Raw genomic sequence first — 51,984 nt, 5'->3', positions numbered from 1 at the left:
TTCACAACAATTGGCTTGGGGCCGCGCTGTTTGCGGGTTTGGTCTTTGAGTATCTTTAAGGGCGTTTACTTGGCACCTTTTTGTAGCTCAACCGCACGTGTACACGCCGCCTTGGCTGCGCTTTTGATGGCGTCTTGAACGCCGAGTGCGCGCAACTGTTCCAGGCCGGCAAAGGTGGTGCCTCCTTTGCTGGTGACCTTCTCTCGCAGGGTGGCAAATGAATCATCCGACTGCTTGGCCAGCGTGGCTGCGCCCAAAAAGGTCTGGCTCACCAACAGGTTGGCTTGTGATTCATTGAATCCCAGGTTTTTCGCGGCCTCTGCCAATGCTTCCATCAGAAAAAACACATAGCCAGGACCACTGCCTGAAATGGCTGTGACTGCGTTGATTTCATCTTCCTCGTTTAATACCAGTACTTCGCCGCAACTGCTGAAAATTTGCTGGGCGATGTTGCGATCTTCGACGGAACAATTCGAGGTGAAAAACAGTCCTGAGATACCCTGCGATACCAAGGCGGGTGTATTGGGCATGCAGCGCACCACGCGTGCATTACCCTGTTGGCTCCAGTTCTGTATTTGAGCCACGCTGACACCTGCGGCAATGCTGATTATCAGCGCCCTGCTCAAATGGGCAGCCTGATTATTCAGTACGCTTTGCATCATTTGGGGTTTTACCGCAAGCACCACGATTTCCGGGGTGAAATCGCTTGGCCAGTCGGTGGTGCATTGAATGTTCAAAGTGGACATTTTTGCTGCTGCCTCAGGGCTGGGATCCACCACATGAAATGTGCTGGCCGATACGCCGCTGCCAATTAATCCGCCAAGAATGGCGAAAGCCATATTGCCGCCGCCAATGAATAGAGTGTTCTGCATAGTGATTCCGTATATTTATTTCGAATAGTTGCGTGCACCGAACAAGGCTGAGCCCACGCGCACGCAGCTTGAGCCGCATTCAATCGCCAGTTCCAGGTCTGCAGACATACCCATTGAAAGCGTGTCCATGCGCAAACCTTTGGAGTTGAGTGAATCGAAGATCAACTTGCACTTTAAGAATTCGGCTTTCAATTGATCCACGTTGTCTGTGTTGCTGGGAATGGTCATCAGGCCGCGCAGTGCAATATTCTTCAGACTTTGAATTTGTAGGCACAAATCGGCGGTCTGTTCTGCATTGACTCCCGATTTACTGTCTTCGCCGGAGGTGTTGATTTGCACCAGCACATTCAGCGGTCCCAGCTTGTCGGGTCGTTGATCCGACAATCTTTGTGCAATTTTCAAGCGATCAACGCTGTGCACCCATGAAAAATTTTCCGCAATCGGTTTTGTTTTGTTGCTTTGAATGGGGCCAATGAAATGCCATTCAAGGTTGGTATTGATTGTTTGCGCATTGGGGTGATCAGCCAGCTGGGTGATTTTATCCAAGGCTTCCTGCAGGTAATTTTCACCAAAAGCAGTTTGTCCACAGTTGTAAAACTCAAGGATGTCACTCAAGGGAAAAGTTTTACTGACCGCCAGCAGCTTCACAGCCGAACCGGGTCGACCAGCTTTGCTGCATGCGTTTTCAATCCGGCTTTGAATGTCAGCCAATTGTGTGGCTCGGCTCATGGTGCATCAATTCAATGCTTAAAAGGAGATTATAGCCACATGACACTGACCGAATTGTTGACCTGGGCTGTGGAGGAACATGCATCGGATTTGCATTTGTCGGCAGACATGCCGCCGATGATTCGTGTGAATGGTGAAATGCGCAGATTAAGCGACTCTGTTTTGGGGCATCGCGAGATTTACCGATTGATTCAGGGATCAATGACAGAGGCGCAATGGCAAGGCTGGGAGCAGTCGCATGAATGTGATTACAGTTTTTCGATCGAAGGACTTTCACGGTTTCGTGTGAATGCGTTTATGCAGTGCAGGGGAGCAGCGGCAGCATTTCGCGTGGTACCCAGCCGTGTAAAAACGCTGGAAGAGCTTGAGGCACCCGCCGTGTTTCGTCAAATTGCGCGTGAACCCAATGGACTGGTTCTGGTTACTGGCCCCACCGGCTCGGGCAAAAGCACCACTTTGGCTGCAATGGTGGATGATGTAAACCGCAACCAAAAGGCGCATATTTTGACCATTGAAGATCCGATTGAGTTTACACACACGCCGATGAACTGTGTGATAAACCAACGCGAGTTGGGTGAACACACCCATTCATTTGGTGCCGCTTTGCGCTCCGCCCTGCGAGAGGATCCGGACGTGATTCTGGTGGGGGAAATGCGTGATCTTGAAACAATTCAATTGGCATTGACCGCCGCTGAAACCGGACACTTGGTGTTTGCCACTTTGCACACTTCTTCTGCCCCAAAAACCATCGATCGCATTATTGATGCATTTCCATCGACCGATAAAAGTATGGTGCGCGCCATGTTGTCGGAATCGTTGCGTGCTGTGATCTGCCAAACCTTGTTGAAAAAGCAAGGGGGTGGGCGCGTGGCTGCACATGAAATCATGATGGCTACACCACCGATTCGGAATCTGATTCGCGAGGGCAAGGTGGCACAAATGTTGTCGTCAATTCAAACGGGTTCGCAGCACGGGATGCAGACCATGGAGCAGGCGGTACAACGGCTTTTGATGACTGGAAAGATTACTCGAGAAGTGGCGATGAGCGTTATTTCGGGATCCAACCAACCTTGAGCCATTCAGGTTTGCGGGTAAACTTGTTTTTCATTAAATATTTGGAAGGCACTTCCCATGGCAAGCAATGTGTACGAGTTTTCAAGCAAAACCCTCGATGGTAAGCCGCTGAGCCTGGCTGATTTTCAGGGCAAGGTACTGTTGATTGTGAATACAGCCAGCAAGTGTGGCTTTACCCCGCAGTACGAAGGTTTGCAGGAATTGCACACAGAATTAGGCCAGAAAGGTTTGGTGATTATTGGTTTTCCCTGCAATCAGTTTGGTGGACAAGAGCCCGGCACTGAAGAAGTGATTGCCAGTTTTTGCCAGAAAAATTACGGCGTTGATTTTTTGATGGCGGAAAAGGTGGATGTGAAAGGCAGCGATGCACACCCCTTGTTCAAGTATCTGACTTCTCAGGCCAAAGGCATTTTAGGCACCGAGGCCATCAAGTGGAATTTCACAAAATTTTTGGTGCGCAAGAATGGTGAGGTTTACGACCGCTACGCTCCCACCACCAAGCCCGCTGATTTGAAAGCCGACATTGCCAAGCTGTTGGCAGAGTGATTTAGCTTTCTTCTGGCGGTTGTTCCGAGGTTGCCCGTGGTCGATACACCCCACGGGTCAACGGAATTTCAAACAGGCGGCATTCAATGGGTCCGTTGAACAAGGGGCGTTTGCGCTTGGGGCTGAGTCCCAGCGTTTTCTTGATTTCCAGATCGCCGGAGAACAAAAATGCGGTCCAGCCGGAAAAATTCATTTTCAGATGATCGCCGTAGGCCTTGAACAGTCGCTCATAGGCCTCATCTTCGGGTACATCTGCACCTTTGGCGCGCACACGTTCGCCGTAGGGTGGATTGCTGAACACAATGCCGCTTGGTGACGGAGGTTCTACGGTGAGGGCATCGCGCTGCGCGAACTGAACAATACCCGCGTCCAGAAGTTCTTCGAAACCGGCACGCGCCAGATTTTCCTGGGCAATGTCAATCAACAGTTCAGTGATATCGCTGGCGTACCATTGGAAATAAGGTGTGGTGAGCGCTTTGTCCAATCCTGCATTGAAGCGGCGATTGGCGTCTTCTTGAAGTTCTTTGCCCCACTCGGGGGTGAAGGGTTTCAGGTTTTCAAAAGCAAATGCCCGCTCCAGGCCCGGGGCACGATCGCACAGCTGGGACAGTGATTCGATCACCAAAGTACCACTGCCGCAAAATGGATCCAGAAACACATCGGCATTTTTGCCAGCTTCGCTTTGGCGCGCAATGTGCCACAAACCGGCAGCCAGGTTTTCTTTCAAGGGTGCCACGCCAGCTTCTTCGCGCCAGCCGCGCTTGAATAGGTTTTCACCAGCCAGATCGATGTACACCATGGCTTCAGTGGGGTTAATGGCTGCGAAAATTCGTACATCGGGTGCTTCAACGCTGATATTCGGGCGTTCATCGAAACGTTCGAGAAATGCATCGCACACTGCATCTTTCAAGCGAAGTTGGGTGAAGCGAACACTTTGAATGTCAGCACCCAGGTTGTTCAAATCCACGCGGAAGGTGTTGGAAAGCTTGAACCAGTTGTGCCAATCAACAGATTTGGCAATGTGATAGAACTCATCTTCGCTGGTGCACTCTCCTCGTGCCAGTTCAAGCCCGATGCGGCCTGCAAACCGTGTCCAGTAGGTCATGCGGGTGGCTTGGCGCCAGCTGGCCTCGAATGTACAACCACCAGTGACTGCGCGGGTTTTTTGAGCACCCATGCTTTCCAGTTCAGCGACCAGAATTTCTTCCAGACCACGCGGGCAGCTTGCAAAGCAGTTGAACACACTCTGTTTGGTGGAGTTGTGTTGCTGACCGGCGGGTTTGCCGGCGTTGTTCGGCTTGGAATGATTCGGGTTTGAATAGGGCATGAATTACTTTAAAAATTAGAAAGGTTTAACAACCACCAGAATGATGGCAATGGCCATGAGTACCACAGGTACTTCATTGAACCATCGGAAATAGGTGTGACTGCGGGTATTTTGGCCTGCTTCAAATTTGCGAAGAATGCGGCCACAACTGTAGTGGTAACCGGCAATCGCGAAAACAACGAAAATTTTCGCGTGTAGCCAGCCGCTTTGTCCACCCACGCCAATTTGGTATACCCCCACCAGCGCAAAACCAAGTAACAAGGCAGGAATCGCCAAAAGGGTCATGAACTTGTAAAGCTTTTTCGCCATTTGCAGCAGGCGTGCTGTGGCGGCGGGCTCTGTTTCCATGGCCATGTTCACGAAAATTCTGGGCAGGTAAAACAAACCTGCGAACCAGGAAGCGACAAACAAAATGTGAAAGGCTTTCACCCAAAGGTAACCGTCCATGTACTGCTCCAGTTAGTTTTGAATCAATCAGTTTCTTGTTTCACCGTGGCCAAACACCACGTACTTTTGGCTGGTCAGGCCTTCAAGGCCTACCGGGCCACGCGCATGAATTTTGTCGGTTGAAATACCGATTTCAGCACCCAGGCCATACTCAAACCCGTCTGCGAAACGGGTAGAGGCATTCACCATGACAGAGGCTGAATCCACTTCACGAATGAAGCGCATGGCGTGTCCGTGGTTTTCAGTCACGATGCTGTCGGTGTGATGCGAGCCATAGTGGTTGATGTGCGCAATGGCTTCATCAAGACTGTCGACCACCTTGATCGACAAAATAGGCGCCAAATATTCAGTGCTCCAGTCTTCCTCAGAAGCCGCTTTCACGCTGGGCAACAGTGCCATGGTGCGTTTGCAGCCACGCAGCTCAACACCTTTGGCTGCATAACGCTGCGCAAGTTCCGCCAACGCTGGCTTGGCCACATGGGTGTGAACCAGCAGGGTTTCCATGGTGTTGCAGGTGCCGTAGCGATGGGTTTTCGCGTTCTCTGCAATATTGACTGCATGCGTGAGGTTTGCAGACTCATCAATGAATACATGGCAAATGCCGTCGAGGTGCTTGATCACAGGCACTTTGGCATCGCGGGAAATACGCTCAATCAGACCTTTGCCGCCACGGGGAACAATCACGTCAACGTACTCAGTCATGGTGATCAATGTGCCCACAGCAGCGCGGTCGGTGGTGTCAATAACCTGCACAGCATCCGCTGGCAGGCCCGCTGCTTCCAAACCTTGAGCAACGATCGCTGCCAGGGCCTGGTTGCACCGGAATGCCTCAGAGCCGCCGCGCAAAATGGTGCTGTTGCCTGATTTGATGCACAGGCCGGCCGCATCCACGGTTACATTCGGGCGACTTTCATAAATAATGCCAATGACGCCCAGCGGCACGCGCATTTTTCCAACTTGAATGCCGGAGGGGCGGTTCTTGAAGTCAGTCATCTCGCCGATCGGGTCAGGCAGCTGGGCAATTTGTTCCAGGCCTTCGGCCATGGTTTCGATGGCCTTGTCACTCAAAGCCAAACGATCCAGCAATGCGGCGTCCAGGCCATTCGATTGAGCCTGAGCCATGTCGGCTTGATTCGCCTCGGTTAACGCAGCCTTGTTGGCCCGAATCAGCTTGGCTGTTTCAAGCAGCGCAGTATTTTTGGCGTGCGTGTTGGCTTTGGCCATGTAAACAGCGGCTGCGCGGGCCTTTTTGCCGATGGCCAGAATTTGTTGTTCGATACTCATGTTACTTGCTCTTTCAGGTGTTCCAAAGTTCGGGCGGTTCAATGCCCGCCACGCCTAGGCCTATAATCTCAAACAGGGTCCAGGGGTTGCCCTGTTTCATGCCTTTGATGGTTTTTTCGGCGGCATAACACCAAGCGGTCAGTTTTTGAAGGCTGCCAGGGTTGTGGCGTTTCAGGGCGGCTGCAATGTGATTCTGCCTCTGTCCCCAAATTCTATTTTGTCGGCAGGCATCCGACAAAGACATTCCGCGCCGCATGGCTTGCTGTGTGTCGCGAATGGCACGAATTTCTTCTTGCAAGGCCCAAAGTACCAAAGTGGGGGCTTCGCCTTCGGCTTCCAGTCCCTCCATCATTCGGGTAATTCGCTTGGCGTCCCCGGCCAGCAAGCTGCCACCAAGGTCGAACACGTTAAAGCGTGCAGAATTGGCAACCATGCCTTGCACCTGTTCAATGGCCACAGCTCCTTGGTGCTCAAGCGCCAGCTTTTCTATGGTTTGGTGTGCCACCAGCAGGTTGCCCTCGGTTTTCTCGGCCAACCAACTGCAGGTTTCTCGGTCCAGTTGCACACCTTTGCGTTTTGCAGCTTGCGCGATCCAGCCGGGCAGGGTGTCTGCACCCACCGGGCGACAGGCTATCTCGCATCCTTTTGCCAGCAAATCAGCAAAACCGGCACTTTTTTCCTGGGTTTTATTCAGTTTGGGAGCGCTCACCAGCAGGTAATGCCCGGTGTCACCGGCAGCGATCCACTGCGCTGCTTTGCCCAAGGCTTCCGCAGCTTCCTTGCTGAGTTTGGGTTGATTAATTCGCAAATCAACCAGCGAAACATCGCCAAACAGGGAGGCTTCAGCAAACAGCGATAAAAACTCCTGTGGGTCAAATTGCCGATCCACTTCAACAATATGTCGCTGGTAATCGGTTTGTTTTTTCAGTCGTTGACGGTACAGGTCGGCAGCCTGGGTCGCAAACAGGGGTTCATCTGTAAATACGCACAGCAGTTGTGGCAAAGCGGTGTTTGCGCCGTCGTTCAACCAGGTGTCAAGCGCAATCTGTTTCATTTCGCCGTTTGCCCCTTTGGTCCCAACTGCAAGGCGCTAAGCCGCCCGGTAATCTGGCGTGCAATGTCACGTTGCATTTCAGTGTACAGCTGGTTTTCCTCGGCTTCCTTGCCCAAAATTTGATCGTCGGTGTAAGTCAGTTCCCGGCGTTGGCTCAGTTGGCTGGTGGCAATCAGGAAGTCTCCGTTTTTGTCCACCACGCTGTAAAGCAGTTCATAGGTAATTCGTACCTCACGGGCGCGACCAGTTGCACTGAAGGTGACGATACTGCGATCTCGTGCTTCGCTGATCAAATTCAACTTCAAAGGGGCACCTTCAGGTGGGTTCACCTTCAAGTTCAGAATCTGAAGTTGCAAGTCCATGTTGCGGTTCATTTCAGAATTTTCCATGCCGCGCAATTCGATTTTCTCAAAGTCGAAGTTGTACTGGCCACGCAACTGAAAGCCGCAGGCGGTCAGTGCCAGGGTTGTTGCCAGCAGGGCGATGGTTTGAAAAAATCGTTTCATAAAGACTCGCTTGTTGTTGGGGTCGATCTTAAACAACGATATTGACCAGTTTGCCGGGTACCACAATCACTTTCTTGGCGGGTTTGCCTTCCATGAACTTTTGTGCTGCTTCGTTGGCCAGCGCGGCGCTCTCGATGCTGGCTTTGTCCGCGTCGGCGGGAACCTCAATGCTGCCTCGCAGTTTTCCGTTCACTTGCACCATCAAGGTCAATTCTGAGCGCACCAAGGCGTTCTCGTCCACCTCGGGCCATGGAGCGTCCAGAATTTCACCCTCTGCCGCACTGTAGTTCAGGCTGGCCCACAGGTGGCAGGTAATGTGAGGCACGATCGGGTACAGCACGCGCAACAAAATGCTCAGGCCTTCGACCAGTACTGCCTGGTCGGCTGGTGATTTTGGCTCATTGGCGAATGCATCCAGTGTGTTCAGCATTTTCATGCCGGCTGACACCACCGTGTTGTACTGGTGGCGGTCGTAGTCGAAATTGGCCTGTTTCAAAATTTCATGCACATCGCGGCGGGTGTTCTGCGCCGCTTTGCTCAATTCTGTGGCGTTCAGAGCGGGCTGGGCCTTGATGGCTTCTTGCTGATTCAAAGCCAGTTGGTAAAGGCGTTTCAGGAAGCGGTGTGCGCCTTCCACGCCAGAGTCGCTCCACTCCAGGCTTTGCTCGGGTGGTGCAGCAAACATGGTGAACAAGCGCGCTGTGTCAGCGCCGTACTGGTCGATCAGGGCCTGTGGGTCGATGCCGTTGTTTTTGGACTTCGACATTTTTTCAACGCCACCAATGTGCACTGGTGCACCACTGTTGCTGAGTTTTGCCGAGACCGGGCGACCTTTGTCGTCAAACTCAACCGAGACATCGGCCGGATTGATCCAGGTTTTTTTTCCGTTGGCTTCTTCAGTGTAATACGTGTCGTTCAGCACCATGCCTTGAGTCAGCAGGGCGGTGGCGGGTTCGTGGAATTTCACCAGGCCCAGGTCGTTCATGACCTTGGTCCAGAAGCGGCTGTACAGCAGGTGCAGAATGGCATGCTCAATACCGCCGATGTACTGGTCCATGGGCATCCAGTAGTCGCTGCGTTCATCGGTCATGGTGTTTGCGTCGTTGCACACATAACGCGTGAAATACCAGCTGGAGTCGACGAAGGTGTCCATGGTGTCGGTTTCACGGCGGGCAGGTTTGCCGCACTTGGGGCATTTGCATTCATAGAATGCTGCGCTTTTGGCCAAGGGGTTGCCGCTGCCATCGGGTACCAAATCTTCAGGCAACACCACAGGCAGGTCTGCTTCGGGCACGGGTACATCGCCGCAGGTGTCGCAATAAATAATTGGAATCGGGGTGCCCCAGTAGCGCTGGCGTGAAATACCCCAGTCGCGTAGGCGGAACTGAATACGCTTTTCGCCTAGGTTGTTGGATGCAAGCAGCTCGGCCACCTTGTCGACAGCTGCGGAGTAATTCAGGCCATCCAGCGGACCACTGGCCACGCAAACACCACGTTCTTTGTCGCCATACCACTCAGCCCATTCAGCGTTGTTGAACACTTCGCCTTTCACGCTGATCACTTGTTTGATCGAAATGCCGTACTTCAAAGCGAATGCGAAATCACGTTCATCGTGTGCGGGCACACCCATCACAGCGCCATCGCCATAGCTCATCAATACATAGTTGCCCACCCAAACCGGTACGCTTTCTCCGGTTAACGGGTGCGTTACGGTAAGGCCTGTGGGCATGCCCTTTTTTTCCATCGTGGCCATGTCGGCCTCGGCCACGCCGCCAGCCTTGCATTCGGCGATGAATGCCTGAAGTTCAGGATTGTTTTCGGCAGCCAGCGCAGCGAGCGGATGCTCAGCCGCCACGGCGCAAAAGGTGACACCCATGATGGTGTCGGCACGTGTGGTGAACACATACAGCTTGCCTTCTTGAACCAATTCACCCGCGGTGTTTTTGATCTCATGCGGGAAAGCAAAGCGCACGCCGGTGGATTTGCCAATCCAGTTTTCCTGCATCACTTTGACGCGGTCGGGCCACTGAAGACCATTCAAATCTTCGAGCAATACATCCGCGTAATCGGTAATCGCCATGTAGTACATGGGAATATCACGCTTCTCGACCACGGCTCCGGATCGCCATCCTTTGCCGTCGATCACCTGTTCATTGGCCAGCACGGTTTGGTCAATGGGATCCCAATTCACGGTGCCTGTTTTTTTGTAAACAATGCCTTTTTCGAGCATCTTCAGGAACAGCCACTGGTTCCACTTGTAGTAATCGGGTTTGCAGGTGGCTACCTCTTTAGACCAGTCAATGGCCAAGCCCATCGATTCCATCTGTTTTTTCATGTAATCGATGTTGCTGTACGTCCAAGCCGCGGGTGGTTTTCCGTTGGCCATGGCTGCATTTTCAGCGGGCATACCGAACGCGTCCCAGCCCATAGGCATCAAGGTGTTGTAGCCCTTCATGCGCTTTTGGCGAATCATGACGTCGTTGATGGTGTAGTTGCGCACGTGGCCCATGTGAAGTTTGCCGCTGGGGTAGGGCAGCATTGAAACGCAGTAATACTTTGGCTTTTGCTTGCCGCTTGCGTCTTTGGCGAAAGCCTCAGCCCTGTAGGCGTCTGATTCTTTCCATTGGCCTTGAACGGCATTTTCAATGTCTTGGGCGGCGTATTTGTCGAGCATGGTGCGTGGAAACTTGGGTATGAATTTTGAATGCGGGCGGGGCCGTGCCGGGTGGGGCAGGCCAATCGGTCATTATATCGGGCTTTTTCGTTTTTTACGGGCAAGGCAGGTGGGGCAATCACTGTTAAAATCAACAGCAAAACCCATTTTTGATGTGAGAAGCCGTGTCTTTACTTGATAGCCTGAACCCTGAACAACTGGCAGCCGTCACCTTGCCCCGTGAATCGGCACTGATTCTGGCAGGGGCTGGCAGTGGCAAAACCAAGGTGCTCACAGCTCGCATTGCGTGGTTGATTCAAACCGGGCAGGTGGGCCCCAATGGGGTATTGGCGGTTACCTTCACCAATAAGGCGGCCAAGGAAATGCTGCACCGCATTTCAACCATGCTGCCGATTAACACTCGCAGCATGTGGGTGGGTACTTTTCACGGCCTGTGCAATCGCATGTTGCGGGCCCACTGGAAGGAAGCCGGATTGCCGCAAGCCTTTCAGATTCTGGACATGCAAGACCAGCTTTCCGCGATCAAGCGGATGTACAAAGTGCTGGGTATTGATGCTGAAAAATTTCCGCCCAAACAGTTGAGCTACTTCGTCGGTTCGGCGAAAGATCAAGGTTTGCGCCCCAAAGACGTCGAGGCGCACGACGAATACCACCGCATGATGGTTCGGTTGTACGAGGCCTATGAAGCCCAATGCCAGCGTGAGGGGGTAGTTGATTTTGCCGAGTTGTTGTTGCGTTCATTCGAACTGTTGGGCGCAAACCCGGCGTTGCGTGAACATTACCAGGCTCGTTTCAAATACATTTTGGTGGACGAGTTTCAAGACACCAACAGCTTGCAATACAACTGGTTAAAGCGGCTGGCTGGCCCCCAAGGCTGCATTTTTGCAGTGGGCGATGATGACCAATCCATTTACGCCTTCCGCGGTGCGCGCGTGGCCAACATGGTGCAGTTTGAGAATGATTTCAATGTGCAGAATCGCATCAAGCTGGAGCAAAACTACCGTTCAGTTGGCAATGTGTTGAAAGCAGCCAACGTACTGATTGCGCACAACAAGGCTCGTCTGGGAAAGGAGTTGTGGACCGAGGCCGGCGAGGGTGAGGCAATCCGGGTGTATGAGGCCACGAGCGATCAGGATGAGGCGGCTTTTATCATCGATCGAATTAAAAAACTGGTGCTTGAGGAAGGTTACGGTAGATCCGATATTGCGATTCTGTATCGCTCGAACGCTCAATCCCGCGTGGTGGAACAAGCCTTGTTCAATGCCGGCATGCCTTATCGTGTGTACGGCGGTTTGCGCTTTTTTGAACGCGCTGAAATCAAGCACGCACTGGCTTATTTGCGTTTGATGGACAACGCAGACGACGACAACTCTTTTTCACGCGTTGTGAATTTTCCTGCGCGTGGCATTGGTGCACGTAGCGTGGAGCAACTGCAAGACATTTCCACGGCGCAGGGCACTTCGCTGTACCGTGCCATTCATCGCATGGAAGGTCGGGCGCAGGCCGGTTTGAAAAAATTTGCCGATTTGATCGAGCGCATGCGATTTGAAACACGTGGCTTGAGCCTTGCCGATTTGGTCGACAAGGTAATCAATGAATCAGGTTTGGTGGCTCATTTTCAGGCCGACAAAGATGGTGAAGACCGTGTTGAAAACTTGAAAGAATTGGTGAATGCGGCTGCCTCGTTCGCGATTGCTGAAGGTTATTACCAAGATGCAGCGGCCACGATGGTGGACGAAGAAAAGTTGATTACGCCGCTGGCTGATTTTCTTTCTCATGCCTCGCTTGAGGCGGGTGACAACGCAGCGGCGGCGGGTCAAGAGGCCATTCAATTGATGACAGCGCATTCTGCCAAAGGGCTGGAGTTCAAATGTGTTTTCGTGACGGGTTTGGAAGAAGGGTTGTTCCCGCATGAGAACAGCATCGGCAATTCCGTGGAGGGTGGCGATGGCACCAGCGTAGAGGCCGTGGAAGAAGAGCGTCGCTTGATGTATGTGGCCATTACCCGCGCACGGGAACAACTGTTTTTAAGCCATGCACAGCAGCGAATGTTGCACGGGCAAATTCGTTACCACCTTCGTTCTCGTTTTCTCGATGAGTTGCCTGAAGAGGTATTGAAATGGCTTACTCCAAAACGTGCGCACATTGCCAGCCAGGGTTGGGATGCGCTTGATTCCAAAGTGTGGGGGCAAAATAAAACGCTCAACGTGGGTTACAGCAACAAAGCCGCCAAGCGACCCTACGACATCGGCACGGGTGTGAATCATGCCAAGTTTGGTAGCGGTGTAGTGGTAGCTTATGAGGGCGAGGGTGACGACCAAAGAATTCAGATCAACTTTGGTCGCCAAGGCATGAAGTGGCTGATGCTGAGTTTGGCGAAGCTTGAGCGGAGTTGAACTTGAAGGGGCGACGCTGCTCTGTGTTGCCCAATCGGCGGCGGTGTTTCGATCGCCTCGCCTTCAAGAAAACCTGCCCTTGCGTGCCGAGCAGAGCCGGTGTTGCCCAGCATGGGCGACAGAGAACGGACCCGACCCGCAGTTTAGGAGGGTCGTTCTCAGGCACCGCGAGGCTAAGCAAGGGATCAACAGGTTTTCTGGCGAGAGATCGGAACCCAAGCCGATAGGGCAATTAACAAGCACCGAGAGGCTGCAGTCCAGGCCGGTCACTCGGTTGGATCGTGCTCAAACACTGCTTTGTAGGTTGGGTAAAAGGTACATAGCGACACCGCCATCACCAGCGCCACGCACATCATGTTCAGTGCACTCACGAACGCGGCAGGCAAGCCCAACAACGTGAATAAAACAACGAACACCGATGAAAAACCCAAACCCAAAATAAGCCAACCCATGCCATAAATCAGAAAGCTGCCTTTGTTTCGCCACACAGCAATCCAGCTTGAAAACAGGGCTTGCATGGGTTTCATGTTGTGCCAAACGACCAAAACCGGCGCAAACCAGAATGCCAACAACACCGGGATACTGGTGATGCCAATAAAGATCATATACAGCACCATGTACTCCATGAATGCGGCACTGGTTGCTGCATCGGCCTTTTGCAGGTCGTCAATCGACACCGTGGGTTGTGCGCCAAGAACAAGGTGTGCAAGCAGGCGGATCAACGCAAAGCATGCGGTGTAAATTGCTCCCAAAATCAACAAGGACTGTAGGTGTTTTCTGTTGTCCTGACTAAAGGCGTTGAACAAAACGCTAGGGCTGACCCGCAAGCCTTTTTGCCCCATTTTGCCTGCCAGCATGATTCCAAAACCCAAGGCGGGTGATGCGACAGCAACCGCGGCAGCACCGATGAAAGGGATCAGTATCCCGATGAAAAGAATGATAAAAAGATAAGTGTTGCCGAACAGGAACATTTCGCCCGGTTTGCTTCTGAATAGCTGCACGCCCTGCATCAGCCAATCCCATCCCGCGCTTGGCGGGCAAGTATGTACATAGTTGGCCAAGTGATTACTTCCTTAATTCGGTTGAAGAGCAAGCGGTATTCCCTGCCTGCGGGCAAGCAATACGCGTTCAAAATGTTTTGGATCTTTCACATTCAGTACTTCGGCTTCACGTGGCATGTAAAAATCGTAAAGTCTGGAGGTCCAAAAACGAAGCCCTGCAGCGCGCAGCATGTCTTGCCAAAGTTCGCACTCATGCGGGTTCAATTTGCGAACCTCTTGATAACCACTCAACAAAGCACCCAACAGTTCGGGTTTGAGTTCACCCTGGTCGGGCTTGTCATTGGCCAGTTCAATGCACCAGTCGTTTGCGGTCACCGCGAGATCAAACAAAAAGGTATCTACACCAGCGAAATAAAAGTCGATAACCCCGCCAAGAGAATCGCCCTGCATCAAAGCATTGTCGCGAAACAGATCGGCGTGTACTGCCCCTTTGGGCAGCATTCTGTAGGCATGGCGTTCAGCAACCGCCTTCTGATGATGGACTTCGCTGTGCAACAGTTCTTTGACCGGGTTGGGCAGGTATGAATCCAGGGCATTCATTGCACTTTCAATCCACGCCAGACCTCGGGGGTTGGGCGTGTTGCCAGGAAAATCAGCCACCGCTAGGTGAGCCTGTGCGCAAAATCGACCAATTTGTTGGCATTGGGCTGCATTGGGCCGCTCAACCGATTTCCCGCCAAGGCAATTCACCAACGTGGCAGGTTTGCCATTCAGTTCGCTGAATAACTCGCCCTGCGCATTGGGTATCGGACCAGGCACAGCCAAGCCCTTTTTGGCCAGATGTTTCATCAAGCCCAGGTAAAACGGAAGGTCTTCCGCCTTCAGCTTTTCGAACAGGGTTAGAACAAACCGGCCCTTGCTGGTGTTCACAAAATAATTGGTGTTTTCAATGCCCGACTCAATGCCTTCAAATGAAAGCAATTCACCGCAATCCCGGCCCTCCAGCCATTGTTGCAGTTCAGTTTGGGTAATGCGTGTAAAAACAGCCATTCAAAGTCCTGAGTAGGGTCATGAGCACCCCGGATTTTACCTGTGTTTGACCCTGCTTTATAAGTCCAACAGCTTCTCTGTTTCACTGTCTGATGGATTGAAGGTGCGTTTCTCGTAGAAGTGGAATATGCATTTCAACACCTCCTCTGGTGTTTCAACCACCTCAAACAGGTCCATGTCTCCCGGGCTGATCATTCCCTCGCCCAGCAAATGGCTTTTTACCCAATCAATCAGACCCGCCCAGAACTTGGAGCCCACCAAAATAATGGGAATACGTCTGCCTTTGTTGGTTTGAATCAGCGTGAGTGCCTCGAACATTTCATCGAGGGTGCCAAAGCCACCAGGCATCACCACATAGGCACTGGCATACTTCGCAAATGCCACTTTGCGTGCAAAGAAGTGGCGAAATGTGAGTGAAATATCCTGATAGGCATTGCCGCTTTGCTCGAACGGCAGTTCGATATTCAAACCGACGCTGGGTGATTCACCCGCATGCGCGCCTTTGTTGGCGGCCTCCATGATGCCAGGCCCGCCACCGCTAATAACAGCAAATCCGGAGTCAGACAGTGCCCTGGCAATATTCTCAGTGAGCGTGTAATAGGGGTGATCTACCGGGGTTCTCGCGCTGCCAAAAATGGAGACTGAAGGGCGAATTGCCGACAGCTTCTCGGTCGCCTCAATGAACTCTGCCATAATTCCCAACACATGCCACGACTCCCTGGCCTTCACTGCGGTGGATTGTTCTTTGGAGGGAAGGTGGCGCAATGTCGGAATATTCTTATTTTTGGTTGTCATATGAAGCGATTACTCCTGGTTGATGGGTCGAGCTACCTGTACCGTGCCTTTCATGCCATGCCCGATTTGCGAAACCGCGCAGGCGAGCCCACTGGGGCCATTTATGGCATGGTCAACATGCTTCGACGCCTGCGTGCAGATTACAACACTGACGATATCACTTCCAATTGTATCGCCTGTGTGTTCGATGCGCCGGGCAAAACCTTTCGCGACGACATTTACCCGGAATACAAAGCGAACCGGGCCAGCATGCCCGAGGACCTGGCTGCGCAAATCCCCCACATTCACGAAGTAACCCGTGCCATGGGCTGGCCCATTGTGATGGAGCCCGGCATTGAGGCGGACGATGTCATTGGCACCCTGGCGCAAGTGGCGCTGGAGCAGGGTTTCGATGAGGTGATTGTGTCCACTGGCGACAAAGACATGGCGCAATTGGTGAACGACAAGGTTCGACTGGTCGACACCATGAAAAACGCAGTCATGACCCGGGACTCGGTGTTTGAAAAGTTTGGCGTGTATCCCGAGCAGATTGTGGATTACCTGACCCTGGTGGGCGACACGGTTGACAACGTGCCAGGTGTAGAAAAAGTGGGACCTAAAACCGCTGCAAAGTGGCTGGCTGAGTACAAGACGCTGGATGGCGTGGTGGCCAATGCCGACAAAATTGGCGGCAAAGTGGGGGAGAACCTGCAAAAGGCCCTGGACTGGTTGCCCACAGGCAAATCTCTGGTCACCATTAAAACAGATTGCGAGTTTGAGCTGCGCCGCCACATTGAGGAACAGCTAAAGGCCAATCCGGAAAACAAAGACGCGCTCAAGGATTTATTTCAACGGTTTGAATTCAAAACCTGGTTTCGCGCTTTGGGCGGTGTGGGTGAAGATGACGCTTCAGCCAAGCCGAAAGTGGAAGGACCGCCCGACGGCAGTTCGATGAGCCTGTTTGATGCGCCCACGCAAGCCGTAGACTCCATCGAAACCATTTGTGTACAAACACAAGCACAGCTTGATTCGCTACTCGCTGAATTAAAAGCCGCTGCAGCCAGTAAAACGCCGGTTGCTTTTGATACTGAAACCGACTCGCTGGAACCCATGAATGCCCGCATTGTGGGCCTTTCATTCTCAGTGAAGCCGGGCGTGGGCTATTACATTCCACTGACGCACCAGGATTTGACGGCGGAGCCGCAACTGCCACTGGCCGAGGTGTTGGCGTTTCTGAAGCCTTGGTTTGAAGATTCCGATTCGCCCAAAATTGCCCAGAATGCAAAATACGACTTACATGTGATGGCCAATCATGATGTGTGGGTCAAGGGTTTGTTCGAAGACACCATGCTGGCCAGCTACATTCTGGAAGCACACAAGCCGCATGGCATGGACGCCTTGGCCCTGCGCTGGTTGAACTACAACACCATCAAGTACGAGGAAGTGGCCGGCAAAGGTGCCAGCCAAATTACCTTTGACCAGGTGCCGATTGATACCGCCACTAAGTACGCTGCTGAAGACGCGGAAGTTACCTTGCGCCTCGCCCACGCCTTGAAAGCCGAGCTGGACAAGGTGCCAGAACTTGCCAAGCTGTACCGCGACGTGGAGTTGCCTTTCGGACAGGTGTTGTTTGAAGTAGAACGCAATGGCGTGTTGATTGATTCAGACAAGCTGGAGGCACAAAGCGCCGAAATTGCCGACAAGCTTAAACTGATTGAAGAACAGGCTTTCGAATTGGCCGGCGGCAGTTTTAATTTGAACTCACCCAAGCAAATTGGCGAATTGTTGTTCGACAAATTGGGTTTGCCAGTCGTTAAAAAAACCGCCAGTGGTGCGCCCTCGACCGATGAAGAAGTGCTCAGCAAACTGGCCGAAGATTATCCTTTGCCTGCCAAGTTATTGGAACACCGATCACTGGCCAAACTGAAAAGCACCTACACCGACAAATTGCCGCGTATGGTGAATGCACGCACCGGGCGTGTGCATACCAATTATGCGCAGGCGGTGGCTGTTACGGGCCGCTTGGCCAGCAATGATCCCAACTTGCAGAACATCCCTGTGCGCACCGCCGAAGGTCGTCGAGTGCGCGAGGCCTTTATCGCGGCGCCTGGCTGTGTCTTGGTCTCGGCTGATTATTCGCAGATCGAGTTGCGCATCATGGCGCATATTTCCGGGGATGAAGCGCTGATCCATGCTTTCAATGAAGGCTTGGACATTCACAGTGCCACCGCATCTGAAATTTTTGGTGTGGGTTTGAACGAGGTTACCTCTGATCATCGTCGCACAGCCAAGGTTATTAACTTTGGTCTTATTTATGGCATGAGCGCGTTTGGTTTGGCCGGTAACCTGGGCATTACCCGAGAGGCGGCCAAGTTGTACATTGACCGGTACTTTGCCCGCTACCCGGGTGTTGCGAAGTTCATGGACAATGTGCGCGCACAAGCCAAGGAAGACGGCTTTGTGCAAACCGTGTTTGGGCGCCGGCTGTGGCTGCCTGAAATCAAAAGCCCCAATGGCCCACGCAGGGCGGGCGCGGAACGGGCTGCGATCAACGCGCCCATGCAGGGCACGTCTGCAGACCTGATCAAGATGGCCATGGTGGAATTGTCGGCCTGGTTGAAGGCAGAAAAACTCAATTCAAAAATGATCATGCAGGTACACGACGAAGTCATTTTCGAAGTACCCAAGGGTGAACTCGAATTGATTCAGAAGCGCGTACCTGAAATCATGACCCAAGTGGCCAAGCTGCGAGTGCCTCTGGAAGTGGGATGTGGCGTTGGCAATAATTGGGAAGAGGCGCATTGAATTCTCTGGAGCATGTGATGAGCACAATTAAAAACAAAGAAAATCAGGAACACCTTGAAGCATTGACCGGCGGCGGCAAGCTGCCGATGAGTCGCCGCACTTTGTTGAAGGGTTTCACGGTTGGCGGCTTTGCAGCAGCAGCGTCGCCTGTGTTGGCTCAAGCGATTACCACGCCCAGTGATGGCCTTGAGGAAGGTCGCGTGTTTGTGGATGTAGGCGACGATGACATGTTTGCTTATCGCGCTTACCCCAAAGGCAAAAAGAATGCACCGATCATTCTGGTGGTGCCTGAAATTTTTGGGGTACACGCTTATCTGGAAGATGTGTGCCGACGTTTTGCCCAAGCCGGTTTCTATGCCTTGGCCCCCGAAATATTCTTTCGCCATTCCGAGCCAGGGCAATACGCCACCGTGGCCGCCATTCTGGAAAATGTCATCGCCAAAATGGACGACAAACAGGTGATGGCCGACCTGGACAAATGTGTTGAATTTGCAGGCACAGAGGGTGCCGATCTCCAAAAGCTCGCGGTCACTGGGTTTTGTTGGGGTGGGCGAATTACCTGGTTGTACGCGGCACACCAGCCCGCTGTGAAAGCCGGGGTGGCTTGGTATGGTCGCTTGGTGGGGGCGAAAACTGACTTAACGCCGGTGCACCCTGTGGATGTTGCCGCGCAATTGAAGGCTCCGGTATTGGGTTTGTATGGTTCAGAAGACAGCTCGATTCCGCTGGACACCGTGGATCAAATGAGAAAAGCCCTGGCCGCAGCCCAGACCAATCCATTTGCAAAGGCCAGTAGCATCACCGTGTTTGACAAAGCTCAGCATGGTTTCCATGCCGATTATCGACCCACCTACAATTCGGCCGCGGCGAAACAGGCGTACAATCAGGCCCTTGAGTTCTTGCGGGGCAAGAACCTGATCTAATTTCGGACCAATCCAAATCGTGCAATCCAGTTTACCGCTTGTTCTCCTGGCCGCTGCCTTGGGCACGGCCTTGGCCATTTTTGCATCTGCCTTGTTGACAGCACGACACATCGCCCGCTCGCTTGAGCCCATGGTCAGCGTGTCTGCTGGCGTGCTGTTGGGCGCGTCGCTTTTGCATTTGTTGCCCGAGGCATTGGACAAGGGCATGGATCATCACAACTTGTTTGCCTTGTTGCTGGCAGGTTTGTTGTTTTTCTTTGTGCTGGAAAAGTTCTCGATATTTCGCCATAGCCACCATCACGAACATGATGGACACGACCATCACCATGGTTTCGACAAACGCGAAGCCCGTCGTGGAGGATTGTTGATCGTCGTGGGCGATTCAATTCACAACTTTGCCGATGGCTTGTTGGTGGCCAGTGCATTTTTGGTTGATTTCGAGTTGGGTTTGGTCACTACACTAAGTGTGGTGCTGCATGAAATTCCACAACAAACCGGCGATTATCTGGTGCTGGTGAATGCAGGTATCGCCCGCAAAAAAGCCTTGCAGTTGATGTCGGTCGCTGGTCTGGCTGCAGTGTTGGGTGCGGGTTTGGGTTACACCTTGTTCACTGAATTGCAGGCGTTGTTGCCCTACGCTCTGGTGTTCGCTGCCGCCAGCTTTATTTATGTGGCGGTTGCCGACCTTATCCCTCAAATGCAGCAGCGCGTGAAAATTAAGGAAAGTGTGGTGCAACTGTTATGCATTGGGTCAGGCGTTGCATTGGTGGCCTTATTGGCTGAAATCCTTCATCACCATCATTGAACAGCTAGCCGCCCGCTTGTTTTCTCTGGTGGGTGGCATAAGAAGAAATTCCTCCGCAGGCGATAATCAGCAAAACACCCAACCAGGTTGTGCTGGTTGGTATGTCGCCCAGCACCAAAATTCCGAAGAAAGTCGACACCAGAATCGTGCAATATTGTAACGCAGCGGAAAGCCAGGTTGAGCCGCTTCCAAATGAGCGTGTCAAGGCAAGGTTGCCAGCGCCGCCAAAAAATCCCAATGCTACGAGCCACAACAAAGACCAATTGGCATCTGGAGCCTCGAACACTACAAATTCACCAAAGCCAATGATGTACACCAGCGACGTGACTGTCGCAGTGCCTGCGAAGTACAGCACGGTTCGCCACTCGGGCTCGCGTGCTTGTCCAAGGCTTTTCAATTGCATATAAGCCACGGCTGACACTGCACCAGCACCCAGGCCTATGAGGGCGATTTGTAGTTGGTCGCCGTAAAACACAGGTTGAAGAACAGCGATAACGCCAGAAAAGCCGATTGCAATTGCGAACTGTTCCAGGCGGTTTCTTGACTGACCATACCAAAGCCACAGAATCAGGGCGATGAACAGGGGGGAGGTATACATGAGGGTGGTGGCCGTGGCCAGTGGCAGTTGTGTGGTGGCATAAAAGCCGCACCACATGGCAATAATTCCCGCAACATTTCGCTTCAAATGCAGAAATGCAACCGGGCTTTTCAGGCTCAGACCATGAAGCAAAGCCCAAGCGGTGATTCCAATCATGGGTACTGCGCCGCGAAACAAGACAATTTCACCCAAAGTGGCATGGGTGCCCGCGAGTTTGACCATCAGGCCCATGGTGCCGAAACACAGGCAGGCCATTAACATCCAGAGTGCTTGCATGGAGGCAGATTGTAGCTCGGCTTCCCGGTGTGGACGGCTGCTCAGGACAGTTCGGGTGTGGCTTTGTAATGCGCGAAGCTCGGATCGAGCCACACTTCCCGCTTTTCAATGGGCGTGTTGTCCATTGAGTGGGTAATGCGAAATACGCGCAGGCTGGGTGCATCCGGAATCTTGTTGAACAGGCTCGCAATCCGCGGTTCCATCGACTTCACCGATACCTCGTCGGTCATCTGCCCAATCCGCATTTGAAATACCTCGGAAGCCAAGCGGTACAAGTTACCAGCCGATTTTTGCAGCATCTCGATACTCAACTTCGGAAAAACCCTCTTGGAGAGGCACAGCTGTTCGTAAGCAATCAGTTGGGTGTGCAGCATGTGCCGAACTTCAATCAACCAGATCGGATCTCCCAAGGCGATGCCAAGGGCGCGCGATTCTTCGGTGTCTGCCCGAATGCTTTCCAGGCTAATCAACTCGGTTTTTACTTCGGTGCCCGCATACTCGGTGGCCCAATGATTATTGAGTTTGAAGGGATCTGCCCGGTCATAAACTGGTGAAGGCAGGGCTTTGTCGGTGACGAATGTACCGATACCCTGCATTTTTGTCACCAGTCCCGATTTTTCCAAAGCTTCAATCGCTCGGCGTATGGTTCCAATAGAGACCTGGAAGCGGTCCGAGAGCTTTTTTTCATTGGGCAGTGGTTCACCGACTTTCCAGGTTTGCCTGAAAATTTCATGGGTCAGTACTTCACTGATTTGCTGGTAGGCGGGGCCGCCACTGCGTACAACGGGCCCGTCCAAAGAATTGGAGCCACGCATCATTTAAATATATCCAGAGTTTTATTTTTGTCTAATCAATGTACCAGAAAAAGATTAAACAAAAATACAAATCGCGATATTGATTTTGACGATGCGTGGTTTTGCCGTTTAGAAGGTCTTTTTTAGTTTCCCGGACTGGTCGTGGGTGGGGTTCATTTGGGCCCCGTACCAGGCGTGAAAGTGCGCCATGCCGTCCTCCATTGGACTTTGATAAGGGCCAGCGTCGTGTTCTCCGCGTTCCATCAGCACCCGTCGGCCTTCATCCATTCGTTCGGCAATCTCGTCGTCTTCAACAGCGGTTTCCATGTAGGCAGCCTGTTCAGCTTCCACGAATTCCCGTTCAAACAGGCGAATTTCTTCGGGGTAATAGAACTCAACCACGTTTAAGGTTTCTTGCGGGCCTTGGGGGTGCAGCGTTGAAACGACCAGCACATGCGGGTACCACTCCACCATGATGTTGGGGTACATACAAAACCAGATTGCGCCGTATTTGGGCTCTACACCGTTGCTGAACTTCTTGACGGCCTCGTGCCACTGCTTGTAAACCGGTGTACCCGGGCGGCGCAGGCCAGCTTTCACGCCCACGGATTGAACGCTCCAGTTTTCGCCGTAATACCACTGCAAATCCGAGCAACTGACAAATTGGCCAAGACCTGGGTGAAAGGGCTCAACGTGGTAATCCTCCAGATAAACCTCGATGAAGGTTTTCCAGTTGTAGGGCAGCACATTGGTTTTTACCGAATCCAGCTGGAACTCAGAGAAATCAATTTCCTCCAGAAACGGTACCTTCTTCAGGTCTTCAAGAACATTGCGTCCGGAATTGAACAGCAATCCACGCCAGTTTTGAAGCGGATACGACTGCAGCTTGGTACAAGGCTGTTGCGCAAAATGGGGTGCACCCAGCAATTCACCTTTCAAATCGTATGTCCAGCGGTGAAGCGGACAAACAATATTGCTGGAATTGCCATGGCCTTTCAGCATGATGGCTTGGCGGTGACGACATACATTGGACAAAAGCTCGATTTCAGAGCCGTTGTTCACCAGAATGCGACCGTCACCTTCCCACGGAAGTGACCTCCAGTCGCCTCGCTCGGGCACCCAATGGGTGTGGCCGACGTAACCCGGTCCGTCTCGATAGAGTAGTTGGATTTCATCCTTTAAAACATGTTCATCAAAATACGTTGAAACATGAGGCTGCAAGCTTGATTGCGTCACAGCATGTGACACCTTGGACAAATCACTCAAATCGGACATGATCCCGGGGACCTCCTCCAACAGTGTCCCTGATCGACACTGATGCAAATTAACCTGTTGAACAAAAAGAGAAAGTGGGATTGTACCCTTTAGTCTGCATTCCGGCCAAAGACTTTTCGCCTTTGGGCAAAGTCGCAGTAAAATGGAAGACTTTGCATCACGCACAGCAGCACAATGAGCTCAAGCAAATCGAAAACAGCGCCTGTCGACAACGCCCAAGCGGTGCCAGTCTCTTTTGAAGAGGCGGTGGCCGAACTTGAGGCTTTGGTGAATACCATGGATTCCCAGAATCTTGGCCTGGATCAATTGCTGACCGATTACAAACGCGGTGCGTATTTGGTGAAGTATTGCAGGGACCGTTTAAGCCAGGTTCGCAAAGAGGTAACCGAGATTGAACAAACATTGAACAAACCGGCTGATGAAGGTGCGCAGTGAATTACGCCCAACCCATTCAATTGAACTGGTTTGACGAGACCCGAGCGGGTTTTGAAGCGGTATTGGCTGACAAGTTAAAGCAGTTCGAAGGGCCCTCCAGCGAGTTGAATGCGGCCATGGAATATGCCTTGCTGGATGGTGGAAAGCGCTTGCGTGCCATGTTGGTGTTCGCAGCGGGCTACGCTGTGGAAACGCCCACCTCTCAGTTAAATGATGCTGCTTGCTCCATCGAAGCCATGCATGCCTATTCGTTGGTGCATGATGACTTACCCAGCATGGACAACGATGTGCTGCGCCGGGGCAAGCCAACCTGCCATGTGAAGTTTGGTGAGGCCTTCGCTTTATTGGCTGGCGATGCGTTGCAAACCGCCGCTTTTCAATGGTTGGCTGAATCGAATCAGGGCAGTGTGCAGGTTCGCATGCAGCAAATTGCTGCCTTGGCCAGCGCCGCTGGTTTGCAAGGCATGGCCGCTGGGCAGGCAATCGATCTTGCGCATGTGGGCAAACCCATGGATTTGCAGTCGCTTGCCACGATGCATGCGCGCAAAACCGGTGATCTGATCACGGCGTCTGTGCGCATGGGGTATGTCAGCAACGCGACGCTTTCAGCCGTTGAGAAGAATGGATTAGAGGCCTATGCCCATTGTTTGGGCTTGGCATATCAGGTAATAGACGACATATTAGATGTGGAGTCCACCAGTGACGTGCTCGGTAAAACATCGGGCAAAGACGCACTGAACAACAAACCCACCATGGTGAGTTTGATGGGCTTGGGCGAAGCCAAAGCGCTTTTGGCCCGGTTACGTGAGCAGGCTTTTTCGGCCTGTGAGGTGATTGCTGCAACGCGCCGTGCTCCGTTGGAAACCCTTGTAGAACTGATTACAAACCGGAAATCATGACCGATCTGCTGAAAAAAATTGATTGCCCCGCAGACTTGCGGCGACTGTCCGAAAACCAGTTGCCCAAGCTGGCCGACGAGTTGCGCAATTACATTGTGGAGCAAGTCGCCAAGACCGGCGGGCATTTGTCGTCCAACCTGGGTACGGTCGAATTGACAGTCGCCTTGCATTATGTGTTCAACACTCCGAATGATCGCGTGGTGTGGGACGTAGGCCATCAAACCTACCCGCATAAAATTTTGACTGGCCGGCGTGATGCCATGCCGGGCTTGCGCCAGTACGGTGGCATTTCAGGTTTTCCGAAGCGTTCGGAATCTGAATACGATGCCTTTGGTACAGCCCATTCCAGCACCTCTATTTCCGCTGCCTTGGGCATGGCGGTTGCCTCCCGCAATCTGGGCGTGAATCGTAAACACATTGCTGTGATTGGCGATGGCTCGATGACCGCAGGCATGGCTTTTGAGGCCTTGAACAACGCCGGCGTTACTCCCGACATCGATTTGCTTGTCATTCTGAACGACAACGACATGTCGATTTCCCCGCCTGTGGGCGCACTGAACAAGTATTTGGCCAAGTTGTTGTCCGGTCGCATGCTGAACAATGTGAAGGAAGTTGGTAAGGGCATCTTGGGTGTGGCCCCGCCTCTGTATGAACTGGCACATCGACTTGAAGAGCATGTCAAAGGAATGATGAGCCCGGCGACACTGTTCGAGGAATTTGGATTCAATTACTACGGCCCCATTGATGGTCACGACCTGGACGCTTTGGTGCCTACCTTGCAAAACCTGCGTGCCATGAAAGGCCCGATCTTCCTGCATGTGATTACCAAAAAAGGCGCGGGCTACAAGCTGGCCGAGCAAGACCCAGTGCTGTACCACGGCCCCGGCAAGTTCGACCCCAGCATCGGCATTCAAAAATCCACCACACCCAAGCCACCCACATACACCCAAATTTTTGGCAAGTGGTTGTGTGACATGGCGCAATCTGATCGCAAGCTGGTGGGCATTACGCCTGCCATGCGTGAAGGTTCCGGAATGGTGGAATTTGAGCGTCGCTTTCCTTCGCGTTACTTTGATGTGGGTATTGCAGAACAACACGCGGTTACTTTTGCGGCTGGTTTGGCCTGCGAGGGCATGAAACCTGTAGTGGCCATTTATTCCACCTTTCTGCAGCGCGCCTACGATCAGCTGATTCACGATGTGGCCCTGCAGAATCTGGATGTGACATTCGCACTGGATCGAGCTGGTTTGGTGGGGGCTGATGGTGCAACCCACGCAGGCAATTACGACATTGCTTACCTGCGCTGCATTCCGAATATGGTGATTGCTGCGCCCTCCAACGAGGACGAATGTCGCAAATTATTGACAACCGCCTACCACTACCCTGGTTGCGCTTCAGTGCGTTATCCACGCGGTGTTGGTCCGGGTGTGGTGGCGGATGAATCGCTGGATACATTGGAAATTGGCAAGGCAATTGTGCGTTATTCGCCCGATGAATCAGAGCATAAACTTGTAATTCTGGCATTTGGCTCCATGTGTGAAGCTAGCCTTGAGGCTGGCCGTGCGCTGGGCGCCACCGTGGTGGACATGCGCTGGGTCAAGCCTATTGATGCAGAATTGTTACAACGGTTTGCCGAGCAGCGCTACAGCTTTGTGACTGTTGAAGAGGGCTGTATCATGGGTGGCGCAGGTTCGGCCGTGACTGAACACCTGCATGCCCAAGGATTTAATAACGCAGTGTTGCAACTCGGCTTGCCCGATGAATTCATCGACCACGGAGACCCTGTTCTTCTGCTCAAGAATCTTGGACTGGACGCCCAAGGCATAGAAACGTCCATCAAGCAGCACTATGGCGAGCTCTTTGATCGCCACACCAATGTGGTACGCCATGTAGCAGGGCGTGCCGCGAACACATGAGGAAGTTATGAATACACGTGACAAAGGCTTGGAGAATGCCGTGGCCACTAACCCAATCGACCAGGCTATTCCCGATGTCCAAAGCACCATCGACACCCGCCACATTGCAATCCAATCGGTGGGCATTCGTTCTGTCAAATATCCAGTTCTGATTGAGCTCCAAGGCCAAAAGCCAATGCCCTCTGTGGCCGAGTTCGAAATGACCGTGTTTCTGCCTGCCGATCAGAAAGGCACGCACATGTCTCGTTTCATTGCCTTGCTTGAAGAAGCCCAGGGCAATGTGCTGACTGTCAGCGGTTTCCGCGCGATGCTGGTCGAGATGTTGCAGCGTCTGGATGCGCCTTCCGGCCGTATCAAAATGGAATTGCCTTATTTCCTGTCCAAGGTTGCGCCCATCAGCGGGGTTTCAAGCCTGATGGACTATCAGCTGACCCTTGAAGGTTCAGCCACGGCAACGGGGCAAGACATCTACTTGACCGTGGTTGTCCCGGTGACCAGTCTGTGCCCCTGTTCCAAGAAAATTTCGGAGTATGGTGCGCACAATCAGCGCTCGCACGTCACCGCGCGAGTTCAGTTGAAAGAAGATGTGGACATTGCACAGTTTATCTCTGCAATCGAGCAGCAGGCTTCCTGTGAGCTGTATGGTTTGCTCAAGCGCCCCGATGAAAAGTATGTGACCGAGCGCGCTTATGACAATCCGAAGTTTGTGGAAGATCTGGTTCGGGATGTGGCCATCGCCATGAACAAGTTTTCGCAGGTGGGTCAGTACACAGTAGAGGCTGAAAACTTCGAATCAATTCACAATCACTCGGCTTACGCTCGCATCGATCGAGCTTAAGTAGACCCTCGCCGGTTCTTCAGCGCGCTGTAAGAATCAACCCCGACAATACACACAAAATTACATGTCGGGGTGCGTGTGTACCTCAGGAGCTATTCGGTTATGGCTGAACCATCCAAGGTCAAGCCCAAGGAATTCTTTATTCTCGGCCTCACGTCAGGTGGGCGTCCTTTTCGTCCCTCGGACTGGGCAGAGCGCCTTTGCGGTGTGTTGTCTTGTTACCGTCCGCCAGGCCGCCAGCAAAGCCAGCAACATTTGGCTTACAGCCCTTACGCCAAACCAATTTTGATGAACAATATTAAGTGCGTGGTAGTCGATGAGCGTTTGCGCGAGATCGAACCCATGGCTATGACGTTTGTTTTGAACTTTGCGCGCGACAATGATTTACAGGTGTTGGATGCCTGCCTGTTGCCCGATCCCGAGTAGCTGGGGCAGCATAATCGAGTAAAACCTTCCAGAAACACAAAAAGCCCCTTTCAATCAAGGGGCTTTTTCATGTAAACGAGTTTTAGAGCCGACGGTGTTAAAGCTGACGGTTTTAAAACGAAATTAGGCGGCCATGCCTTTTACTAGTGCTGACAAGCGTGACTTGTTGCGAGAAGCTTTGTTTTTGTGGATCAGGTCTTTGTCTGCAACGCGATCCAGAATGCTTGTTGTTTCGCGATAAACTGCCTGAGCGGCTGCTTTGTCGCCTGCTTCAACAGCAGCGCGTACTTTTTTAACTGCGGTTCTCATCGCTGAGCGAATGGCTGAATTGTGCGCATTTGCTTTGGCGGCTTGTTTTGCGCGCTTGCGCGCCTGTGCTGTGTTGGCCATATTGCTGAGGCTCCAAGGGGTGTAGAATTCGAAAACCCGCAATTTTAACAAAATAATAGCCCTTTCACAATCACTATATGAATTTATTGAAGTCGGCCGCTGCGGTCAGCGCCATGACCATGCTCTCCCGGATCACCGGTTTGATCCGAGAGACAATCACCGCGCGCCTTTTGGGGGCGGGTGCCGAATCCGATGCATTTTTTATTGCTTTCCGAATTCCCAACTTGTTGCGCAGATTGTTTGCCGAGGGCGCTTTTTCGCAGGCCTTTATTCCGATTTTGTCCCAAACCAATGCAACGGAGGGTAAATCAGCCGCTGTCGATCTGGCCCGGCGAGTCAGTTCTCTGTTGTTCATCGCCTTGTTGCTGATCGTTGTCGCGGGCGTATTGGGGGGCAGTTGGGTGGTCATGGGTATGGCCAGCGGGCTGGGGCGTGGCAGTGAACAGTTTGAACTCACTGTGTTGCTGACCCAGTGGATGTTTCCTTACATTCTTCTGATTTCCATGGTCGCACTGGCTTCTGGCTTGCTGAATACTTTCCGTTCATTTGCCTTGCCAGCTTTTGCACCAGTGCTGCTGAACATCAGCTTCATCGCAGGCGCTTTGCTTCTTGCCCCGTATTTTGATCAAGCAGTGAAAGCGTTTGCAGTTGCGGTGATGGTAGGTGGTGTTCTTCAGGTCGCTGTGCTGTGGTACGGATTGGCGCGCACCGATTGCCTGATTAATCCTTTTGCAGGGTTGGGGGCTATTAAGTCAGCTTGGGGGGATGAGCGTGTTCGGAGGGTACTGAAAAACATGGTGCCAGCAACGCTTGCCGTGTCGGTGGCGCAAATCAGTTTGATCATCAACACCAACATTGCGTCGCATCTGGAGCAGGGCAGTGTCTCCTGGATTTCATATGGTGATCGTTTGATGGAATTTCCCACTGCTTTGTTGGGTGTTGCGTTGGGCACAGTGTTGTTGCCATCGCTTTCTGCCGCGGCCACACGAAGCCATGAGGAATATTCACGTTTGATGGACTGGGGTTTGCGCTTGACGGTGGTGCTGGTGTTACCGGCGGCTGTGGGCATGGGCCTGTTTTCAGATGCCTTGGTGGCTCTGTTGTTTCACTACGGGCGCTTTGATGCCAACGACGTGGCCATGACCAGCCAGGCCGTGATTGCTTACAGTCTGGGCTTGGCTGGTTTGGTGTTGGTCAAAATTCTGGCCCCTGGTTTTTATGCCAAACAAGATATTCGGACGCCCGTGAAAATCGGGATCATGGTTGTGGTGGCCACTCAAGTGATGAACCTGTTGACAGTGCCCTTGCTTGGGCATGCTGGCCTGCCGCTGAGCATCAGTGCGGGTGCCGTTCTCAATGCCACGGTCTTGTACTGGGGGCTTCGCAGGCGGGGCCTTTATACGCCTTCAAACGGCTGGGGTGTGTATTTCGTGAAAGTGTCGGTGGCAGCAATTGCCATGGGGGTAGCCCTGTGGTTCATGAATCAGCAGTTTGACTGGCTGGGTATGGCTTCCGCACCGCTTTTGCGTGTGGCTACTGTGCTTGGGGTAATCGGAGTGTGTGGTGTACTTTACTTTGCGGTGCTGGCTGGCTTGGGTTTGAATCCGAAACGCTTGATTCGCAAGCCTGTTGTATGAACCGGGGGTAGTGATGCAGCACCTGATCAGGTGCTGCAACTGGGTATGACTTTTAACTTCAGTTTTACTTCAATGCGTCAAAAGCACGTGCCTTGATTTCTTCTACGCTGCCAACTCCCGCGATTTTGCGGTACTGCGGCGCACTGGCGTCGCCTGTGGCAGCCCATTGACCATAGTAGTCCACCAATGGGCGTGTCTGCTTTTCGTACACGTCCAAACGCTTTTTCACAGTTTCTTCTTTGTCGTCATCTCGCTGAACCAAGGGTTCACCAGTGATGTCATCAATGCCTTCCTGCTTCGGAGGATTAAACTTGACGTGATAAGTACGCCCAGAAGCCGGGTGTGTGCGGCGGCCGCTCATCCGGTCGATGATCGCATCGTGGGGAACATCAATTTCAAGTACGAAATCAATCTTTACGCCCGCTTCTTTCATTGCTTCGGCTTGTGGAATGGTGCGTGGAAACCCGTCAAACAAATAGCCATTGGCACAGTCGGATTCTTTCAAACGTTCTTTCACCAGATTGATGATAATTTCGTCAGAAACAAGGCCGCCACTGTCCATGACTTTCTTGGCCTCGATGCCCAAAGGGGTGCCAGCTTTGACTGCTGCGCGCAGCATATCGCCGGTGGAAATTTGGGGAATGCCAAATTTTTCCTTGATGAATGTCGCCTGCGTGCCTTTTCCAGCACCGGGCGCTCCCAATAGAATTAAACGCATAGTCGCCTCAAGAGTTTTAAATCTGCTGGCCTGTTGTACAAGATGCGTCGGTTACAACAGGCGATATTTCTGGCCGTTTTTTCTTATTCGAGGCCTTTGCGATTATGGGTGCGTCAACTTGCAGAAAACTTACCCACAGTCTGGCTCGAATATTTATTCATGGTCGTTCAGCCTTAACGAGACCCAAACAATGCCCTGACTTTTTCCAGGTCCTGCGCGGTGTCTACCCCGGGAAGCGGGGCATCCTGAATCATACACACTTTTATGCGAAAGCCATTGGCCAGCGCCCTGAGTTGTTCAAGTGATTCAAGCACTTCAATTCGGGCTGGAGGCAGTGTTTGATACACCTTGAGAAAGCGGGCGCGATAGGCATACAAGCCGATGTGGCGAATGCCAAGTTGTCCCACTGGCGCACCGGGAGGCCATGATTCGGTGGCATAGGCATCTCTCGGATAAGGAATGGGCGCACGGGAAAAGTAAAGCGCCTCGCCGTCTTCCCGCATGGCGATTTTAACTACATTTGGATTTTTGAACTCTTCCCAGTTGTCGATTGCGTGGCCACAGGTCGCGATGTCCTGTGCATCCTCCAGCAGGGCTTTGGCGACCAGGTCAATCAAAGCCGGGTCAATCAAGGGCTCATCGCCCTGCACATTCACCACCACGGTGTCGTCTGACCACCCTGTGATCTGGGCCACTTCCGCAATTCGGTCTGTACCGGTCGGCCAGTCGCCGCGGGTCATTACAACTGGTAAATTATGGGCTTTGCACACCGACTCAATTTCCGGGTGGTCGGTAGCCACCAGTACTTCGTCTGCCCCAGATTTCAAGGCCTGTTCGGCCACACGCACCACCATGGGCTTGCCAGCGATGTCCAGCAGCGGTTTGCCTGGCAGGCGAGTTGACGCATGGCGGGCCGGAATAACGGCTTTGAACATGGGGGCTTAGCTATTGGGGGTTGATACGGGTTCGGCCTGTTCCACCAGCATGATGGGTATGCCGTCCCTTACGGGAAACGCAAGCTTGTCTGCCTTGCACACCAGGTGACCATCGCTAGGGCGTTTTTCAAGTGGCCCTTTGCAGATGGGGCAAACCAGAATGTCAATCAATTGTGGGTCCAATGCAATCCTCTAGGGCTTTTGTCAAGGCAGGGGGTAACTTTACGCTTATTTCAGCCACCCAAACTTTCGGGTCCGAAGGATTTAATTTTACGGCATCTTTGCCGCTTGTTATCAACACATCTTGATCGAACTGTGCGCAAAAGTCTTCTGGGTAGCTGAAATGGTCCGGAAGGCCGCGACTTGCCTCCAGATGAAGACCAGCGGATCGAATGGCGTCGAACAGCTTGCTCGGGTCAGCAAGTCCCGTGAAAGCCAGCAGTTTCAGCGCTTTCCATTGTTGCACGGCCTGTTCCAGTGTCAGAAAAATGCCAGAACTCAGTTGTCGAAAGCCTGTGAGCTGAACATGGATCGCATGCCAGTTGTCTCGCGATGGCCAATTCAAGGACTTGCTTAAGGATTCGGGCGAAATATTGGAGCACAGCACTGCATCCACCGAATTAAGCCGGGAAAGTGGCTCGCGCAGAGGGCCAGCCGGCAACATGCGGCCATTGCCATGGGCCCGCCGGTCAAATACCACCCATTCAAGTTGTCGGGCAAGTTTGTGGTGTTGCAGACCATCGTCTGACACAATCAATTTCAAATCCGGGAAGTGGGTCAAAAGAAGCCTGACCGCTTGGTTTCGATCCGCGCACACAGCCACCGGGCAACCAGTTTCACGGCTCAAGAACAAAGGCTCATCTCCTGCATTACTTGCTGCGGGGGCATTTTGGGCTGGATCAATCAAGATTGGTGCTTTTTCGGATCGACCATAACCCCGGCTGACGATGCCCACTTGGTCACCGCGGGCTCGTGCATGTTGGCAAATCGCCATCACGATTGGTGTTTTGCCGGCACCCCCGGCAATCAGGTTGCCAACAACCAGCACCGGCGGCTGACATGTTTTCTTTGCTGCATATGATTTGCTGTTTTGCCGTGTGGCCCAGCGCAGACCTTTGTAAACAGACTCCAGTAAATTCAGGGTAAAGCCCGCCAACAGCCCGGGCTTTTGTCCTTCGTACCAAATGTTGAGCAAGCCAGATTCAATTCTGCTCTTGCGATCACCCGTGGTCATGGGGTCTTGCCACCGGCAGTAGCAATCGACACCCTGGCAACGCCCAACGAGGCCAGCATGTCCATCACCATCACCACTGATTGATGGGTGGCTGCTGCGTCCGCTTCAACAATCGCCCTACGTTCCTCGCCAGCAGGCATGGTCGACAAAACTTTGCTGAGTTCTGTGCGCAATTGGGTTTCGGTCAATACAGTCTGGGCGCCTAGTGCATAGTTTCCATCTCGCCCCACCCGAATTCGAAGTGCTTCAGGCGGCATGGTGTCTTCTTTTGCGCTTTGCGTACCTGGCAGATCAACTTCCAGTTGGCTGGGTTGCATGAATGTGGTGGACACGACCAGGAAAATCACGATGACCAGCAACACATCGATCAGCGGGATCAGGTTGATGTCGGGAGCCTCCGTACTGATTGTTCGCTTTATTCTCAACGACCCGCTCCTCAACCCGCTTTGCGTGAACTGGCATGCTGTTTCAACAGATCCTCAAAAGGCTTGAGTGATTCTCCCATGTCTTCGAGCAGGCTGTTGATCCGGATCCGGAACAATCGATAGGCGACAAGAGCCGGTATGGCGACAATCAAGCCAAATGCGGTGTTATACAGGGCCACAGCGATACCGGCTGCAATTGCTTCGGGCGTTTGGGTGCCTGATCCCTGCACTGCAAAAATTTCGATCATGCCAATGACCGTGCCCAGCAAACCCATCAAAGGCGCAGCGCTGGCGATCATGGACAGCACGTCCAGGTGTTTTTCAAGCGTGTTTTGAATACCGACTGATTTGTCCTGCATCGCGCTTTCGATGTCCTCGTTTTTGTAAAACGCAGACAGACCCGCAGCCATCAGACTTCCGAGAGCACTGTGCGCCTCCAGGCGGGCAATATTTTGCCGATCCTTGAACTGGGGCAGGGTCTTGCATACATCGGTCACCAAATTTTCCGGGATCAGGTCTTTTTTACGCAAGGCCCAAACGCGCTCAAACACGATTGCCAATGCGACCACCGAGCCAAAAATCAAAGGCCAAATTGGCCAGCCCGCCGCAGAAATGATTGACCACACAAGTAGACTCCTATTCAGTAAGACACGGACTCTAGCGAAAAAACCAACATTACACAAATTACCCAGAAGCGGACATATTTGTTCATTGTGGATAACTTTGGGGAAAAGCCCCTCAAATTTTCGAATAATCAGTCGCTTGTGAGAAAAATGAACTTTTTATGTACCGTATTTTGTTGTTTTTTTCTTTTTTAATCAGTAGCTTGTATTTATTTTCTTGTATTTCAGCCATGTTGCACAGAAAGTAGCTTTTTGTTAGCGCATGTGGAAATGTTCTGGTTTTTTAGCCAATTTGGTCTATAAATGATTGACTTAAAAACGGTTTTTTCGGTTAGCCAGCTCGCCAGGCACCTCAATGATCACCTCCGAAATGAGTTTGGCGCCATCCGGATTCAGGGTGAAGTAGCGTCTTTTACTCGCGCGTCCTCTGGGCATTGGTATTTGGCCCTGAAAGATGAATCAGCACAGATGAAGGCGGTCATGTTTCGCCAACGCAATGTTCTTGCTGGTTTTTTTCCGGCAGTAGGCGACAAAGTGGAGGTGCTTGCCCAATTGGCCATGTATGAACAGCGTGGCGAGTTGCAGTTGATCGTTGATGTCATGAAGAAGGCCGGGCAGGGCAATTTGCATGAACAGTATTTGCAGCTAAAAACCAAGTTGACCCAAGAAGGTTTGTTTGATTCTGCACGCAAACGTCCGCTCCCTTCTGTGGTGTTCAATCTTGGGGTGGTTACATCTCTGCAGGCGGCGGCACTTGCCGATGTAAAGCAGGCCTTGGCAAGGCGTGCGCCCCATGTTGAATTCTCGGTTTACCACACCGCAGTTCAGGGAGAGCAGGCTGCAGCACAAATTATTGAGGCCCTTCGCAAAGCGGATTCCGCTGGCCATGAAGCGCTTGTGCTATGCCGTGGGGGCGGGAGCCTGGAAGACTTGTGGAGTTTCAACGTCGAGGCCGTTGTGCGCGCAGTCGCGGCTTGTAAAACACCGATCGTAGTTGGAGTAGGGCACGAAACTGATGTGACCTTGGCTGAGTTCGCCGCGGACCTTCGCGCCGCCACGCCTACCGCAGCTGCGGAATTGATCAGCCGGCCCACGCGCGAACTGCTGGCCGAAATTCAAGGCTTGCATGTGGGCTTGCGAAAGGCTTTGCGCCACCGAGCGCAAATGTTGGTTCAGCGCGTGGATAGAGCCGAGCTTGGTCTGCTGACCCCCACCGCCTACCTGAATACTCTGGAATCTCGTTTGGGGCATGCAAGTAGCCGGTTGCCGCGCCTTGTCGAGCGGGGTATTGCCGAAGAAACCAATGCAATCCAGGCCTTGTGGGAATCCATGTCGTTTGAAATGAGTGCGACACAAAATGCAGCCACTCGAAGTGCCCAGCTTCTTGAAAGTAGGCTAATGGCTGTGCAGCGTCACAATATTGCGGCGTTGGACTCGCGCGTGGACCGTCTTGGTTCTGTAGTTGAGGCTGTTTCACCCCAACGAACCCTGGAGCGTGGCTATGCCTTTTTGCAGCCACAGCACGGAGACGCAGTTGTTCGCTCCGTGGCGGATGTACAAGCCGGTGATGCCTTGCGTGCCACTCTGGCGGATGGTGAAATTTTAGTGAATGTGCGCGAGAAAACTGAGCTGCGTGGGCCGTTCCACGAGGATGTGAAAAATTCAAGATAGAATCAGAGGGGTTGAAATGCGGGGTTTTGCCCCAAGCTGATGTTTTCGTATTGATTGAAGTGAGAGAGGATACTGATATGCAACATACACTGCCTGATTTGCCCTACGCGATGGACGCGCTGGCCCCCCATATTTCCAAGGAAACACTGGAGTACCACTACGGCAAGCACCACGCTGCTTACGTGACCAATCTGAATAATCTGGTAAAAGGCACCGAGTTTGAAAGCTCCAGCCTGGAAGACATCGTCAAGAAGTCCACCGGTGGTGTGTTCAACAACGCCGCGCAAATCTGGAACCACACTTTCTATTGGCACTGTTTGTCGCCCAATGGTGGCGGAGCGCCCTCTGGAAAACTGGCCGAGGCCATCAATGCCAAGTTCGGTAGCTACGATGCATTCAAGGAAGCATTCACGAAAAGCGCGATCGGCAACTTTGGTTCCAGCTGGACCTGGTTGGTGAAAAAGGCAGATGGTTCAGTAGACATCGTGAATACCAGCAACGCAGCCACTCCACTGACCACGCAAGACAAGCCGCTGTTGACTTGCGACCTGTGGGAACATGCCTACTACATCGATTATCGCAATGCCCGCCCCAAGTACATTGAAACTTTCTGGAACTTGGTGAACTGGGAATTCGCATCGAAGAATTTCGAAGGCTAATCGTTCGAAGTCTGCTTCAAAAGCCCGGCCCTTCCTCGCGCCCCCGGCGCGACGCAGGGTCGGTTTTTTTGTCTTTTATTCTTGAGTGTCCATGGCCTGCTCAGGCACGTGCAGCCTTTCACCTGCTACAACGCCGTGTTTTGAAAACCAGTTCCTGTTCATTTCCAGTGCCAATTTGGCGTTGCCGCTGGAGCAATGAATATCGGCGGTACCTGCTTTCATCTGTTCGATATTCAGGATTCTTCCGCTGGGGTCTGCAAAAGCCACATCCAGATCAATCAGGGTGTTCTTCATCCACATGCATTGTGTCTCGCTGCGATTGAATACGAACAGCATTCCCGAATTCTTGCCAAGCTCTTTTCGATTCATCAGTCCGATCTGACGGCTTAAATCGGTATTGGCCAACTCCGCTTTTACATGATGTTCGCCCACGCGCACATCCAGTGTTGCCAACTCTGACTGGCCCGGTCCGGCCGCATTACTTACGCAGGCAGCCAGGCCCAGCGCAGCTGTTACTAAAGTCAACTTGAAACCAAGCTGGTATTTGTTGATTTGATCAAAGTGCATGAAATCTTGTTCCTGTCAGAGATCTGAAAGAAGATGGCGTTATTATACGGCTTGGCGCAATAAGGAATGCAATTTCATATTGCGAAATAATTGTGATTTTCTTAGTGAAGGGATACACTAGAGTGTTCCCTCTAACACACCAGAGAAGCAGCGGAGAGACCATGTACCAACACATTAAAGTCCCATCAGTCGGCGAAAAAATCACGGTCAATAGTGATTACTCGTTGAATGTTCCAGATCAACCCATCATTCCATACATCGAAGGCGATGGCACTGGTTTTGACATTACACCAGTGATGATCGACGTTGTCGACGCTGCTGTAGCCAAAGCCTATGGTGGCAAGCGCAAAATCAGCTGGATGGAAATTTACGCTGGTGAAAAGTCCACCAAGGTATACGGCCCCGATGTGTGGCTACCTGAAGAAACCCTGGAAGTGTTGAAGGAATATGTGGTGTCTGTGAAAGGCCCATTGACCACACCCGTGGGTGGCGGTATTCGTTCTATTAACGTGGCTCTGCGTCAGCAGCTGGATTTGTATGTGTGCCTGCGCCCAGTCCGTTACTTTGCGGGTGTACCCAGCCCAGTGAAAGAACCCCACAAAACCGATATGGTGATTTTCCGTGAAAATTCGGAAGACATTTATGCCGGTATTGAATATGAAGCTGAAACTGACAAAGCCAAAAAACTGATCAAGTTTTTGCGCGAAGAAATGGGCGTTAGCAAAATCCGCTTCCCGGATACTTCAGGCATCGGCATCAAGCCAATTTCCAAAGAAGGTACAGAACGCCTGTTCCGCAAGGCTATTCAGTACGCCATTGATAACAAGAAGCCTTCTGTGACCATCGTTCACAAAGGCAACATCATGAAGTACACCGAAGGCGCATTTGCAGCTTGGTCCTACGCTTTGGCTAAAAATGAGTTTGGTGCTGAACTGTTGGACGGCGGCCCCTGGATGAAAATCAAGGCGGCGCATGGCGACATCGTGATCAAAGATGTGATCGCCGATGCGTTCCTGCAGCAAATTCTATTGCGCCCAGCGGAATACAGCGTGATTGCAACCATGAACCTGAACGGCGACTACATTTCCGATGCGCTGGCCGCCCAGGTTGGTGGTATCGGTATCGCTCCAGGTGCAAACTTGTCTGATTCAATCGCGATGTTTGAAGCCACCCACGGTACAGCGCCCAAGTATGCTGGGAAAGACTATGTGAACCCTGGTTCACAAATTCTGTCTGCCGAGATGATGCTGCGCCACATGGGTTGGATTGAAGCAGCTGATCTTATTATCACTTCCATGGAGAAATCCATTACCTCCAAAAAAGTGACTTATGATTTCGCGCGCTTGATGGATGGCGCCACACAAGTGAGTTGTTCCGGTTTTGGTCAGGTCATGATCGACCACATGTAAAAGGCATTTGATCTGCCCCAAGAAAAAAGCCGGCTTGGGGCCGGCTTTTTTCTTAATCGGTGGTTTGATTATTTTACTTATCAGGCGGCGCTGGTTGCGTCCATCACAGAGATGTTCTGAGCCTGCTTACCTTTTGGTCCATCCACCACCTCAAAAGTCACTTTCTGACCTTCCTTGAGTGTGCGGAATCCAGATGCCTGGATTGCTGAAAAATGGGCGAAAAGCTCATCGCTCCCTTGATCTGGAGTGATAAAACCAAAACCCTTTGCATCATTGAACCATTTTACGGTGCCGGTCGCCATCGCGAAACCTCCTTCAAAAAACAATACTTCGATCGGAACGCACGAACTTTCCGACAACTCGCCAGTCTGAACCAGCTTGACTACTATTCTTTGACCTGTTTGGGCTGGGGTCAACCATACAATAGATACATTTTTTAGGGTTTACCCCTTGTAATAGACAGGTGTTGTCTACATTTAATGAATTCAGGCTTTTCGGGTGATTGATCTTGTGGGCTACCGATTGCAAATTTGAGAGTAGGTTCGCATAATTTTTTAGACGTTCCTGATTGAATTTTCAGGAAAAATTTCTAGCCTTGAATAAAGGCGGTGTATTGCTCTCTAATCCTTGTTGCGTGCCCCTTAGAAGTGATTACAATGAAGTTATGAGTTCGCAAAACAATCCATCAACAGTACTGGAATCGCAGACGCAAAAAGCGAAGCTGCCCCCGATGTATCAAGTCGTGCTCTTGAACGATGACTACACCCCCATGGAGTTCGTCGTGATTGTTTTGCAGAAGTTTTTTGGAAAAGGAAGGGAACAGGCCACCCAAATCATGCTGAAAGTGCATAGAGAGGGAAAAGGGGTCTGTGGGGTTTATCCCAAAGACATCGCCTCGACCAAGGTCGAAATGGTATGCGGATTCGCAAAGCAGCATCAACACCCGCTGCAGTGCGTGATGGAGGAAACATGATTGCGCAAGAGTTAGAAGTAAGTTTGCACATGGCATTTGTTGACGCACGTCAGCAAAAGCATGAATTCATCACGGTAGAGCATCTGCTATTGGCCTTGCTGGACAATCCTTCAGCAGCCGAGGTGCTACGTTCATGCTCCGCTGATGTTGAGGAAATTCGCAAGAACCTGCAAAATTTCATCAAGGACAACACACCTGTGGTGTCGGGTCAGGATGAAGTGGACACACAGCCCACGTTGGGTTTTCAGCGGGTTATCCAGCGCGCCATTATGCATGTTCAGAGCACATCCAATGGCAAAAAAGAAGTCACCGGCGCCAACGTGTTGGTGGCAATCTTTGGTGAAAAAGATTCACATGCCGTTTACTACCTGCACCAGCAAGGCATTACGCGTCTGGATGTGGTGAATTACATTTCACACGGTATTACCAAAACGCCGCAGGCCCCCGCGCCGAAGCCCGAGAATTCTCAGAACGAAGGTCAGGAGCAAGAAGCCGAGGCCACACAAAGCGTGGGCGACAAGCAGTCACCCTTGGATCAGTACACCCAGAATCTGAACGCCTTGGCCAAGGAAGGAAAAATTGATCCGCTGATTGGTCGAGAGCAGGAAGTGGAGCGGGTTATCCAAGTGTTGTGCCGTCGCCGCAAAAACAACCCACTGCTGGTGGGTGAAGCCGGCGTTGGAAAAACCGCGATTGCAGAAGGCCTGGCCTGGAGAATTGTGCAAGGTGATGTGCCGGAAATTCTGGCCACAGCACAAGTGCATTCTCTGGACATGGGTGCGTTGTTGGCGGGTACCAAATACCGCGGAGATTTCGAGCAGCGCTTGAAAGCGGTGTTGAAACAGTTGAAAGCCAATCCCGATTCTGTGTTGTTCATTGATGAAATTCACACCCTGATCGGCGCTGGGTCTGCTTCTGGCGGCACGCTGGACGCCTCCAATTTGCTGAAGCCTGCTTTGTCTTCAGGTCAGTTGAAGTGTATTGGTGCAACCACCTTTACTGAGTACCGTGGCATTTTCGAGAAAGATCATGCGCTTTCACGTCGCTTCCAGAAAATTGATGTGTCTGAACCCACAGTGGAGCAAACCATTGAAATTTTGCGCGGTTTGAAAAGCCGTTTCGAAGACCATCATGGTGTTAAATATTCCAGCGCCGCCATTTCAGCAGCAGCTGAGTTGTCGGCCAAGTTCATCAACGACCGCCATTTGCCTGACAAGGCCATTGATGTGATTGATGAAGCAGGCGCGGCACAGCGTATTTTGCCGAAAAGCAAACAGCGTAAAACAATTACGAAGGGTGACATCGAAGACATCGTGTCGAAAATTGCCCGCATTCCGCCTCAGTCGGTCAATACCGACGACCGCAACAAGCTGGCTACACTCGACCGTGATCTGAAAGCCACTGTATTTGGTCAAGATCCAGCCATTGAAGCCTTGGCCAACGCCATCAAAATGTCGCGTGCTGGTTTGGGCAAGGCCGACAAGCCGATTGGCTCATTCCTGTTCAGCGGCCCCACAGGCGTAGGAAAAACCGAAGTGGCCAAACAGCTGGCATTCATTCTCGGCATTGAAATGCTGCGTTTTGACATGTCGGAATACATGGAGCGCCACGCGGTTTCCCGCTTGATTGGCGCGCCTCCCGGCTATGTTGGTTTCGACCAGGGTGGCTTGCTGACCGAGGCCATTACCAAGAAGCCACATTGCGTGTTGTTGCTCGACGAAATCGAAAAAGCGCACCCCGATGTGTTCAACATTCTGCTTCAGGTCATGGACAACGGTACTTTGACCGACAACAACGGTCGCAAGGCTGACTTCCGCAATGTGATCATTATCATGACCACCAACGCGGGTGCAGAAGCCCTGACCAAGCGCGGTATCGGCTTCATGGAATCCAAGGTGCAGGGCGACGAGATGGAAGATATCAAGCGCATGTTCAGCCCCGAGTTCCGCAACCGTCTGGATTCTGTCATTTCCTTCCGTGCGCTGGATGAAGAAATCATTCTTCGCGTGGTCGACAAGTTCCTGATGGAGCTGGAAGAGCAACTGCACCAGAAGAAAGTGGATGCAGTGTTCACAGACGAATTGCGCAAGCATTTGGCCAAGAAAGGTTTCGATCCATTGATGGGTGCTCGCCCAATGCAGCGTTTGATTCAAGACACAATTCGCAAAGCCTTGGCCGACGAGTTGCTGTTCGGCAAGCTGGTGAATGGTGGCAAAGTGACTGTAGACCATGATGTTGAGAACGACCAAGTGTCACTAACCTTTGATGAGGGTTCATCAGGTCAAGAGTCAGAGAGCGGTACTGAGGTGGCGGTTGACTGAACGTACGGCCTGGCAGCAAGCCAGCTAAAAATAGCCTGGTTTGATTCAGAACTTCATTCGCCTGAGTTGTCCTGTGTGGATAACTCAGACGCTCACCTTGCCAAGGCAACTGCGGTTTCTGCCCTTGTTTTTGGCCTGATAGAGCGCATGGTCCGCTTGCGCCATGGTGCGGTCAATACTGTCGGTGTGGGATATATCGCAAATTCCTGCTGAAAATCCGACTTTGCAACAACCATTCAGGCGAATTCTGTCCACTATCCTTTGGGTGTCGTCGGCAGTGCAGTTGGGGAGCAGTACTGCGAATTCTTCACCTCCGACACGTGCGATCAAGTCGCCCGGTCTGAAATTGGTACGAAGCGTCTCTGCAAACTCGCGAAGTCGAATATCCCCAGCCTCATGACCATAGGTGTCGTTGTATTGCTTGAAGTAGTCAATGTCGATAATTGCCACACTGCCTTGTAGCTGATTTTCTCGTTGCATTCTTCGCAGGTATGCACTGCTCATGTCTTGCCAGCCCCGGCGATTGAGTAAACCTGTCAGGGGATCGCTGCAGGCCTGATTACTGAGGTGAAGCAGTTCTACCGCGAAGCGTTTTCGCAAAGTCGATTGCCGCCACAATGTGAGGCTGACAAAACCCACGGAGTGAATCAACACGACCAAGGTCAGTATCAAGTTGTTGCGTTGTAGTTGATTGACCTTTTCGTCGGCCTCTTGGGTATTTCTCTTCAGGGTGGAATTGAAGATGCCAAGCTCGATCAACCAAAACTCGATGCGTTGAGGGTCGGGTTTTCCGAATTTTTCAAGTTGCTGGTCCATCGCGATCAGGTGTTCTCGAAGGTTTGCAGCCGAATCAGCCAGCCCGCTGTGGGTGTTGATCGTTTCGATGACAGCCAACCTTGAAGCAAGTTGATTGAGTAATTCCTGGGGCGAGCGGTAGCCACGTGTTTCCAGGCCAAGTTGGGTTTCGTAGGTGTGCGGATTGCCAAGGTGATGCAAGGCCGTGCTTTGTACGATCAGATCTTGGAGGGAAACCTCAAGAAGTCGCCTCTTGGCCAGGTCACCTTGAATTTCATGGGCTTTGCTGTAGTTGAAGACGGCTACAAACGCGAGAATTGCGCAGAGTGCCAACCAAAAATACCGGATGGTTATTTCAGAACAGAGACGCAGTTGCCGGACTGCGTGAAGCATCCATGTTCGGCCTGTTTTTATAGCTGGCCCACTGCCCCCTGAGTCCATTGTTTTCCTGATGATTCACAATGACACTCAGTGGTAAAAGTGTTTGTAGTGGTTCCCTTTGAGTGGTTTTCTTTCAGCGTGTTCCAGTGCTGCCGAATCCGCCTTCACCACGCTCGCTAGGAGTGAAGTCGCTGACCACTTTGAAGTCAGCGTGTGCCACTGGCAATATGACCAATTGAGCGATGCGTTCCATGGGTTCAATGGTGACTGCTACCTGGCTACGGTTCCATGCCGATACCATGAGCGGTCCTTGGTAGTCGGAATCAATCAAACCCACGAGGTTGCCGAGAACCAAGCCTTTTTTGTGGCCCAAACCTGAACGGGGCAGAATGGTCGCGCAGTAATTTGGGTCGCCAATGTACATCGAAAGTCCGGTCGGTACGAGTTCAGCCTGGCCGGGTTGCAAAGTCAGTGCTTCGTTCAAGCAGGCGCGCAGGTCGATACCCGCGCTGCCGGGGGTGCCGTATGCGGGCAGTTGGTCTTGCATGCGTGGGTCGAGGACTTTGAGTTCAACTTGAATTTTCATGGGTGTACTTGTGTTCAGGAGTGTTTGGAAATAAAAGTCAGAACTGTTTGTGCAGCGCGTAGCTTGTCCATGCTGCCCAGGCGTTCGGGCTTGAGTTTTTTGCTGTAAATGGTCAGCTCGGTTTGGTCGGCGCCCAAGGCATTTTGAGCCAAATTGCCGATGATGAATTGTGCTTTCTTGCTGTCCAGTTTGCGGTTGGCGTAGTCATCCAGATTTTCTGTTTCGGCAGCAAAACCGACCACCGTCAGCGATTTTTTTCGAGTGCTGGCAAATTCGCCAACATCTGCAAGAATGTCGGGGTTCAGTTCGAACTCCATGTTTAAACCCGCGGCTTGACCGAGTTGTTTTTTCTGCTTTTGGGTGCTTGGGTTTTTAATACCATAATCGGCCACAGCGGCGACACCAATGAACAGGTCTTGTTGCTCGATTTGACCGAATACTGCAGCATGCATTTGCCTGGCAGATTGAACACTCACCATGGGCACACCGTACGGTGTTGGCAAAGCGGTAGGGCCACTCACCAAACTCACTTCGGCACCCATTAACCATGCTGCTTGTGCCAAGGCGTAGCCCATTTTTCCGCTGGATCGATTCGTGATGCCGCGCACCGGGTCAATGGCTTCAAAGGTGGGGCCGGCTGTTACCAATACCTTTTTACCAGCCAGGGGTTTGTGATTCACTGCCCGCGCCAGTTCCAATACGATCTCAAAGGGTTCAAGCATGCGGCCACTGCCCACTTCACCGCAGGCCTGTTCGCCCGCCGCTGGGCCAAACACATTGATACCATCGGTTTTAAGTTGACTGATGTTGCGCTGGGTGGCTGGGTTGTTCCACATTTCCACGTTCATGGCCGGCGCAATGGCCATGGGGCAATTGCGGGCCAATACGAGGTTGTCCAGAAGATTGTCAGCAAACCCGTGTGCATATTTCGCCATGGAGTTGGCGGTGCACGGGGCAATCAATAAAAAATCAGCGTTGCGGCTGATGTCGATGTGCGGCATGCCACGCTCGATACTGCCGGTATCGCTGTTTTCAACAGGCCACTGCGACACATGCACTGATTTGCCAGACAAGGCCTGGAATGTGAGTGGCGCAACAAATTGCGTGGCTGATTCAGTCATGACCACCTGAACTTCGCAGCCCTGTTTCACTAACAGGCGCACCAGTTCAGCCGATTTGTAAGCGGCAATACCGCCGCACACGCCCAAAACCACGCGCAGTTGGTTCAAACCGGGAAGCTGTGGCAATTCGACTGGGCGCATGGGCTAAAAACCTTATTCGCTTTTGGCTGGGTTGGGGGCTTTGTGTTCTTTGTTGAAGAACAGTTCGTCAATGATCAGACCGATTGCACCCATGGTAATTGCAACGTCAGCCACATTGAAAGCAGGCCAGTGATAAGTGCCGACATAAAAATCGAGGAAGTCGATGACCGCCCCGTGAGCCAAGCGATCAATCAAATTGCCGATTGCTCCGCCCAGAATACAGGCCAGGCAGAACATTGCGAATTTCCGATGGCTGGAGGAGCGCATCATGAACAGAATAACGATGGATGCGACGACTGCGACACCGGAAAGAAAGTGCCTTTGCCAGCCCGCCTGATCGGCAAGAAAGCTGAATGCTGCACCAGGATTGAGCACGTAGACCAGATTGAAGAAACTGGTGATTTCAACCACTGCGCCCAAATCAAGGCGCGATTGAACCCACAGTTTGCTGATTTGATCGATCAAGATAAGCAGCAAGGAAAAACCGATCCAGGGAAGGATTGATTTTTTGGGCGCTTTCAAAGCGCCAGTGGCATTGGTGGTTCTCGTGCTTGTGGCAGGTTTTCTTGGCATGGGCTTAGACATGATCACGCACCTCGCCCTGGCCAAACAGATTGCTGACACAGCGGCCACAAATTCCGGGGTGTTCAGGGTTTGCGCCTGTGTCGGGCCGCACATGCCAGCAACGCTCGCACTTTTCACCTTCTGCAATACCCACTTCAATTTTCTCCTCAGCCGCCTGGGCTATTTCAATGCTGGAAACGATGAACAGGAATTTTAGATCATCGCCCAGACTGGCCGCCGCCTGATACAGATTAGGTGGCAAATGAAGTGTTGCTGTGCCCTGCAGGGAGGAGCCAATTTTGCCCTCGGTGCGCAGGTTCTCCAGTTCTTTGACCACGCGTGCGCGCAGCGCGAGCAACTCAGCCCACTTGTTGCCCAATTCATCAGCCTGCGCCACTTGGGGCACTTTGTAAAACTCGTTGCAGAAAATCGAAGGTTCTACATTGCCCATTACTTCGCGGGCTTCTTCAGCGGTAAAGCTGAGCACTGGTGCCATGAGGCGAAGCAGGGCGTGAGTGATGTGGTACAGCGCTGTTTGTGCGCTTCGACGTGCTTTGGAATTCTCGCCGGTGGTGTACAAACGATCTTTCAATACATCGAGGTAAAACGCACCCAAGTCTTCGGAACAGAAAATTTGCAGTTTGCTGACAATCGGGTGGAACTCGTACTTCATGTAGTGCGCTTCGCACTCGCTTTGCAGCTTGCCCAGCAGTGTGAGTGCGTATTGGTCTACTTCGGCCAGTTCTTCGGTGGGAACGGCTTCTGTGGCAAAGTCGAAATCGGAAATATTGGCCAATAAAAAACGCAGGGTGTTGCGAATGCGGCGGTAGCTTTCGACCACACGCTTCAAAATTTCATCGGAAATAGTGAGTTCGCCGGAGTAATCGGTGCTGGCCACCCACAGGCGCAAAATTTCCGCGCCCATTTTGTCGGATACCTGCTGGGGCGCAATCACGTTGCCCACGGATTTGCTCATTTTGCGACCCTGGCCATCCACCACAAAACCGTGGGTGAGCAAGGCTTTGTAAGGTGGTACACCGTTGATCATGCAGCTGGTGAGCAATGAGGAGTGGAACCATCCACGGTGCTGGTCAGAGCCCTCCAGATACAAGTCCGCCGGGAAATGACTTTCATCGGCATGGCTGCCGCGCAGCACGGTTTCGTGCGTGGTGCCAGAGTCGAACCACACATCGAGCGTATCGGGATTCTTGACGTAGTCTTTCGCTTCATGACCGATCAATTCTTCAACACTGACGTGTTGCCAGGCTTCAATGCCTTGTTTTTCGATCAGTTGTGCAATGGTTTCGGTCAGCTCAGGGGTTCGTGGGTGCAATTCACCGGTTTCGCGATGCACAAGGAATGCCATGGGTACACCCCACTGGCGTTGGCGCGACAGGGTCCAGTCTGGGCGATTGGCGATCATGGCGTGCAAGCGTGCTTTGCCCCAGGCCGGGAAAAACTCGGTTGCTTCCACACCAGCCAGTGCTTTTTCACGCAAACTGCCGGAACCGTCGTTGGGTTTTACATCCATGCCGGCAAACCACTGTGAGGTGGCCCGGTAGATGATCGGGGTTTTGTGGCGCCAGCAGTGCATGTAGCTGTGACCAAATTTCACTTGTTTGACGAGTGTGCCCAGTTCAATCATTTTTTCAACGATGAGCGGGTTGGCTTTCCAAATGTGCAGGCCGCCGAAGAAGGTCAGGGAATCTGCGTAAACACCATTGCCTGTCACCGGGTTGATGATGTCGGCATCTTTCAAGCCATAAGCTTTGCTGGTCAAGAAGTCGTCTACACCATAGGCTGGCGAGCAGTGAACTATGCCTGTACCTGCATCGGTACTCACGTATTCAGCAAGGTACACGGGGCTCAAGCGGTCGTAGAAGGGATGTTTAAAGGCAATGCCTTCCAGCGCAGCGCCCTTGGCAGTGGCTAGTTCGGAACCCTGTAGTTCGTAGCTTTCAAGGCAGGGTTTCACGCGTTCCTGAGCCAGCAACAAATACTTGTTACCCACATCAACCAGGCTGTACACCAGTTCGGGGTGCATGTTCAGTGCCTGGTTGGCCGGCAGTGTCCATGGGGTGGTGGTCCAAATGACCAATTGCCCTAGCTTGGCCTGAAGCGTGGCCTTGGGGATGTTGAATGCTGCGGCGAGCTTGTCCAGGTTCGATTCGTCGAATGCAAAACCCACATCGACAGCGATGTCTTGTTTGTCTTTGTACTCGACCTCGGCTTCAGCCAATGCAGAACCGCAATCGAAGCACCAGTTCACGGGTTTCAGGCCACGGAACACATAGCCCTTCTCCATGATTTTGCCCAACGCGCGAAGCTCGTCTGCCTCGTTGCCAAAGTTCATTGTTTTGTAAGGGTTGTCCCAATCAGCCAGCACACCCAGCCGGATGAAATCTTTTTTCTGGCGTTCAATTTGTTCAGCTGCGTAAGCGCGGCTTTTCTCTTGAACTTCCAGTGTGGGTTTGCCCTTGCCGATGGTTTTTTCGATCTGGATTTCAATCGGCATGCCGTGGCAGTCCCAGCCTGGAACGTATCGGGCATCGTAGCCAGCCAGGCAACGACATTTCACGATGATGTCTTTCAGGATCTTGTTGACCGCATGGCCAATGTGGATGTCGCCATTCGCATAAGGGGGGCCGTCGTGCAGCACGAATTTTGGCTTGCCGGCCTTGGACTGGCGAATCGCCTTGTACAAATCTTCCTTGCACCATTGTTCAACCCAGTTCGGTTCCCTTGCTGGCAGGTTGCCGCGCATGGGAAAGGGCGTATCGGGCAGGTTCAGTGTGTTCTTGTAATCCATATTGGGTTAACAGCCTGTATTTGAAATCTTGGGTTGGTTGGCAGCCAGCATTGCCATGGCTTTTGCCGTGTCTTTGTGCATTTGCTCAACCATCGTATCGAGCGAATCAAAGTGTTGCTCGGGGCGTATGTGCGCCAATACCTCAATGCGCAGCAGCTTGCCGTAAGCGTTGCCTTGCCAGTCTGGAATGAATGTTTCGAGCAAAATTTGATCGGATTGTTCAACCGTGGGGCGCACACCCATGCTGGCTACAGCAGGTAAGGGCTTTTCGGCCAGTCCGTGGACCCACACTGCGAGAATTCCGGTCAACGCGCTGGCGCGCCCGGCAATACGAAGGTTCATGGTGGGGAAACCCAAAGTACGCCCCAGTTTTTTACCGTGCACAATATGCCCGGAGTAGGCCAGTGGATGCCCAAGCATGTGGGCGGCTTTGGCCACGTCGCCAGCTTTCAGGGCTTCCCGAATGTTTGAGCTTGAAACCCGGCTGCCATCGGTTTGAACTTCAGCAAGGTCGTTGACTGTGAAGCCATGTGATTCACCCAAGCCTTTCAGCAAGGCGAAATCACCTGCACGTTTGGCACCGAAGCGAAAATCGTCGCCCACCCACACTTGTTTTGCATTCAGCTGGTTCAACAAAACTTCCTGCACAAACGCCTCAGGGCTTAGGCTTGCCATGCGTTTGTTGAAGGGCAGGATACACACTTGTTCAATGCCGCAGCGCTTCATCTCAATGATCCGGTCGCGCAGCGTGGAGATTCGATCGAGCTTGAAGGCAGGATTAAAAAATTCTTTCGGGTGCGGGTGCAGTGTAACCACGGTGGGCACCAAACCCTGCGCGCGCGCGGCAAATACCACGCGGCGGAACAACTCGGCATGGCCGGAGTGAACGCCGTCGAAGTTTCCAATGGTGAGCGCAGTGCCCTTGGCAAATGTGTGTGGCCGGGGGCGGCGAATGATTTTCATACCGAGTGTGTCGGCTCTTTAGTGGTTGCAAAACAACCGGTCATTATAAGGCCTGAATGGTGAAAAATAGGGCTTTTTCGCCCGCACAGTGATAAACTCGCGCCATGCAAAATTCCACACCTTCCGTCGTCATTTTGATCTCGGGGCGCGGTTCAAATCTGAATGCCCTGATCGATCATGCCAAACAGACCGGGGCCTACCAAATTCGTGCAGTCATTTCCAACCGCCCAGCCGCGGCTGGTTTGGCTTTGGCGCAATCGGCGGGGCTAGACACTGCCATTCTTGACCACACTGAGTACGAGAGCCGCGAGGCCTTTGATTCAGCCCTGGCCGGTCTCATCGACCAATATCAGCCCGATTGGCTTGTGCTGGCTGGCTTCATGCGGGTGTTGACTGCAGGTTTTGTGAACCGGTATTTGGGGCGCTTGGTGAACATTCACCCCTCGCTGTTGCCTGCTTTTCCGGGGTTAAAAACCCATCAGCAGGCGCTGGAGGCAGGGGTGAGGGTGCATGGAGTAACCGTGCACTTGGTGACCCCTGAACTTGACCATGGCCCAATTGTGGATCAGGCGCTGTTGCAGGTGTTGCCCGGTGATACTGCCGAAACACTGGCCGCGCGCGTCCTGGGGCTTGAGCATCAAATCTATCCCCGTGCAGTGGCAGCGCTGGCCAGCGGGCAAATTAAAATGGTGAACGGGAAGCTGGAAGGCACTTTGGCCCCAGCCCTGGTTCACGCAATTCAATAAAACAGGATATTCAATATGGCCGGGTCCCAAAAGAAAACCCCATTTCGCAAACCCAGTACGCGGCGCGACAGCAAAGTTGAGCGGCAAGGTGCCCAGTCGCGTTATGGCCTGGTGAGCACAGTTGCGCAGTTGATTGACTTGCTGGCGCAGTTTGAAGGCCCTGCCGATGCGGCGATTTCCCGGTTTTTCAAAGACCATCCCGAGTTGGGTGGTCGTGACCGCCCTATGGTGGCTGAAGCGGTGTATTGCTGGTTGCGTTACCGTTATCGAATCAACCACTTGGCGCAGTCGGGGGAAGGTCCCTCGGTGGTTCGTCAAGCCAAACTTGCTTTGTTGTGGTCGGGCGCACCCGAACAGATTTGGTCTGCCGGCAAGCAGGCTGACAATGAGTGGCTGAGTCGGGTCATCAATATTTCAGCCGATGATCTGGGTGTTGAAGCGCGCACCTGTTTGCCCGAATGGTTTTACACCAAGCTGGCCGAGCAATTTGGGCAAGAACGCGCCGAGTCGTTCTCGCAGGCTGTGTTAAGCGCCGCGCCGTTGGACCTACGGGTGAATACGGTAAAGGCCAGTACCACTGACCTGTTGGCGGCTTTGACCAATATGGGTATTCAAGTGAACCCGATTGAGGGTTTGCCGGAAGGTTTGCGCGCGGTGGGCAAACCCATTGTGGGCAAAACTGAAGTGTTTCAGGAAGGGTACTTTGAAGTACAAGACGCGGGCAGCCAGTGGGTTAGTCGCCTTGTAGCGCCTCGCCGCGGCGACTTGGTAATTGATTTTTGTGCAGGCGCAGGCGGTAAAACCCTGGCCATTGGTGCGCAAATGAAGAATACGGGCCGAATTGTGGCGCTGGATACTTCAGAAAAACGATTGGTGAAATTCAAGCCCCGAGCAGCTCGTTCAGGCTTGAGCAACTTTTACACCATGGTAATCAATGACGAAGCCGACCCGCGGCTGAACAAGTATTTTGGCAAAGCCGACCGCGTGGTAACCGATGTGCCGTGTAGCGGCATGGGAACCTTAAGGCGTAACCCGGATCTTAAATTTAGACAGAACTTGCAGAGTCTGTCAGAATTGACCGCGAAGCAAAAATCCATCATCGAGCATGCAGCCAAGCTGGTAAAGCCCGATGGTCGGCTTGTTTACATCACTTGCAGTGTTCTTCGCGATGAAAACGAAGACATTGTCAATGCGTTCCTGGAAAGTCACCCGGAATTCCGGCTTCGTCGCTGGACTGAAGTGTTGAACCCCGGAGAACGGCCTGTCAAGGCGAATACGACTGATGACATGCTTCGATTGTGGCCAGAGGATGGTGAATCTGATGGCTTTTTTGCAGCAGTGTTACAACGTTCCAAAGCCTGAACTGAATATAAATTCCAAATGTGTTTCGGCTTTAAAAGTACACTTGTACACTGAAAATATAATACGGCTCCTTCAGAAGCAAGTTGAGATGGCCGTAACCTTTGAAATACGACCTGTTGAGAGTTAGTGAATATGATTGAATTTTTGACCTCGGGCATTACTGGCGCAAGCATTGGCCAAATGGTGATTTACACGCTGATCGTGACCCACATTACGATTGTGGCGGTAACGGTTTACCTGCACCGTTGCCAGGCTCACCGTGCCCTTGAAGTGCACCCTGCGCTCGCGCATTTCTTCCGCGCGTGGTTGTGGCTAACCACTGGCATGAGCACACGTGCCTGGGCTGCGATTCACCGCAAGCATCACGCCAAGTGCGAGACACCCGATGACCCACACAGCCCGCAAACCCGTGGCCTGAAAACAGTATTCTGGCGCGGTGCCGAGTTGTATCGTGCCGAATCCAAGAATGCAGAAACCTTGGCCAAATACAGCCACGGCACACCAGCCGACTTTCTGGAATTTCAGGTTTACGAACGTTTTCCCTGGCAGGGCGTAGGTTTTACCTTGGTGCTCAGCTTCATCTTGTTTGGTTTTCCTGGCGTCAGCATTTGGGCCATTCAAATGTTGTGGATTCCCGTGTTGGCCGCTGGCGTGATCAACGGTATTGGTCACTACTGGGGCTATCGCAATTTCGATTGCCCTGATGCAAGTCGCAATATTTCACCGTTTGGTATTTTGATTGGCGGTGAAGAGCTGCACAACAATCACCACACGCACGCAACTTCAGCCAAGTTGAGCAACAAGTGGTACGAGTTTGACATTGGCTGGATGTACATCAAGATTTTCAGCTTCCTGGGTTTGGCCAAGGTTAAAAAAGTGGCCGAGTCGCCCAAGTTTTCCTCTGAAAGCAAGCCTGTACTAAGCCTGGTGACTGTTCAGGCTGTTGTGAACCACCGCTACGATGTGATGGCGCGTTACGCCAGTTCCATGCGCAAAGCGTTCCGTTCTGAAGTGGCTGCATTGAAGCAAAAAGCAGCCAATGCTCAAGAGCGTAAAGTGTTGGCCAAAGGCACCAAGTTGTTGTCGATCGATGAAAGCAAGTTGTGCGATGTTCAGCGTGCTGAATTGGCGCAGTTGTGTGCACAGTCGAAGATGATCAGCACCTTGGTAGAAATGCGGGCTGAACTTCGCCAGATTTGGGAGAAAACCAATTTGAGCCGTGAGCAAATG

49 protein-coding genes are annotated in these 51,984 nt (G+C 52.3%); 20 read left to right on the top strand and 29 right to left on the bottom strand.

Translation table 11 applies throughout. The annotated features are described in order from the left end of the window. Window positions 1-65: 65 nt before the first annotated feature. Both proC and LMED105_RS13825 read right to left on the bottom strand, forming a co-directional pair. Window positions 66-872, bottom strand: a complete 807-nt coding sequence (gene proC / locus LMED105_RS13830; protein WP_008252425.1) for a pyrroline-5-carboxylate reductase — start codon at window positions 870-872, stop codon at window positions 66-68. Window positions 873-887: 15 nt separating this feature from the next. Continuing rightward, window positions 888-1,601: a YggS family pyridoxal phosphate-dependent enzyme gene (locus LMED105_RS13825; protein ID WP_008252423.1), complete on the bottom strand. Its 714-nt coding sequence runs from the start codon at window positions 1,599-1,601 to the stop codon at window positions 888-890. A gap of 39 nt (window positions 1,602-1,640) precedes the next feature. Between LMED105_RS13825 and LMED105_RS13820 the strand changes: the two genes are divergently transcribed. After that, entirely contained in the window at window positions 1,641-2,675 is a 1,035-nt protein-coding gene (locus LMED105_RS13820) for a type IV pilus twitching motility protein PilT (RefSeq protein ID WP_008252421.1), read from the top strand. Between the two features lie 57 nt (window positions 2,676-2,732). After that, window positions 2,733-3,221, top strand: a complete 489-nt coding sequence (locus LMED105_RS13815) for a glutathione peroxidase (protein ID WP_008252419.1) — start codon at window positions 2,733-2,735, stop codon at window positions 3,219-3,221. Window position 3,222: 1 nt separating this feature from the next. On the opposite strand, the gene LMED105_RS13810 is transcribed toward LMED105_RS13815, so the two are convergent. The 6 genes from LMED105_RS13810 to leuS are packed head-to-tail and all read right to left on the bottom strand — an operon-like array spanning window position 3,223 to window position 10,513. Beyond that, window positions 3,223-4,548, bottom strand: a complete 1,326-nt coding sequence (locus LMED105_RS13810) for a class I SAM-dependent RNA methyltransferase (protein ID WP_008252417.1) — start codon at window positions 4,546-4,548, stop codon at window positions 3,223-3,225. A 15-nt stretch (window positions 4,549-4,563) separates the two neighbouring features. After that, on the bottom strand, window positions 4,564-4,995 hold the full coding sequence (locus LMED105_RS13805) for a CopD family protein (protein WP_008252415.1): 432 nt from the start codon (window positions 4,993-4,995) through the stop codon (window positions 4,564-4,566). Window positions 4,996-5,022: 27 nt separating this feature from the next. Next, window positions 5,023-6,279 carry a glutamate-5-semialdehyde dehydrogenase gene (locus tag LMED105_RS13800; protein WP_008252414.1) on the bottom strand — a complete coding sequence of 419 codons (1,257 nt, stop codon included), beginning with the start codon at window positions 6,277-6,279 and terminating at the stop codon, window positions 5,023-5,025. A 13-nt stretch (window positions 6,280-6,292) separates the two neighbouring features. Beyond that, a complete protein-coding gene (holA, locus tag LMED105_RS13795) occupies window positions 6,293-7,333 on the bottom strand; it encodes a DNA polymerase III subunit delta (protein WP_008252412.1) in 1,041 nt (346 codons plus the stop codon). Further along, on the bottom strand, window positions 7,330-7,839 hold the full coding sequence (gene lptE / locus LMED105_RS13790; protein WP_008252410.1) for an LPS assembly lipoprotein LptE: 510 nt from the start codon (window positions 7,837-7,839) through the stop codon (window positions 7,330-7,332). Before lptE ends, holA begins: the two co-directional genes overlap by 4 nt. Before the next feature lie 28 nt (window positions 7,840-7,867). After that, window positions 7,868-10,513 (bottom strand): leucine--tRNA ligase, encoded by a 2,646-nt coding sequence (leuS, locus tag LMED105_RS13785; protein ID WP_008252408.1) that lies wholly within the window; start codon window positions 10,511-10,513, stop codon window positions 7,868-7,870. A 164-nt stretch (window positions 10,514-10,677) separates the two neighbouring features. Between leuS and LMED105_RS13780 the strand changes: the two genes are divergently transcribed. Then, window positions 10,678-12,909 carry a UvrD-helicase domain-containing protein gene (locus LMED105_RS13780; RefSeq protein WP_008252406.1) on the top strand — a complete coding sequence of 744 codons (2,232 nt, stop codon included), beginning with the start codon at window positions 10,678-10,680 and terminating at the stop codon, window positions 12,907-12,909. A gap of 266 nt (window positions 12,910-13,175) precedes the next feature. Here the strand turns inward: LMED105_RS13780 and LMED105_RS16525 are convergent, their stop codons facing one another. The 3 genes from LMED105_RS16525 to LMED105_RS13765 are packed head-to-tail and all read right to left on the bottom strand — an operon-like array spanning window position 13,176 to window position 15,755. Further along, a complete protein-coding gene (locus tag LMED105_RS16525; protein WP_156799706.1) occupies window positions 13,176-13,970 on the bottom strand; it encodes a BPSS1780 family membrane protein in 795 nt (264 codons plus the stop codon). A gap of 12 nt (window positions 13,971-13,982) precedes the next feature. After that, window positions 13,983-14,960: a homoserine kinase gene (locus LMED105_RS13770; protein WP_008252402.1), complete on the bottom strand. Its 978-nt coding sequence runs from the start codon at window positions 14,958-14,960 to the stop codon at window positions 13,983-13,985. Window positions 14,961-15,017: 57 nt separating this feature from the next. Next, the gene (locus LMED105_RS13765) at window positions 15,018-15,755 is read right to left on the bottom strand and encodes a TIGR00730 family Rossman fold protein (protein WP_008252400.1); all 738 of its coding nucleotides are present in this window, start codon (window positions 15,753-15,755) and stop codon (window positions 15,018-15,020) included. On the opposite strand from LMED105_RS13765, the gene polA reads away from it, so the two are divergent. Genes polA through LMED105_RS13750 form a run of 3 tightly spaced genes read left to right on the top strand, consistent with a single transcriptional unit; the run spans window position 15,756 to window position 20,267 of the window. Next, window positions 15,756-18,539 carry a DNA polymerase I gene (gene polA, locus LMED105_RS13760; protein WP_008252398.1) on the top strand — a complete coding sequence of 928 codons (2,784 nt, stop codon included), beginning with the start codon at window positions 15,756-15,758 and terminating at the stop codon, window positions 18,537-18,539. A gap of 17 nt (window positions 18,540-18,556) precedes the next feature. Beyond that, window positions 18,557-19,462: a dienelactone hydrolase family protein gene (locus LMED105_RS13755; protein WP_008252396.1), complete on the top strand. Its 906-nt coding sequence runs from the start codon at window positions 18,557-18,559 to the stop codon at window positions 19,460-19,462. A 19-nt stretch (window positions 19,463-19,481) separates the two neighbouring features. Then, on the top strand, window positions 19,482-20,267 hold the full coding sequence (locus tag LMED105_RS13750) for a ZIP family metal transporter (RefSeq protein WP_008252394.1): 786 nt from the start codon (window positions 19,482-19,484) through the stop codon (window positions 20,265-20,267). Between the two features lie 4 nt (window positions 20,268-20,271). On the opposite strand, the gene LMED105_RS13745 is transcribed toward LMED105_RS13750, so the two are convergent. The 3 genes from LMED105_RS13745 to LMED105_RS13735 form a co-directional block, all read right to left on the bottom strand. Continuing rightward, a complete protein-coding gene (locus LMED105_RS13745; protein ID WP_008252391.1) occupies window positions 20,272-21,141 on the bottom strand; it encodes a DMT family transporter in 870 nt (289 codons plus the stop codon). Window positions 21,142-21,182: 41 nt separating this feature from the next. Then, window positions 21,183-21,959, bottom strand: coding sequence for a GntR family transcriptional regulator (locus LMED105_RS13740; RefSeq protein ID WP_008252389.1), 777 nt, complete (start codon window positions 21,957-21,959; stop codon window positions 21,183-21,185). Between the two features lie 105 nt (window positions 21,960-22,064). Next, entirely contained in the window at window positions 22,065-23,201 is a 1,137-nt protein-coding gene (locus LMED105_RS13735; protein ID WP_050771251.1) for an aromatic ring-hydroxylating dioxygenase subunit alpha, read from the bottom strand. A gap of 183 nt (window positions 23,202-23,384) precedes the next feature. Here LMED105_RS13735 and xseB point away from each other — a divergent pair, with 183 nt between their 5' ends. The 5 genes from xseB to LMED105_RS13710 all read left to right on the top strand — a co-directional run bounded on the left by xseB (window position 23,385) and on the right by LMED105_RS13710 (window position 27,724). Then, window positions 23,385-23,645, top strand: coding sequence for an exodeoxyribonuclease VII small subunit (gene xseB / locus LMED105_RS13730; RefSeq protein ID WP_008252386.1), 261 nt, complete (start codon window positions 23,385-23,387; stop codon window positions 23,643-23,645). Beyond that, window positions 23,642-24,544, top strand: coding sequence for a polyprenyl synthetase family protein (locus LMED105_RS13725; protein WP_008252384.1), 903 nt, complete (start codon window positions 23,642-23,644; stop codon window positions 24,542-24,544). Before xseB ends, LMED105_RS13725 begins: the two co-directional genes overlap by 4 nt. Continuing rightward, entirely contained in the window at window positions 24,538-26,460 is a 1,923-nt protein-coding gene (dxs, locus tag LMED105_RS13720) for a 1-deoxy-D-xylulose-5-phosphate synthase (RefSeq protein WP_050771249.1), read from the top strand. The genes LMED105_RS13725 and dxs overlap by 7 nt, the downstream gene beginning before the upstream one ends. Before the next feature lie 7 nt (window positions 26,461-26,467). Beyond that, a complete protein-coding gene (gene folE2, locus LMED105_RS13715) occupies window positions 26,468-27,298 on the top strand; it encodes a GTP cyclohydrolase FolE2 (RefSeq protein WP_050771248.1) in 831 nt (276 codons plus the stop codon). Between the two features lie 102 nt (window positions 27,299-27,400). Further along, window positions 27,401-27,724: a DUF3579 domain-containing protein gene (locus LMED105_RS13710; RefSeq protein WP_008252378.1), complete on the top strand. Its 324-nt coding sequence runs from the start codon at window positions 27,401-27,403 to the stop codon at window positions 27,722-27,724. 123 nt (window positions 27,725-27,847) lie between these two features. Here LMED105_RS13710 and rpsT read toward each other — a convergent pair whose 3' ends face one another. Continuing rightward, window positions 27,848-28,114: a 30S ribosomal protein S20 gene (gene rpsT / locus LMED105_RS13705; protein ID WP_008252377.1), complete on the bottom strand. Its 267-nt coding sequence runs from the start codon at window positions 28,112-28,114 to the stop codon at window positions 27,848-27,850. 77 nt (window positions 28,115-28,191) lie between these two features. Here rpsT and murJ point away from each other — a divergent pair, with 77 nt between their 5' ends. Next, window positions 28,192-29,751, top strand: a complete 1,560-nt coding sequence (murJ, locus tag LMED105_RS13700; protein ID WP_008252376.1) for a murein biosynthesis integral membrane protein MurJ — start codon at window positions 28,192-28,194, stop codon at window positions 29,749-29,751. A 64-nt stretch (window positions 29,752-29,815) separates the two neighbouring features. Here murJ and adk read toward each other — a convergent pair whose 3' ends face one another. The 6 genes from adk to LMED105_RS13675 all read right to left on the bottom strand — a co-directional run bounded on the left by adk (window position 29,816) and on the right by LMED105_RS13675 (window position 33,689). After that, a complete protein-coding gene (gene adk, locus LMED105_RS13695; RefSeq protein WP_008252374.1) occupies window positions 29,816-30,469 on the bottom strand; it encodes an adenylate kinase in 654 nt (217 codons plus the stop codon). 173 nt (window positions 30,470-30,642) lie between these two features. Continuing rightward, entirely contained in the window at window positions 30,643-31,404 is a 762-nt protein-coding gene (gene kdsB / locus LMED105_RS13690) for a 3-deoxy-manno-octulosonate cytidylyltransferase (RefSeq protein WP_008252372.1), read from the bottom strand. A gap of 6 nt (window positions 31,405-31,410) precedes the next feature. Next, on the bottom strand, window positions 31,411-31,587 hold the full coding sequence (locus tag LMED105_RS16705; protein WP_083797215.1) for a Trm112 family protein: 177 nt from the start codon (window positions 31,585-31,587) through the stop codon (window positions 31,411-31,413). Further along, entirely contained in the window at window positions 31,568-32,638 is a 1,071-nt protein-coding gene (lpxK, locus tag LMED105_RS13685) for a tetraacyldisaccharide 4'-kinase (RefSeq protein WP_008252368.1), read from the bottom strand. The genes LMED105_RS16705 and lpxK overlap by 20 nt, the downstream gene beginning before the upstream one ends. Continuing rightward, window positions 32,635-33,063, bottom strand: a complete 429-nt coding sequence (locus LMED105_RS13680) for a biopolymer transporter ExbD (RefSeq protein ID WP_008252366.1) — start codon at window positions 33,061-33,063, stop codon at window positions 32,635-32,637. Before LMED105_RS13680 ends, lpxK begins: the two co-directional genes overlap by 4 nt. 11 nt (window positions 33,064-33,074) lie before the next feature. Beyond that, entirely contained in the window at window positions 33,075-33,689 is a 615-nt protein-coding gene (locus LMED105_RS13675; protein ID WP_008252365.1) for a MotA/TolQ/ExbB proton channel family protein, read from the bottom strand. Between the two features lie 300 nt (window positions 33,690-33,989). On the opposite strand from LMED105_RS13675, the gene xseA reads away from it, so the two are divergent. After that, window positions 33,990-35,357 carry an exodeoxyribonuclease VII large subunit gene (gene xseA / locus LMED105_RS13670; RefSeq protein WP_008252363.1) on the top strand — a complete coding sequence of 456 codons (1,368 nt, stop codon included), beginning with the start codon at window positions 33,990-33,992 and terminating at the stop codon, window positions 35,355-35,357. Window positions 35,358-35,434: 77 nt separating this feature from the next. Continuing rightward, the gene (gene sodB, locus LMED105_RS13665) at window positions 35,435-36,016 is read left to right on the top strand and encodes a superoxide dismutase [Fe] (RefSeq protein WP_008252349.1); all 582 of its coding nucleotides are present in this window, start codon (window positions 35,435-35,437) and stop codon (window positions 36,014-36,016) included. 75 nt (window positions 36,017-36,091) lie between these two features. Here sodB and LMED105_RS13660 read toward each other — a convergent pair whose 3' ends face one another. Further along, on the bottom strand, window positions 36,092-36,583 hold the full coding sequence (locus LMED105_RS13660) for a DUF192 domain-containing protein (protein ID WP_008252347.1): 492 nt from the start codon (window positions 36,581-36,583) through the stop codon (window positions 36,092-36,094). 161 nt (window positions 36,584-36,744) lie between these two features. Between LMED105_RS13660 and icd the strand changes: the two genes are divergently transcribed. Next, on the top strand, window positions 36,745-37,992 hold the full coding sequence (icd, locus tag LMED105_RS13655; protein WP_008252334.1) for an NADP-dependent isocitrate dehydrogenase: 1,248 nt from the start codon (window positions 36,745-36,747) through the stop codon (window positions 37,990-37,992). An 80-nt stretch (window positions 37,993-38,072) separates the two neighbouring features. Here icd and LMED105_RS13650 read toward each other — a convergent pair whose 3' ends face one another. Further along, entirely contained in the window at window positions 38,073-38,294 is a 222-nt protein-coding gene (locus LMED105_RS13650; protein WP_008252332.1) for a cold-shock protein, read from the bottom strand. A 362-nt stretch (window positions 38,295-38,656) separates the two neighbouring features. Between LMED105_RS13650 and clpS the strand changes: the two genes are divergently transcribed. Both clpS and clpA read left to right on the top strand, forming a co-directional pair. Then, window positions 38,657-38,965 carry an ATP-dependent Clp protease adapter ClpS gene (gene clpS / locus LMED105_RS13645; RefSeq protein WP_040513552.1) on the top strand — a complete coding sequence of 103 codons (309 nt, stop codon included), beginning with the start codon at window positions 38,657-38,659 and terminating at the stop codon, window positions 38,963-38,965. Further along, window positions 38,962-41,286, top strand: a complete 2,325-nt coding sequence (gene clpA / locus LMED105_RS13640; protein ID WP_008252330.1) for an ATP-dependent Clp protease ATP-binding subunit ClpA — start codon at window positions 38,962-38,964, stop codon at window positions 41,284-41,286. The genes clpS and clpA overlap by 4 nt, the downstream gene beginning before the upstream one ends. An 84-nt stretch (window positions 41,287-41,370) precedes the next feature. Here clpA and LMED105_RS16520 read toward each other — a convergent pair whose 3' ends face one another. The 6 genes from LMED105_RS16520 to LMED105_RS13610 all read right to left on the bottom strand — a co-directional run bounded on the left by LMED105_RS16520 (window position 41,371) and on the right by LMED105_RS13610 (window position 48,646). Next, window positions 41,371-42,474 carry a diguanylate cyclase gene (locus LMED105_RS16520; protein ID WP_198006862.1) on the bottom strand — a complete coding sequence of 368 codons (1,104 nt, stop codon included), beginning with the start codon at window positions 42,472-42,474 and terminating at the stop codon, window positions 41,371-41,373. Window positions 42,475-42,595: 121 nt separating this feature from the next. Next, window positions 42,596-43,048 carry a dUTP diphosphatase gene (gene dut / locus LMED105_RS13630; RefSeq protein ID WP_008252328.1) on the bottom strand — a complete coding sequence of 151 codons (453 nt, stop codon included), beginning with the start codon at window positions 43,046-43,048 and terminating at the stop codon, window positions 42,596-42,598. Window positions 43,049-43,062: 14 nt separating this feature from the next. Beyond that, window positions 43,063-44,310, bottom strand: a complete 1,248-nt coding sequence (gene coaBC, locus LMED105_RS13625; RefSeq protein ID WP_008252327.1) for a bifunctional phosphopantothenoylcysteine decarboxylase/phosphopantothenate--cysteine ligase CoaBC — start codon at window positions 44,308-44,310, stop codon at window positions 43,063-43,065. A gap of 12 nt (window positions 44,311-44,322) precedes the next feature. Beyond that, window positions 44,323-44,895, bottom strand: a complete 573-nt coding sequence (gene lspA / locus LMED105_RS13620) for a signal peptidase II (protein WP_156799705.1) — start codon at window positions 44,893-44,895, stop codon at window positions 44,323-44,325. Continuing rightward, complete coding sequence (gene ileS, locus LMED105_RS13615) at window positions 44,888-47,683, bottom strand: isoleucine--tRNA ligase (RefSeq protein WP_008252325.1); 2,796 nt, start codon at window positions 47,681-47,683, stop codon at window positions 44,888-44,890. The genes lspA and ileS overlap by 8 nt, the downstream gene beginning before the upstream one ends. 6 nt (window positions 47,684-47,689) lie before the next feature. Continuing rightward, on the bottom strand, window positions 47,690-48,646 hold the full coding sequence (locus tag LMED105_RS13610) for a bifunctional riboflavin kinase/FAD synthetase (RefSeq protein WP_008252324.1): 957 nt from the start codon (window positions 48,644-48,646) through the stop codon (window positions 47,690-47,692). Window positions 48,647-48,750: 104 nt separating this feature from the next. Here LMED105_RS13610 and purN point away from each other — a divergent pair, with 104 nt between their 5' ends. The 3 genes from purN to LMED105_RS13595 all read left to right on the top strand — a co-directional run. Next, a complete protein-coding gene (purN, locus tag LMED105_RS13605) occupies window positions 48,751-49,392 on the top strand; it encodes a phosphoribosylglycinamide formyltransferase (protein WP_008252323.1) in 642 nt (213 codons plus the stop codon). 15 nt (window positions 49,393-49,407) lie between these two features. Continuing rightward, window positions 49,408-50,754 carry an RsmB/NOP family class I SAM-dependent RNA methyltransferase gene (locus LMED105_RS13600; protein ID WP_008252321.1) on the top strand — a complete coding sequence of 449 codons (1,347 nt, stop codon included), beginning with the start codon at window positions 49,408-49,410 and terminating at the stop codon, window positions 50,752-50,754. A 132-nt stretch (window positions 50,755-50,886) separates the two neighbouring features. Further along, window positions 50,887-51,984 (top strand): acyl-CoA desaturase (locus tag LMED105_RS13595; protein ID WP_008252302.1); only part of this gene is annotated, 1,098 nt, incomplete at its 3' end.

Source organism: Limnobacter sp. MED105 (genome assembly GCF_000170915.1).
Taxonomy (GTDB): Bacteria; Pseudomonadota; Gammaproteobacteria; order Burkholderiales; family Burkholderiaceae_B; genus Limnobacter.
This window is presented reverse-complemented; position numbering and strand designations above follow the sequence as displayed.

What these genes read in the sequence shown, in the direction of transcription:
- proC (WP_008252425.1), bottom strand. Translation starts at nt 872, where the DNA reads ATGCAGAACACTCTATTCATTGGCGGCGGCAATATGGCTTTCGCCATT.
- LMED105_RS13825 (WP_008252423.1), bottom strand. Translation starts at nt 1,601, where the DNA reads ATGAGCCGAGCCACACAATTGGCTGACATTCAAAGCCGGATTGAAAAC.
- LMED105_RS13820 (WP_008252421.1), top strand. Translation starts at nt 1,641, where the DNA reads ATGACACTGACCGAATTGTTGACCTGGGCTGTGGAGGAACATGCATCG.
- LMED105_RS13815 (WP_008252419.1), top strand. Translation starts at nt 2,733, where the DNA reads ATGGCAAGCAATGTGTACGAGTTTTCAAGCAAAACCCTCGATGGTAAG.
- LMED105_RS13810 (WP_008252417.1), bottom strand. Translation starts at nt 4,548, where the DNA reads ATGCCCTATTCAAACCCGAATCATTCCAAGCCGAACAACGCCGGCAAA.
- LMED105_RS13805 (WP_008252415.1), bottom strand. Translation starts at nt 4,995, where the DNA reads ATGGACGGTTACCTTTGGGTGAAAGCCTTTCACATTTTGTTTGTCGCT.
- LMED105_RS13800 (WP_008252414.1), bottom strand. Translation starts at nt 6,279, where the DNA reads ATGAGTATCGAACAACAAATTCTGGCCATCGGCAAAAAGGCCCGCGCA.
- holA (WP_008252412.1), bottom strand. Translation starts at nt 7,333, where the DNA reads ATGAAACAGATTGCGCTTGACACCTGGTTGAACGACGGCGCAAACACC.
- lptE (WP_008252410.1), bottom strand. Translation starts at nt 7,839, where the DNA reads ATGAAACGATTTTTTCAAACCATCGCCCTGCTGGCAACAACCCTGGCA.
- leuS (WP_008252408.1), bottom strand. Translation starts at nt 10,513, where the DNA reads ATGCTCGACAAATACGCCGCCCAAGACATTGAAAATGCCGTTCAAGGC.
- LMED105_RS13770 (WP_008252402.1), bottom strand. Translation starts at nt 14,960, where the DNA reads ATGGCTGTTTTTACACGCATTACCCAAACTGAACTGCAACAATGGCTG.
- LMED105_RS13765 (WP_008252400.1), bottom strand. Translation starts at nt 15,755, where the DNA reads ATGACAACCAAAAATAAGAATATTCCGACATTGCGCCACCTTCCCTCC.
- polA (WP_008252398.1), top strand. Translation starts at nt 15,756, where the DNA reads ATGAAGCGATTACTCCTGGTTGATGGGTCGAGCTACCTGTACCGTGCC.
- LMED105_RS13755 (WP_008252396.1), top strand. Translation starts at nt 18,557, where the DNA reads ATGAGCACAATTAAAAACAAAGAAAATCAGGAACACCTTGAAGCATTG.
- LMED105_RS13745 (WP_008252391.1), bottom strand. Translation starts at nt 21,141, where the DNA reads ATGCAAGCACTCTGGATGTTAATGGCCTGCCTGTGTTTCGGCACCATG.
- LMED105_RS13740 (WP_008252389.1), bottom strand. Translation starts at nt 21,959, where the DNA reads ATGATGCGTGGCTCCAATTCTTTGGACGGGCCCGTTGTACGCAGTGGC.
- xseB (WP_008252386.1), top strand. Translation starts at nt 23,385, where the DNA reads ATGAGCTCAAGCAAATCGAAAACAGCGCCTGTCGACAACGCCCAAGCG.
- folE2 (WP_050771248.1), top strand. Translation starts at nt 26,468, where the DNA reads ATGAATACACGTGACAAAGGCTTGGAGAATGCCGTGGCCACTAACCCA.
- LMED105_RS13710 (WP_008252378.1), top strand. Translation starts at nt 27,401, where the DNA reads ATGGCTGAACCATCCAAGGTCAAGCCCAAGGAATTCTTTATTCTCGGC.
- rpsT (WP_008252377.1), bottom strand. Translation starts at nt 28,114, where the DNA reads ATGGCCAACACAGCACAGGCGCGCAAGCGCGCAAAACAAGCCGCCAAA.
- murJ (WP_008252376.1), top strand. Translation starts at nt 28,192, where the DNA reads ATGAATTTATTGAAGTCGGCCGCTGCGGTCAGCGCCATGACCATGCTC.
- adk (WP_008252374.1), bottom strand. Translation starts at nt 30,469, where the DNA reads ATGCGTTTAATTCTATTGGGAGCGCCCGGTGCTGGAAAAGGCACGCAG.
- kdsB (WP_008252372.1), bottom strand. Translation starts at nt 31,404, where the DNA reads ATGTTCAAAGCCGTTATTCCGGCCCGCCATGCGTCAACTCGCCTGCCA.
- lpxK (WP_008252368.1), bottom strand. Translation starts at nt 32,638, where the DNA reads ATGACCACGGGTGATCGCAAGAGCAGAATTGAATCTGGCTTGCTCAAC.
- xseA (WP_008252363.1), top strand. Translation starts at nt 33,990, where the DNA reads ATGATTGACTTAAAAACGGTTTTTTCGGTTAGCCAGCTCGCCAGGCAC.
- sodB (WP_008252349.1), top strand. Translation starts at nt 35,435, where the DNA reads ATGCAACATACACTGCCTGATTTGCCCTACGCGATGGACGCGCTGGCC.
- LMED105_RS13660 (WP_008252347.1), bottom strand. Translation starts at nt 36,583, where the DNA reads ATGCACTTTGATCAAATCAACAAATACCAGCTTGGTTTCAAGTTGACT.
- icd (WP_008252334.1), top strand. Translation starts at nt 36,745, where the DNA reads ATGTACCAACACATTAAAGTCCCATCAGTCGGCGAAAAAATCACGGTC.
- LMED105_RS13650 (WP_008252332.1), bottom strand. Translation starts at nt 38,294, where the DNA reads ATGGCGACCGGCACCGTAAAATGGTTCAATGATGCAAAGGGTTTTGGT.
- clpS (WP_040513552.1), top strand. Translation starts at nt 38,657, where the DNA reads ATGAGTTCGCAAAACAATCCATCAACAGTACTGGAATCGCAGACGCAA.
- clpA (WP_008252330.1), top strand. Translation starts at nt 38,962, where the DNA reads ATGATTGCGCAAGAGTTAGAAGTAAGTTTGCACATGGCATTTGTTGAC.
- LMED105_RS16520 (WP_198006862.1), bottom strand. Translation starts at nt 42,474, where the DNA reads ATGCTTCACGCAGTCCGGCAACTGCGTCTCTGTTCTGAAATAACCATC.
- dut (WP_008252328.1), bottom strand. Translation starts at nt 43,048, where the DNA reads ATGAAAATTCAAGTTGAACTCAAAGTCCTCGACCCACGCATGCAAGAC.
- coaBC (WP_008252327.1), bottom strand. Translation starts at nt 44,310, where the DNA reads ATGCGCCCAGTCGAATTGCCACAGCTTCCCGGTTTGAACCAACTGCGC.
- lspA (WP_156799705.1), bottom strand. Translation starts at nt 44,895, where the DNA reads ATGTCTAAGCCCATGCCAAGAAAACCTGCCACAAGCACGAGAACCACC.
- ileS (WP_008252325.1), bottom strand. Translation starts at nt 47,683, where the DNA reads ATGGATTACAAGAACACACTGAACCTGCCCGATACGCCCTTTCCCATG.
- LMED105_RS13610 (WP_008252324.1), bottom strand. Translation starts at nt 48,646, where the DNA reads ATGAAAATCATTCGCCGCCCCCGGCCACACACATTTGCCAAGGGCACT.
- purN (WP_008252323.1), top strand. Translation starts at nt 48,751, where the DNA reads ATGCAAAATTCCACACCTTCCGTCGTCATTTTGATCTCGGGGCGCGGT.
- LMED105_RS13600 (WP_008252321.1), top strand. Translation starts at nt 49,408, where the DNA reads ATGGCCGGGTCCCAAAAGAAAACCCCATTTCGCAAACCCAGTACGCGG.